Source organism: Bifidobacterium sp. UTCIF-38 (assembly GCF_006454495.1).
Lineage (GTDB): Bacteria > Actinomycetota > Actinomycetes > Actinomycetales > Bifidobacteriaceae > Bifidobacterium > Bifidobacterium callitrichos.
Window position 1 is genome coordinate 1 of record NZ_JFAL01000031.1, and the last position, 45516, is coordinate 45516.

General features: G+C 55.8%; 27 protein-coding genes and 2 pseudogenes. 16 read left to right on the forward strand and 13 right to left on the reverse strand.

What is annotated here, in order from left to right; all coding sequences use genetic code 11:
* Positions 1-28: 28 nt before the first annotated feature.
* From BW11_RS10475 to BW11_RS10480, 3 genes and pseudogenes are all read right to left on the reverse strand, one after another.
* A complete protein-coding gene (locus tag BW11_RS10475; RefSeq protein ID WP_258184671.1) occupies positions 29-871 on the reverse strand; it encodes an HNH endonuclease family protein in 843 nt (280 codons plus the stop codon).
* Between the two features lie 3 nt (positions 872-874).
* Positions 875-1066: pseudogene (locus BW11_RS12090) on the reverse strand (hypothetical protein); the annotation flags it as partial.
* 39 nt (positions 1067-1105) lie between these two features.
* Positions 1106-3262 (reverse strand): beta-galactosidase, encoded by a 2157-nt coding sequence (locus tag BW11_RS10480; protein WP_258184670.1) that lies wholly within the window; start codon positions 3260-3262, stop codon positions 1106-1108.
* A 191-nt stretch (positions 3263-3453) separates the two neighbouring features.
* On the opposite strand from BW11_RS10480, the gene BW11_RS10485 reads away from it, so the two are divergent.
* From BW11_RS10485 to BW11_RS10515, 7 genes are all read left to right on the forward strand, one after another.
* Complete coding sequence (locus tag BW11_RS10485) at positions 3454-4500, forward strand: LacI family DNA-binding transcriptional regulator (RefSeq protein ID WP_140445706.1); 1047 nt, start codon at positions 3454-3456, stop codon at positions 4498-4500.
* Between the two features lie 208 nt (positions 4501-4708).
* Complete coding sequence (locus tag BW11_RS10490) at positions 4709-5959, forward strand: ABC transporter substrate-binding protein (RefSeq protein ID WP_140445705.1); 1251 nt, start codon at positions 4709-4711, stop codon at positions 5957-5959.
* A gap of 156 nt (positions 5960-6115) precedes the next feature.
* Positions 6116-7069 (forward strand): carbohydrate ABC transporter permease, encoded by a 954-nt coding sequence (locus BW11_RS10495; protein WP_140445704.1) that lies wholly within the window; start codon positions 6116-6118, stop codon positions 7067-7069.
* Positions 7070-7110: 41 nt separating this feature from the next.
* Complete coding sequence (locus BW11_RS10500; RefSeq protein WP_181162605.1) at positions 7111-7944, forward strand: carbohydrate ABC transporter permease; 834 nt, start codon at positions 7111-7113, stop codon at positions 7942-7944.
* 597 nt (positions 7945-8541) lie between these two features.
* Complete coding sequence (locus tag BW11_RS10505; protein WP_140445702.1) at positions 8542-11103, forward strand: DUF4268 domain-containing protein; 2562 nt, start codon at positions 8542-8544, stop codon at positions 11101-11103.
* Positions 11104-11120: 17 nt separating this feature from the next.
* Positions 11121-13310: an AAA family ATPase gene (locus BW11_RS10510; RefSeq protein WP_140445701.1), complete on the forward strand. Its 2190-nt coding sequence runs from the start codon at positions 11121-11123 to the stop codon at positions 13308-13310.
* A gap of 246 nt (positions 13311-13556) precedes the next feature.
* Positions 13557-13937 (forward strand): sel1 repeat family protein, encoded by a 381-nt coding sequence (locus BW11_RS10515; RefSeq protein WP_140445700.1) that lies wholly within the window; start codon positions 13557-13559, stop codon positions 13935-13937.
* Between the two features lie 144 nt (positions 13938-14081).
* On the opposite strand, the gene BW11_RS10520 is transcribed toward BW11_RS10515, so the two are convergent.
* From BW11_RS10520 to BW11_RS10540, 5 genes are all read right to left on the reverse strand, one after another.
* Positions 14082-15200: a hypothetical protein gene (locus BW11_RS10520; protein ID WP_219846762.1), complete on the reverse strand. Its 1119-nt coding sequence runs from the start codon at positions 15198-15200 to the stop codon at positions 14082-14084.
* Positions 15201-15579: 379 nt separating this feature from the next.
* Positions 15580-17475, reverse strand: a complete 1896-nt coding sequence (locus tag BW11_RS10525) for an alpha/beta hydrolase fold domain-containing protein (RefSeq protein WP_140445698.1) — start codon at positions 17473-17475, stop codon at positions 15580-15582.
* Between the two features lie 185 nt (positions 17476-17660).
* A complete protein-coding gene (phoA, locus tag BW11_RS10530; RefSeq protein WP_140445697.1) occupies positions 17661-20018 on the reverse strand; it encodes an alkaline phosphatase in 2358 nt (785 codons plus the stop codon).
* 130 nt (positions 20019-20148) lie between these two features.
* Positions 20149-21312 carry an acyltransferase family protein gene (locus BW11_RS10535; protein ID WP_140445696.1) on the reverse strand — a complete coding sequence of 388 codons (1164 nt, stop codon included), beginning with the start codon at positions 21310-21312 and terminating at the stop codon, positions 20149-20151.
* 3 nt (positions 21313-21315) lie between these two features.
* Positions 21316-23223, reverse strand: coding sequence for a DUF4422 domain-containing protein (locus BW11_RS10540; RefSeq protein WP_140445695.1), 1908 nt, complete (start codon positions 23221-23223; stop codon positions 21316-21318).
* 130 nt (positions 23224-23353) lie between these two features.
* Here BW11_RS10540 and BW11_RS10545 point away from each other — a divergent pair, with 130 nt between their 5' ends.
* The 5 genes from BW11_RS10545 (at position 23354) to BW11_RS10565 (ending at position 29291) form a co-directional block, all read left to right on the forward strand.
* On the forward strand, positions 23354-24187 hold the full coding sequence (locus BW11_RS10545) for an ABC transporter permease (RefSeq protein WP_107044638.1): 834 nt from the start codon (positions 23354-23356) through the stop codon (positions 24185-24187).
* Position 24188: 1 nt separating this feature from the next.
* The gene (locus tag BW11_RS10550) at positions 24189-25541 is read left to right on the forward strand and encodes an ABC transporter ATP-binding protein (protein WP_140445694.1); all 1353 of its coding nucleotides are present in this window, start codon (positions 24189-24191) and stop codon (positions 25539-25541) included.
* Between the two features lie 53 nt (positions 25542-25594).
* Positions 25595-26518 (forward strand): NAD-dependent epimerase/dehydratase family protein, encoded by a 924-nt coding sequence (locus BW11_RS10555; protein WP_140445693.1) that lies wholly within the window; start codon positions 25595-25597, stop codon positions 26516-26518.
* Positions 26519-26579: 61 nt separating this feature from the next.
* A complete protein-coding gene (locus BW11_RS10560; protein ID WP_181162603.1) occupies positions 26580-28136 on the forward strand; it encodes a sialate O-acetylesterase in 1557 nt (518 codons plus the stop codon).
* A 90-nt stretch (positions 28137-28226) separates the two neighbouring features.
* A complete protein-coding gene (locus BW11_RS10565) occupies positions 28227-29291 on the forward strand; it encodes a glycosyltransferase (protein ID WP_140445691.1) in 1065 nt (354 codons plus the stop codon).
* On the opposite strand, the gene BW11_RS10570 is transcribed toward BW11_RS10565, so the two are convergent.
* Both BW11_RS10570 and rfbA read right to left on the reverse strand, forming a co-directional pair.
* A complete protein-coding gene (locus tag BW11_RS10570; RefSeq protein WP_140445690.1) occupies positions 29270-30682 on the reverse strand; it encodes a hypothetical protein in 1413 nt (470 codons plus the stop codon). The two genes, BW11_RS10565 and BW11_RS10570, sit on opposite strands and share 22 nt — an antisense overlap.
* A gap of 57 nt (positions 30683-30739) precedes the next feature.
* A complete protein-coding gene (gene rfbA, locus BW11_RS10575) occupies positions 30740-31639 on the reverse strand; it encodes a glucose-1-phosphate thymidylyltransferase RfbA (RefSeq protein WP_140445689.1) in 900 nt (299 codons plus the stop codon).
* Positions 31640-31773: 134 nt separating this feature from the next.
* On the opposite strand from rfbA, the gene BW11_RS10580 reads away from it, so the two are divergent.
* The 3 genes from BW11_RS10580 (at position 31774) to BW11_RS10590 (ending at position 38599) form a co-directional block, all read left to right on the forward strand.
* Positions 31774-34215: a glycosyltransferase family 2 protein gene (locus BW11_RS10580; RefSeq protein ID WP_140445688.1), complete on the forward strand. Its 2442-nt coding sequence runs from the start codon at positions 31774-31776 to the stop codon at positions 34213-34215.
* A 19-nt stretch (positions 34216-34234) separates the two neighbouring features.
* Positions 34235-35470, forward strand: a complete 1236-nt coding sequence (locus tag BW11_RS10585) for a glycosyltransferase family 2 protein (RefSeq protein WP_181162602.1) — start codon at positions 34235-34237, stop codon at positions 35468-35470.
* Between the two features lie 84 nt (positions 35471-35554).
* Positions 35555-38599 (forward strand): DUF4422 domain-containing protein, encoded by a 3045-nt coding sequence (locus BW11_RS10590; RefSeq protein ID WP_140445686.1) that lies wholly within the window; start codon positions 35555-35557, stop codon positions 38597-38599.
* A 49-nt stretch (positions 38600-38648) separates the two neighbouring features.
* On the opposite strand, the gene BW11_RS10595 is transcribed toward BW11_RS10590, so the two are convergent.
* Entirely contained in the window at positions 38649-40040 is a 1392-nt protein-coding gene (locus tag BW11_RS10595; RefSeq protein WP_181166147.1) for a DUF2142 domain-containing protein, read from the reverse strand.
* Positions 40041-40614: 574 nt separating this feature from the next.
* Complete coding sequence (locus BW11_RS10600; RefSeq protein ID WP_140445681.1) at positions 40615-41955, reverse strand: site-specific integrase; 1341 nt, start codon at positions 41953-41955, stop codon at positions 40615-40617.
* A gap of 132 nt (positions 41956-42087) precedes the next feature.
* Between BW11_RS10600 and BW11_RS10605 the strand changes: the two genes are divergently transcribed.
* The gene (locus BW11_RS10605) at positions 42088-44205 is read left to right on the forward strand and encodes a hypothetical protein (RefSeq protein WP_140445682.1); all 2118 of its coding nucleotides are present in this window, start codon (positions 42088-42090) and stop codon (positions 44203-44205) included.
* An 87-nt stretch (positions 44206-44292) separates the two neighbouring features.
* On the opposite strand, the pseudogene BW11_RS11625 reads toward BW11_RS10605, so the two are convergent.
* A pseudogene (locus BW11_RS11625) lies at positions 44293-45516 on the reverse strand (hypothetical protein); the annotation flags it as partial.

A 45516-nucleotide genomic window follows, 5' to 3' on the forward strand; every position in this document is an offset into this window, starting at 1 on the left:
ACCCATTCATTAATCCCACGACATGACGTTACCGCCGCCAGCGAAGACGTCCGGCGTTGTCCCTCTTGCAGGTGTAGGTGACGCCGTTCTTCTTGCCGATGCCCTTTGCACCTTCGGGTGAGCAGAACGCACCGGGGGTGATGCCGTTCTGGACGTTGGGCTTCGGACTGGGGGCAAGATTCGGCGAGGGAGACGGCGAGGGCGAGGGGTTGGGCGACGGCGCCGGCGAGGGCGACGGCTTGGAGACCGGCGGAATCGCGGTGTCCGACTCTGCGGGCACGGTCTGCGCCGGGCAGGAGGCCAGCATCTGGCTCATCGCGGCACGCTCGGCGTTGGTCACGTTGAGCGAGTACTTCGCCTTGATACCGATCTGACGGGCCACGTAGTTACAGCGGTAACCCGTGTTCGCAGGCAGCCACTTGTCGGCCGCATAGTCGCGCTTGCCCTGATTGGCTTGATCGTCGACCGCGAGCAGCACGTACGGGTCGTTCGCGTACTTGATCCGCTGTTCGCTGGACCACGCGTTCGCGCCGGTCTTCCACGCGTTCGACAGGGCGACCACATGGTCGATCTGCACGCCGCCATCATTGTCATCATCCGAACCGCGCGTGAACGAGATGGTGCTGCCGGCGTACGGATCGTGCAGCACGCCCGAACCGATGCGGCAGGTGTCCAGCTTGGTGGGGTTGGTCAGGTCGCGGGAGAGGATATCGTCGCGAGTGCCGCACCCGTTACCGTCCACGTCGACCCATCCGTCGCCGAATGCCGTGCGGACGTAACCCGGCGCGAGCGTGTCATTGGTTTTCAGACCGGCCAGCGCATCCGCGGCCTTGGCTCTGTTAGCCGGATCGGATGCAGTGCCGCCAAGCACCTGATATTCCAGCGGATTGGTTGTCCACAGATGTTCACCATTGGCAGTGTTATATAAGCGGTATACGGGTATGTTCGACGAATCGCTCACATGCCACGCCACCCCTTCGTATTGCCACTGATGAACGGTCACCAAGGCGTCTCTTTCACTTGCGCTAGCCGTGTAATGGTGCTGTCCGTTGTATGGGTTGTACAGACGATATACAGCGAATGAAACTAGCGATGCCGGGGTGACTCACTGCAGGCGGCGAACCGCCACGATGACGCCATATGGCTCGAGTTCCAGATCCTCACCCAGTACAGTCCCGTCGAACAGCGACTTCGATCCTCGGACCGGGGCGTCCGCCCAAGTAACCGGAGTGTTCGCATGATTGAGTATGAAGACGAGCTCCTCGCCGCGATCGGGATAGTACCGAGACGTCACCTCCACCGATTCAGGAGAGGCGATAGTCGTGACTCCAGCTTGTTGGATCACGGATTCGACCACCTTGTCCGTACCGATCTCATCCAGCACGGCACCGGCGAAATACGCCGTACCAGCACCGAAATCGTTGACGGTCACGACCGGCGTACCACGGTAGAACGCATCTCCGCCGTATACGGCCAGCGCACGGGCTCCTCCATCAAGCTTGAGTATGCCGCCCGTCAGGGAGATCGCCGATTCAATAGCATGTCCCGTCTCGTCGCCCTCTAGCGCTCCGGATTCCACTCCCGCCGCAAACACCGCTCGTACATCACGTCCCACCTGATACATGTCCAGCTCCTCGACACGCATGCCGCATACGTCGCGGAATGCACCCGGATATCCGCCAAGAATGACGTTGTCATGCTCGTCATGCATGCCGGACATGATCGTGGTCAGGAACGTGCCGCCAGCCCGCACGAATTCCTCGATTCTCTCCGCCACCCCGGGCTTCACCATCACCATCGCGGGAACCACCAGCACCTTATAGCGCGCCAGTTCCCCCGGAGCGATGTCTTCGGACACCACATCCACCATGATGTTGCGCCTATGGAACGGCGCGTACCAGCGTCGTACCTGATCCGGATAGTCGAATCCTTCAGGCAGCAGGGAGATGTTCTCCGTCGACCAGTAGGAGTCCCAATCGAACATCAACGCCACCGGCGCATTGATCAGGCCTCCCATGAACGACCGTCCATACGCGCTCAGCTCACGGCCAAGCTCCCGTACCTCGTTGTAGACGCGTTCATCCTCGCGGCCGCCATGACTGATCACCGCGCCGTGATACTTCTCGAATCCGCCTCGGGACTGACGAAGCTGGAAATACTGGATGGTGTCGGCGCCATGAGCGATCGCCTGATAGCTCTCCGAACGCATTTTGCCAGGTTCGCGCAGAACATTGCATTCCTGCCAGTTGGTCTGATTGGGGGTTGATTCCATAAGCATGAACGGCTTGCCCTCACCGACTCCGCGCATCAGATCGTGCTTGAACGCATTGTCGGATACGGTGGTGTGCGGGAACGGGTAGTCGTCCCAGCTGATCACGTCCATCTCCTTACCCCAGCGGAAGTAGTCCGCTCCCTCGTAGGTGTCCATGAGATTGGTGGTGATGGGATGGATGGAGTCGAACTTGCGGATGGCGTCCCGCTCGTTGGTATAGGTGGCGAGGAGGGAATCCGACTGGAATCGGCGATAGTCGATATCGCATCCGGACAGCGTAGCCTTGCCTCCGGCGATCCCGTCGCTGATGGCGCTAGGCGGCAGGATCTGGTCGAAGTCAGTGTAGGTGTGACTCCAGAAATTCGCATTCCACGCGCGGTCTACGGCTTCGATCGTGCCATACCGCCGCCGGAGCCATGCGCGAAAAGCCTCAGCGCAGTTGTCGCAGTAGCAAGTACCTCCCAGTTCGTTGGAGACGTGCCATGCGATGAGATGGCCGTTCGAGCCGTAGCGTCTGGCCAAATTGCCCGCCAGCGATGCCGACAATCGCAGGAAATTTGGGGAGTTCGGGCATGCGTTGTGGCGCACTCCGAATAGGTGATGACGTCCCTCGTAATCGGTACGGGTGGTATCGGGATATTGCCGGGCGATCCATGCGGGAAGCGCACCTGTGGAGGTGGCGAGCACGAAACCGAAATCGTGTTCGATCAGCAGGTTGATGATGCGGTCGAGCATGGAGAAGTCGTAATGATGTTCATCAGGTTGAATCAGCGCCCATGAGAACACATTAATCGTGGCCTCGTTGATGCCGGCACGCTCAAGCTTGACGATATCCGATTCCCACTCGGATTCGTCCCATTGCTCAGGATTCCAGTCGCCGCCAAAGACGAAGCGATCGCCCGGAGCAGTGATTCGGACCGGGGAGGGGGATGGGAATGGGGATCGACGGTCGGACATGCTTGGAATAGCCACGATATGCTCCTTCGACATAGGTTCGGGGAGCCGGCTACCTCGCCGGTTCCCTCTAATGGATATTAGTCATTAAACCGATTTAACTGTCAGTTGCAGTATGCCATGCTAGACTCAGCTTGTCAAAACGGGCGTTTAACAAGAAAAACACGCCCGCTCCAGCTTCAGCCTAACGCAGCTACCGTAAACAACCAACGGGAAGGAGACCGGTGATGAAAGTGACCATGCGCGATGTCGCGAAGGCGGCCGGCGTCTCCCCCGCATCCGTATCGTTTGCACTGCGCGGGGATCCGAGAATCAAGCCCGAAACGGCACAGCGGATCAGGGATATCGCCAACCGCATGAACTATTCGGTCAACGCCACTGCCAAGAGCCTGCGGTCAGGGCGCACTGGCGTCATCGAGGCTGCGGTGTTTCAGCTGGATAGGCCTTTCTATTCGCAATTGCTTGCAGGTATCTCGAATGCCGCGCTGGAGCACGGAGTACAGGCCGTGGCCCAGCAGATCTCCACGGGCAAGATCGGCCACGAGAAGAGCATTCTCGAAAAGGTGGCCAATCAGTTCTGCGATGGCGTGATCTTAAGCGCCGGCGGCCTCAGCAACGCCGAGATCATGGAGCTCAGCAAGGGAAAGCCGGTGGTGCTGCTCGACGATCAGTCGTATCAGGGGCCGTTCGACTCCGTGTTCACTCCTTGCGAAGACGGCGCCGAAGCTGCCGTAACCCATCTGTTCGACATGGGATGCCAAAACATTGGTCTGGTTGGCGCGGAATTCCGCCCATTCGACCAAGCGCTGCGGTCCATGCGCGTCGTTGATCGTCGCCTGATCGGATGTCTGCGCGCGTTTGAACGTCATGGCCTCAAACTGGCCGAATCGGCGGTCGTTTCCTTGGATGACTGGGATACGGACGATGCATACAAGGCGGTTTCCAAAACAATCAGCGAGGGACGGTTCACATTCGACGGCCTGTTCTGCATGACCGACGCCGTGGCATTCGGAGTGCTACGCGCTCTGCGTGAGCACGGCATCCGAGTTCCCGATGATGTGGCGGTGATCGGGTTCGACGGCGTGCACGCGGGAGAATACGTGACCCCGTCACTCAGCACCATTGCGGTGAACATCGACGAGATCGCGCGTCAATCCGTAAGCATCCTGTGCCGACGCATCAATGAAGGCCGGCATGGCGCGCCTGCGATGCCGAAACACGTCACCGTCGGCTACGAGGTGGTCGTGCGTGAGTCTTCGGCACGAATTCGTTAAACACGTTTAACTCTTTTTACCCAAGTATCCGTCGAAAGACGGACACAAACTCCTCATATTCCAATCATTTCAAGCGATTTGACTCGTTTTACAGAACGTGCTATAAAAGTAATCGCATGAATCAAATCGGTTTAACGAATTGATCTTGCAGGAGACAGGGTGGTCGCCGACGCATCCACCCGCATGACACCAAACGAAGGAGATTGTGATGTCAAAGAAGACTTGGGCTGCAAGGGCGCTGGCTCTGACCTGTTCGGCGGCGATGCTGGTTCCGCTCGCGGCATGTGGCGGCGGCACGAACGACGCCGGCAAGATCACGCTCAGCTACCTGAGCTGGGACAACGAGCAGACGTCGAAGCCGTACATCGATGAGTTCGAGAAGGAGAACCCGGATATCAAGATCGATTTCAGCTACTCGCCGCCCACCAGTGAGTATCTGTCCACTCTGCAGACCCGTCTGGTCGGCAATCAGGCACCGGACGTGTTCATCATCACCTCCGAGAATCGTGACGATCTCATCGACAACGGCTATGCCAAGGACCTCACCGACGAGCCGTTCATGAAGAACATCTCGCAGGCCAACAAGGACTTCCTCGCCCGCGACGGCAAGGTCTACGGCATGTCCATCATCTCCTGGGCCTCGGGCGTCTCCTACAACAAGGACCTGCTCAAGCAGGTCGGATACGACGAACCTCCGGCGAACTGGGACGATTTCCTCACGCTGTGCAAGAAGCTCAAGGCAGCCGGCATCGAACCGCTGCTCGAACCGAACGCGGACGAACCGAGCCGCTTCATCGACGCCTTCCAAGGTTCCATTCTCACCAAGAAGAACATCGACCCGACCACGCTGATCAACGAGAACCCTCAGAAGCCCGGTACGGATGAGCTGGATGCCGTCAAGGCGTACGCGCGCCTATATGACGAGGGCGGAGTAACCCGCGACACGGTCGGCATCGGCGGTGATGATATGCGTACTCAGTTCACCACCGGACAGGTTGCGATGATCGTCGACGGCGCATGGGCGTTCTCCACCTACGAACAGTCCGGCATGAACTGGGGATTCGCTCCGATGCCGAAGCTCGGCGACGACTATGAGCAGTGGGTGCAGGGCTCTGCCTCACCGGGTTGGGCCATCTACTCCAAGCTCGATGGCGACAAGCTCAAGGCCGCCGAAAAGTTCCTGACCTTCATGTCCAGCAAGTGGGCACTCGATACGCACAACAAGGCTGGAGACGCGGTCACCGTCACCGATTATCAGGGCACGGTCATGGATCAGTACAAGCAGGTGTTCGAGCAGAACATCCAGACCGGCAAGTACTACCTGCACACCAACTACTACTCCAAGCCCGACGTGCTCAAGAGCGAGCTGAAGGCGCAGAACCAGCAGCTGGTTCAAGGCCAGATCACCCCTGCACAGTACGCCAAGAACCTCGACGAGAAGATGTCCTCGGCTCAGTAACCGTCAAGGATGGGCCGGCCCGGTAGCTCAACGCTGATGCCCATAAGACCGGCCCATTCTGCTTTCTTTTCTTTCTCTTTCTTTCCGGACAATAATCCGGGAATCTTCGATATCGACATGACTTCATATGGACTTGATTGGGCAAGGAGGATGTTCATGAGTGAGTCGATTGCGGTGGTGAAGAACCTGCCGCCGCTGGATGAACGGGCGTATCGCAAGCGTCGCAGGATGAAGGGTCTGCGTGACGATCTGACGTCGTTCTGGTTTTTGTTGCCGATTCTGGCTGTGTTCGTGGTGCTGTTCCTGGTGCCGTTGGTGCAGACGCTGATGTTCTCGTTCACTGATTTCAACGGCTACAGCATGGATATGAACTGGGTCGGTCTGGATAATTACAGGAAGGTGTTCTCCGACTCGTCGACCCTGCAGGGTCTCGGGTTCACGATCCTGTACGCGATCGTGGTGATGGTTGGTGTGACCGTGATCGCGATCCCGCTGGCCGTGGTGTTGAACCGCAAGTTCATCGGACGTAATTTCGTGCGCTCGCTGTTCTTCTTCTTCTCGGTGCCGTCGCTGGCGATCATGGGCATGGTATGGAAGTACATCTTCTCCCCGATGAAGACCGGCGTGGTCAACAGCGTGCTGTCGATCTTCGGCGTGGACCCGGTCCCGTGGCTGAGCAATTCGAAGCTCGCCCAGTTCTGCGTGATCTTCATCGCGATCTGGGCCCAGATCGGCTGGCACGCGACCCTGTACCTCGCGTTCCTGCAGGCGATCCCGGCGGACCTGTACGAGCAGGCCACCGTGGACGGCGCCAACAGGTTCCAGCAGTTCGTGCACATCACCCTGCCCCAATTGATGCCCGGCATCGTGACCTCCACGTTCCTGCTGATGAGCGGTGGCCTGAAGGTGTACGACCTGCCGTTCACGATGACCAAGGGCGGTCCGGGCTATTCGACGTACACGGTGACCCAGTCGATCATCCAGCAGGGCATCGGGCAGTCCCAGTACGGCATCGGATCCGCGCTGGCGGTGCTGTTCTTCATCGCCACGGGCGTGGTGGTGTTCCTGCAGATGGGCGTTTCGAACCTGATCTCGAGGAGGTTCCAGTGATGAGCAACGCAACCGACAAGACGACCGAGAAGTCGGGCGGCATGAACTTCACCACCCGCAGGCGCATCGGCTCGGCGGTCACCAGCGTGGTGATGATCGTGGTCGCGCTGGTCTGCGCGGTGCCGCTGTGGTACATCCTGATCAACACGTTCAAGACGATCCCCGACATGGCCGCCAACCCGCTGGGCCTGCCGAAGGAGTGGACGTTCGCGAACTACGCCAAGGCGTTCGAGACCGTGCCGATCGTGCGTTCCCTGGTCAACACGCTGATCGTCACGTTCTTCGGCGTGGCGATCCAGGTGATCGTGGGCGCCCTGGCCGCGTACGGCATGATCCTGCGCAAGTCGGTGTTCACGGCCGGCGTGGGCGCGATCCTGATGGTCGCGTTCGTGGTGCCGGCCCAGTCCACGCTGATCCCCTTGTACCGCATGGAGGCGCAGGCCGGTCTGGTCAACACGCTCGCCGGTCTGGTGATCATCTACCTGGGCGGCGCGGTGTTCTGCTACTTCCTGACCGTGGGCTACATGCGTTCCCTGCCGTTCGAGCTGATCGAGGCGGCGCGCATCGACGGCGCGGGTCCGCTGCGCATCTTCTGGAACATCGTGATGCCGCTGATCCGCCCGATCCTGACGACCGTGGTCGTGTTCCAGACGATGGGTACGTGGAACGACTTCATGAACGCGAACGTGTTCCTGTCCTCCTCGGACCTGAGGACGATCGTGCTGCAGGTGTACAACGCGGTGGGCCAGTTCTCGACCGATTGGCCGAGCTTCATGACCATCACCGTGCTCGCCCTGCTGCCCGTGCTCATCTTCTTCGTGTTCTGCCAGAAATGGATCGTCTCCGGCCTCGTCGCCGGATCAGTCAAAGGCTGACGGAAGAGATTCTCCCCCTATCAAGCGCCGGAAGTTCGTTCACACCCATCGCCTTGGGAATTCCGCAAAAGCGATCTGGATGCAATGAACTTCCGGCGCTTGATGGCGTTCTCTGACACGTACAGAAACGCGTCGCAGAGGTCAGGTCATCACAGACCAGAGACCGATCCAATCAGCTTGAGTACAGCCTCGATAATGCTTACGATACGCCACACCTCGATGACATTGACACGCTGATCACAGCTTTTACCAGCGCGGCGACCATGCTTGTTGGCGGTATGACGACCAGTCCGACGGTTACTCATAGCATTCCTCCTTGTTCGGATGGACCGGCAGATGCCTGCCGGGTTTGCAAGAAGGAGATGCGTCAGTCATGGAGATCGCACCCCGTCGACTACGGCGTGGGGACCGCCAACGACTTGGCCGCACATACCGACACCCCCGGAATAGTCCATAAGCGAGACTCCGCGAACTAACAAGATTCTGATCACGGACAATTACCGCCATTCTTTGAATCAGGAAGACGCGCTTCAGTAAGCCACACTCTATGATTGGTTAAGAGCAGACTGCGTTTTAACTTCAACGAGAGAGGCACACATGAACGCCGAAGCCATACAGTTGACAAAATTGATCACAGGTACGGGGATGAGGTTCGTCATACCGGTGTATCAACGGCCATATTCATGGGAGGAGGAGCAGTGTGCCCAGTTGTGGGAGGATGTTCTTACCGTTGGACGCGCCGCCGAACAAGACCCTGATCATGCTCACAAGCACTTCATTGGTTCCATTGTATGGATCCAAGACGGTGTCATGCGCGCATCAGGTATCACGCCGGCGCTGATCATCGACGGGCAACAGCGTGTTACCACGCTTACACTGATGCTTGTCGCGCTCGCCGAGTATGCCCATAGACACAGCGACGACGAAAATCTTGATTTTTCCTATGAGGAGATCATAGACGACAGCTACTTAGTAAATAAGCACAAGAAAGGCGATGATCATTACCGCCTCACGCTTTCGCAAGGCGATCGAGGCATACTCAGGTCCATCATCGATCACTTAGAGGGAAGGAACGATAGTATCGACGATGAGGACCACCGGCTGATCGGTAACCTCAATTGGTTCCGTGAGCGGCTGGCAAACATCAGTGACCCCAATGCGGTCTGGCACGGCCTTCAGTGCTTGTGGGTAGTTTCCATATCACTCACTCAAGGACAGGACGATCCACAACTCATTTTCGAGTCGATGAACTCCACCGGTAAGGATCTTTCAACCGCCGATCTCGTGCGCAACTACGTGCTCATGGGACAACGGCAGGATGAGCAGGCCGACCTCTATGAACATCACTGGCGCAAAATCGAGGAAGCCTTGGGGGTCGATTCCTACGATCGAATCTTCGACGATTTCCTGCACGACTGGCTGTCCATGCTGTTTGCCCCCTCCAAATTGGTATCGGGTGACGTCTATCGCGTGTTCAAGCAGTATGCTGAAGGCAACGGGTATGCCGAGCCGGATTGCATGAAGAAACTGCTGGATTCGATCCGCCGTTACGCCGGATACTATTCGCGTATCGCTGGCGGCACAGAGTCCGACCCGGGACTCAGAAAAGCATTCAACGAGATAGCCGACCTCAAAGTCAGTGTGGCAAATCCACTCATCATGATGATGTATGAGGACTATCGGCAAAAACTATTCAGTCATGATGATTTTACATCCATGCTTCGGACGTTGATAAGCTACGTGTTCCGCAGAATGACGTGCGAAATGGCATCGAACGGCTTGAACACCTTTTTCCCCACTGTTATCAAGCGTCTCAATGATCTGCGTGAATCCGCTGTTCCTAGCGAATTCAATTATCGCGAGGCGTTCGAGGCCACGCTGTTGGGTGAATCCGGCAGGTTGCGCATGCCATCCGACGAGGAGTTCCGCACAGCGCTGACTGAGCGTGACTGCTATTACCGGTTCCGCGCCAGATACCTGCTGTCTTCCTTGGAGAATTTCCACCACCCGAAGGACCCGATCGATTTTGGCACTGGTGTCTATACCATTGAGCACATCATGCCGCAGAACGCACTGGCTCACACCGAGTGGTGCGACATGCTCGACAATCCTTCTGAAGAGGAATTCAACGCGCATGTAAGCCGACTTGGTAACCTGACATTGACCGCATACAACTCGGAACTCAAGGACGCTACCTTTGAGCAGAAAAAGAAGCGCGCCATCGGTGGTTACAACAACGACTATCTTACCATTTCGGCCGAACTCCGCCGCATCGATCGTTGGGACTTCAACACTATCGCACAACGCGGTGAACGACTTGCCAAGGACGCGCTCGCGATCTGGCCAAGACCATTTCTGCCTGCGGATATCATCGCTAGGTATCGGAACGAAACTACCCAAGTGAAGTCGCTGAGAACGAAGAAGGTTACCCTGTCTACGCTTTGCAGAGCCGGACTGCTCAATCCCGGGGACGAGCTGACCAGCCAGTCTTCGAAGTATCCCGCAAAGGCGATCATCACGAGCAAGTTCACGATTCGTCTAGATAGCGACGGGTCCGACAACGATACGTCCGCCAGCCCATCTGATGCTGCAGTGCGTGTGCTCAAGAGAGCCGGCTCGCCACGCACCACAGCGAACGGATGGACTTTTTGGATACACGAAAACAAAACACTCGCTGACATCCGAAACGAATACTTGGATTCAGATGCATCAGAGGAACAGAGCAGCGATTTCCGCGCTGATTTCTGGGATGGATTCTTCAACCACTGTTCCGAACGCGATGATTTCGCAGAAATCTACGGAGATCAGTCAGACCGCTCACGCAACACCGGTAACTGGGCTTCGTTTGGTGTAGGACAGATCAAGTATCACCCGGAAGCACTCCTGAGCAGACGGCATGGCACTGTAGGCGTCAAGCTGTATTTCAAAAATGCACAGGATATATACAACAAACTACTGATTCATCGTGAAAAAGTTGAAGCGATGATGGACCCATTAGACGGAGTCATAACGTGGGACGACGCCGACAATGACAAGAAGAGTCGACAAGTAACGGTCACCCGCAAAGCCGACTTTGACGCAGAGCATCGTGATGAACTATACAGTTGGATGGAAGACGCTCTACTAGTGATGCAAAAGCTAGTGGCATTCGTTGAATAATAAATAAAGGACAAATCATGCATATCGATCATTTTGCAAACGTAACAAATAAATCATTTAAAAACTATACCAGTAATGAACAACTTGAATCTGTAAACATATTATTCGGCCCTAATGGAAGCGGGAAGTCATCTCTAGCAGGATGGATATATCAGAATTACAACGAACAAACATGTCTGTTCAATACAGAATATGTCCAAAATAATATACAAGCAGTAGATGAAATATCTGGAGTAGCAATTCAAATTGGCAAACAAATTCAACATGAAGATGAGATATCTAAAAAAGAAGAAGAAATAAATAGAATTAAGTTGCAACTCGAAATAGCAAATAAAGCAATTGCGAACGATAGGAATTTACTATATACAAAACTAGACAAGGTACTTCAAGAAGGTAAAAGAAGATTCCAGACAAATAGGATAAAACAAAAACCCTTTGCAGATTCGAAGCCTGAATCAGCCTATGAAATGTGGCAAAAAGACATAAGCGATAAAATGCTATCCTCTAACGATACGGACATCAGGGAATTGGCACATGAAAAGAAAGACAACGACACCATAATACAACACTTAAAATTAGTAAGCTGTGAAGAAGACCGATCTTTAATAGAAGGGCTTCCTCTTTTATTGGAACGTCAAATACCAATACCCGATAAAGAAATATCAGACGATATAGTTTGCTGGCTCCGAGATGGCCTACAATTACACGATAGCTCCAAAGAAGAGGAAGCATGCCTATTTTGCGGCAATAAGTTTAACACAATTATAGTATTCAAAGAAATCCAATTGAGAATTGACAGCGAGCATGCAGATATGCTTACAAGGCTCTCAAAAATCAAAAAGACTTTATATGACATCAAAGAAAAAATCGACTCAGTCCAAATTTCAAATAATAAATTAAAGGAACTATTTAATAATCAATATAGTTACATACTATCAAAAATTGAAGAGAAGGAAAAGCACGCCAATAATTATATTGAGGCAAATGACGATATTGTAATAATTCTTGAAAATATAAATACATTAATATTGAAAGAGAGGCAAGAACGAAGCAAAAGAATAGAGGAAATAGATAAAATATTTAATCTTCGCGAATCTGAAGCAAAAAGTTGGATTGGAAAAGAGCTGTCGAAAGATGATAGTGTCCTACAGTTGCTAAGTTCTATTAATTCTCAAAAAACCAATATTAAAGCACTGACATCGCGCTGCGCTGAAGAAAAAACAGCTCTCGAACATTTAAAGAGTGAAAAGAACACAACTGCCGCATTCGCCAAATTAGCTAATGATTCGCTTGCTTCTCTAGGTGCAACATTTCACCTTGAACCATCTGATCAGAAAGATCAATATGATGTAATATCTGAAGATGGAAACATAATTAAGGCCGCCGATCTAAGTGAAGGCGAGATGCGACTACTTGCCTTCTTGCATTATTATTATTCTTTATTTGAGTCAATTAGCAATGGCAAGCCAGTTTTCCGATCTGAGCTAAAAGTTATAGTTATCGATGATCCAATTACGAGCCTAGACGCCGATAATCGCTTTATTCTCACCGAGGTTTTAATCGGCCTTATAGACCAGGTATGCAAAGACAACGATGTTCAATTATTTATTTTCACTCACTCATCTTTGGATTTCCATAACTTAATCTACCGATATCGATCTTCAAAGAATATCTGCATGCTTCTTGTTACAAAAAGTGTTTCTGGGGACAGTGAGGTAGATAAATTAAATCCAGATGAGATTAATAATTATAGCGATTATTATCGATCAACTCTTAAAGAATTATTTAACTTCATTGAGGTGCCATCTGGTAAGGTAAATTCTGTTCCTTGTGCCATTCAATATGCAAATAAGATGCGTTTTATAATTGAATCACACGCTCGAACTCATTATCAAATCGAAAATGTAACTGCCAATAAAAAACAGATTGCTTATATCGAAAATATATATGGAATCACTAGAGACACCGCGAAACAAGCATTCTCTAGTAGTCTTGATGTAATTAATGCTTTATCTCACGGATTATCGTTTACCGACGAGTTGGTAAACGAAATATCACCTCGAGCCATACAACGTGCTGTACGTTGCATCATCTGTATTCTCTATAATAAAGATCCAGATCATATTTTATGCATGTATGGCCAATCCGGTCAAAGCAATTTTAAACAGAAGCTTCAGCAATGGAGTTCTTATATCTTAGGCATGTAAAGTCGGAGTTTTTGTCACTCTATGTGGAGAGTAGCTATGCCCCAGCGTCTTCGCCGAGACTTCATTGCGTGTGTGCGTGAGAGGAACGTTATCCTGTACGGTTTCAGACAAGAAATTGCAATGTAAGCTCATGGTTTTTCCTGGTGATGTGAGAGGCATCGGTGCCGCCGCCTGTATGTTCCCGGGTTGCGAGTCGATTCGATCCGGCCGGTTGCCGCCGGCCGGCGCTCCGGGAAGGAAAGGATCATGGCGATACCGATGCCCATTCAACAAGATATCAGGAGACTCGACCGGCAGGGGTTGTCCCGCGCGGAGATAGCGTTGCGGCTGCATGTCGATCGGGGGACGGTCGCGAAATACGCGGATATTGTGTGTTCGATTGGGAGCGGGTCATCAGTCGGCCGATTGGGTGACAGAAACTGGCAGTTTTTCCTTGGCCATCTCTATGAGCACGGGTATGGCGCGACAAAGCGAAGGCTTATAGAGTGGTATGAAAGGGCCGCAGATCAAGGTGAGGACCGGGTGCAGAAGAGGCTAATGCAATTGCTTGGTAGCGTTGTATCCTTCGCAAGCTTCCCGTCCGGCGATCAACATCATCTCCGGCACCGTCATCAACAGCACCATTGACCAGAGCAACAGCATGATGCGTTGAATTGAACCTCTTTCTTCCTAGCGGAACGAATCCAAGGTCTCTTCGACTCACATTTGTCTCAGAAAACTGTAAGTGGCTGTCGTCCCGTCCCCCGAAACAAAAGGCAACCGGTGCCTCTGTCATTCCATAGGCGCAAACCAGACCTTGCCGTTGGCGTCGCAGGTTTGGAAGTATGTGCCTTGCTCGGACTCCTCGATCGGCTGCCCTGCAGAGTTGTAGCGCGCAGGCTTCCACTGACCAAGGTTGTGAGTGACTCCATTGATGGTCACAGCGTTTTTGCCCCATGTGGACGAACCGCCATGATCGTTGTGGATCTCGTAATACGTGGATCCCTTTGGCGTGTGCAGTGCATGCAACTGATTACGTCCGGCGACATCGATGCTCGCCTGGCATTCGGCGGCCGTGTAACAGTCGCCCGCCAGCGTGTACCCCTCGGCAGTCCGAACGGAGGCGGATTGACCGGATCGCCGCTTCGACAACGATGAGGATTCACCGGCAGGGTTCCGATCACCCGCTGCGGAAGCGGCAGCCGCATTAGACGCAGCATCGTATGTGGCGATCGCTTCGGTCAACGATCTCATATCATTCGTCAGGGCAGTAGTCGCCTGCTGCATCGCCGCCGGATCGTGACGGTCGACAGCACCTGCAGCATTCACTTCCTTGGACAGCGCGTCGAGCGCATTCTTCACCTGTGCATCGCCGGTTCGCCAGTTGGGAGCATCGATCGCTGCTTGAGCAGCAGACAAAGCAGAATCGAGCGCTTTACAAGCGTCAGCCGTCTGCTTAAGGTCGCGATACTGCCCGAGATCATTCACAATCTGCACGATCGCTTGCGCGGTACCGTTCTGGTCGCGCGATTCCCGGTCAAGCGCCGCAACCGTCCGGGATATCCCCTCATTACCATCAGCCGATGGGTTACTCAAGCTCCCAGCATCCCTGTTCTCGAGCGCGTCAGCCTTGGCGAGTTGGGATTGCAGAGAGCTGACCATGATGGCCATGCTCACAGGAAGTTCTTCCGTCGAGTAGGAGACGGATGCCGCATACCCCGTAGCGTGTGCCAATGTTGCCCGTGAATCCTGAGCTTCAACAAGCGCGCGATCATACTGTTGCCGCAGCGACTGCCCCTCGTACGCCTGCGCAGCGACGGGAACCGCGCATACAGCGATCGCAGCCAGCGCCGAAGTAACGATCACAACGGGCTTTGCGCGTCCTCTGCCATATTGCAGAGACAGTGACATAGGCGTCGGAGAAACCTGCCAGCCGAAGCCGGCTGAAGCGCGCGCCGCATGACGACCTCGCACGGAGAGAGCCCCGCTTCCCCTCGCCTTGCTGGAATGCCTCCCATGATATCCGATCATAGTCTTCTTCCCTCTCCGAGCACCCGCCGTACACCCCCACGACGGAACAAGACTTCAATCCTTATAACTCCTAGTGTACCCGGACGGCCCCATCAGCTAAACCTGCCTGTCACGTATAAGCAACAAGAACTGGACCACGATCTACAGTCATCACATACGTGGCCAGAACCAAGATGCGCATCACATAACGACAATTATGTGATGCGCATCTTGGTTCTGGCCACACTCTTCTACCAGTTATCAGTCATCTTCACTGGCATTAGCGCGATACTGAGAGCTGATCAACAGCATAAGCATGAAATGCAATACCTTCATCACGCCAACCGTGTGCAATCAACCCTCGCTTTTCCGTGTCATTGCTGACCAGCATGTGGCGGTTCGTGCGTACATCATACAGACGATGAATGGAGATTCCGCCAGTAGTAATAGTGCGGTACACTGATTCCTCCACCCATCCATTGCGCCTCAGCACATTAATCTCATCCGTATTCCCTGTATAGATGTAGTCATCAGTACTCGTATTATGCATACGACTGATGGTCACGGTTGAAGGCTGAGCAGCAGAGACACCCGTCTTGTCTGCGGAGATCCCGTTCGACGAAGAAGTCCCCAAGGAAATAGCATCCTTGTTCGAGGCCTCGCCCGAATCCTGAGTCGGTCCAGATTCCGCATCAGGCAGCACTCGGAATACGATTCCCTCTTTAAGCCAGCCGGTCCAATCCTGACCGAGCACCGTGGTCTCATTGGCCTGTGCAGAGAATAGATGCGTGCGATGAGTGGACTGATAGAAACGGTATACGGGAACCGTTTCAATAGTGTGCGTACTGTCTCCCTGTTGCGACTGTGGGAACACCTTTGAGAGGAAATCGAGGTAGCGCTGCTGAGCCGTGACGTTCTCGCAGAACACATCGGTAAAGCCATGCGGCCCATACTCCGGATACCACGTAGACACGTTCTTGGCGCCAGCCTGCTCAAGAGCCTGTTCCATCATCACCGTCTGACGGTAGGACACGGTCCTATCATTCTGTCCGTGGACCAGCAACATCGGGGCTGCCTTGGCGCTCACGTATGTCAGAGGACTCGCCTCCTTGGCCTGCGCTTCGGTGTACTGCTTCCCCTCCGTCACTCCGAACAGCAGATTCTTCGCATATACGGCAGTGGAGACGTCATCTCCCGAGAGCTTGCCCCAGTCGTCGACATCTGAGATGCCGAAGCCGCTGATGACCGCCTGAACATCGCTGGATACGGCTGCCTTGTTGCCATCCTGAGTGTTGACGAACTGGCGACTCCCGTTGGTCACGCCCATCATCATCGCCAGATGCGCGCCAGCGGATTCTCCGAATACGGCGATACGATCCGGATCGATGCCGTATTCCGTAGCGTGCTCACGCAGGAAGCGCACGGCGGAGTTGCAGTCATTGATCTGAGCCGGCCAAGGGGATTCCGCGGCAAGTCGATAGTTGATGGATGCGACGACATAGCCGCTCTGCAGCAGTGTATTCACCAGCGGCATGCGTTCGGAAAGGAACGACTTATCGCCGTGGATCCATGCGCCGCCGTGGATGAAGACGACAACCGGCTGCCCCTTGCTGCCTGCTGCCGTCGAGGTATCCGCCGCATTGTAGACATCCAGTTTCTGTGTCTGTTCCGCGCTCCACGGAGCCATATAGGGAACGTCCGCGTGAGTAACGATGTTCCCATTGACTACCGTGGTGCCGGTCGACGGAGTGACCGGTGCCGCGTCAGATTTATCGGAATCTGCATTCCCATCCGAAGTCGTCGAATCACTATTATCGTCGCTTGTGCCGGCGCTGGCTTCAGTACCTGTGTTCGTAGCACCTGTCGTGCTATCGACAGAGTTTCCATCATTGGCACCGGCTTTCTTGTCTGATTCCGAGTTCAGCTCATTAGTGGATGGAACATCCTCGGCACCCGTCGCAGCAGACTTGTCTTCCTCGGCCTCGGTACTCGATTCCTGATCATTCGAGGCAGCTCCGATGTTGCGGTCGGTCTCCCGAAGAGACACAGCAGCGCTTTCCGGCACCACGGAATCAGCCAGTGCCCGCACCGGCATTACGGCAGTAGCAAACATTGCCATCACGGCCAGTACCGCACATACGACATGCGTCATTCGAGAGGATGCACTTCCACCCATATAGCCATCACCTACAGTCTCGGCTCTCAACAAATACTTGAGCCACTATAGTCGGTGGACGTACATCGCATTATTCGGATGCTCTCATACAACCAATAAAGGAAGGTGGGTGCCGGGGAACTCGCCTCCGGCACCCACCTGTCTGACTAATTTATCCAATTATCGCCTCAGACAGCGGCTGATAGTCACTCGGCAGGATCATATGCCTTGAAGGCAACACTCTCACCAGTCCAGCCGTTGTTCTGCAGAACCTTGTACTCATTCTCGTCGGACGTGTAGAGGAAGTTGCCATCCTTGCGCAGACGGTATACAGACAGGGTACCGTCAGCCGGCAGAGCAAAGGCAACATCTTCACCAGTCCAGCCATGGCTCTGCTGGAACTTGTACTCATTCTCATCAGCCGTGTACAGGAACACCGTGCCCTTGCGCAGACGGTAGACCTTGGTCGCATCCTTCGTGTCGGTCGGAACACCATCGAAGACAGCGCCCTCACCAATCCAGCCGTTGGCCTGCAGAACCTTGTACTCGTTTTCGTCGGCAGTGAGCAGACGCTGGCTGCCCTTGTGCAGACGGTAGACCGGAACCTTACCCTCAGTCGGCTGCTCCGGCTGACCCGGGGTAGGCGTCTCGCCGCCCTCGCCGAGGGTCACGGTCACGGTCTTGCCGGACTGGCGGCCGGTGACGGTGAGCTTGTAGCCTTCCTTCGCGTTCTTCAGCGCGATCTCGGTGGTGCCGGCGGTCTGGACGCGCACGCCGGAGAGCGGAGTGCTGGAGGCGGACTGGTCGACGACCTTGCCGGAGGCGTCGGTCAGCTGGTAGGCGAGAACCGCGTCACCGTTGAAACCGGTGGCCTTGGCGGTGTAGGCACCGTCCTTGCCCTCGACGCTCACCTGAGCGCCGTCGGACAGCTTCTTCTGGGCGTCGGTGCTGGTGGCGAGGCCGAGCGCGTTGCCGATGGTGTAGAAGTTGTCGGTCTGGTCGGTCAGGCCGTCGACGCGGGAGGCGTTCGGGCCGGAGGCGGCGATGCGTAGCTGAGTGCCGGTGTGGCTCATGTTGCCCTGAGCGTCGCTCGGATCGGCCTTGCCTTCGACGTCGTTGGAGGTGTCCTTGCCGTTGCCGTAGAGGTCGTCCTCGGAGGTGCCGTAGGAGATGACGGTCTTGGAACCGTCACGGTTCTTGAGCACGGTGCTGAGGGCGTAGATCGGCTGGGACTCGACGATCTGGGAGGTGTGGGCGTGGTCGGCGGTGACGATGACGAGTGTGTTGCTCAGGTCGACCTTGGCGAGGGCCGCGGAGATGGCCTTGTCGAGGTCGTCGGTCTCACCGATCTGGCCGCAGGCGTTGGCGTTGTGGTCCTGCTTGTCGATCGAGGCACCCTCGACCTGCAGGAAGTAGCCGTTCTTCTGGCCGTTCGGGTTCTTCTGCAGCAGGTCGATCGACTTGCTGGTGAAGTCGGCGAGGGACGCGCCCTGGTTGCCGAGCCACTTCTGGTTGACGGTGCAGACGGTCGGGTTCTCGTCCTTCTTCGGGTCCTGCTTGGTGGCGACGGACGGGTTGAACTCGGTCGGCAGGTTGCCGTCGCCGAGCAGGGCGAGGACCGGCTTGGTCTGGTCGGCGGAGGAGAGGTTCTTGAAGCCGTTCACGTCACCGGACTTGACGGTCTGGAAGCCACGGGCCGCGGCCTGATCCCACAGGGTCTTGCCGTCGAGGCCGAACTGGTTGAAGTACTTGGCGCCACCGCCGATGGTCACGTCGGCGCGGGTGTCGAGCAGCTGCTCGGAGATGGAACCGATGCCGCCGTTGGCCTTGAGCTGGTCGGCGAGGCAACGCTTGGCGGCTTCAGCGGCACCGTCGGAGGCGTCGATCTTGCCATCCTTGTTGGTGTCGGTCTTGCCGTCCCACTTACCCTGCGGGCCGTAGCAGGCGCGCTCGGAGGAGTGGGATTCGAGGACGGCCGGGGTGGCGTCCTGGATCTCGGCGGTGGTCACGTTGCCCGTGGCCTTGCCGGCGGCCTTGGCGAGCTCGATGAGGTTGAGCTGCGGGTTGCCCTTGACGTCGATGTCGACGGCGTTGTTGTAGGTCTTGGTGCCGGTGGCCCAGCCGGAGCCGGACGCGGAGGAGTCGGTGACCGGGGTCAGGACGCCCGCGGTCTTGGAGCCGGCGAGCGTACCGTCGGACTTCTTGGCCAGCAGGCCATCGTTGGAGCTGTTGCCCAGCGAGAAGGTGGTGTACTGGCCGACACCGGTCTCGACACCCTGCGTGGGCTGGCCGAGGCGGTCGATGCCCTCGAACTTGCCGTTGAGGCCGTGCAGGTAGTTGCGGGCGACGGTGATCTCGGAATCACCCATGCCGTCGCCGATGAACAGGATCACGTTCTTAGCGTTCTTCGAGCCGACGGCGGCGATGCGCTGCGCACCGCCGTGGACGGACAGAGCCGCGACGTCCTTACCTTCCGCGGCAGTCGCCGTGCCCGCGACACCCGCGAGCGTGGCCACCGCGGCGAAGGCGGCCACTGCCGCCTTCAGACCATTGTGCTTCCCCATGATTGGTCCTTTCGTACCTCTGATTTCAGTACGAGGCTCACGTTAGGAATCGTATCCGTCGCCTGAACGACACCTATGGGGCACCTTGGGGATATTTGGGTGAATTCTTGGAATACTCTGAGAATGATAATCAATACTGGCGAAAGCCAGCAACCTCCTCATCAGAAAAACGAGAATGCCGTCCACATCTGCTGGTCAAGTCAAGCATTCGCCCAATGCACTTATCCGCCATCGGCTTAAAATAATGACACAGGGGAACCTCGATAACCATCAGCAAGATCACATGTATGGCAATATATAAGGCATTATCCCCTATATTAAATCGGTAAAGAATCGGTTCAATAATGAAGTATCCTATAAGAAGATACTCATGTGTCACCATAATAAATAATGAATTACGAGAAGACCAATTCAGAATGTCACTAATCAATGGAATATTATGAACAATTACACCAATCCCAAATACAGCCATGGTGCCAGTAATAGCTAGCAATAAAGAAAGTGGCGGGAAGCTCGCTCTGAGCATATGATAATCCACTGCACCAAAAGCAAAACACCATATTACATTGGGCACAATCAATAATGGCAACAAGAACTTAAAACGATCTATGACCGCAGGCAGATATACATGAGCCACGTATCCCAAAAGCACAAACGGAGTCATAGTAAGTATTTCAATACAGGCAGTCAGCGGATAATAAATTACCTTCATCACACTGAATGGCTGCACTCTTGCAGTTACATAGTTACCCACAAACGCGAAAACCATATACATAAGTATGGCAATGCCAACTAGATACAGCTCTGATTGAACATATGAAGCCAGTATAGAAGTTACTGCTTTTGCAACTACCAGAGTGACCAAAAACCACAGTACGTTGATACCATACAGAACAAGAGTTTGATAAACATCCCATACAAGATCGCGCTTCCCCATCTGCCGTAAGTAGAAATAACGCACTATTAAGTCATAGACCAAGAAGCACAATGAATAAAAAATATAATTTGCAAACAGCTTTCTCTCACTATGCAGAGACGCACAAATTCTATCCCACAATGAGCCAGAGAGCCGTTCTCGTCTCATAACAGCGCCACTAATAATGAAAAAGAGCGGCATATGAAAAGAGTATATGAGAGCTCTACCATAAGTGTCCATTGGCAAAGTATGGCCGATGACCACAAATATAATTCCCATGCCTCGCGCCATATCATATGCCGCGACACGATGCAGCGATGTTGTCTTCTGCCCTGCAACCATATTGCCAAAGCTCTTATGCTCAGCGTCAAATACCACGAATCACTTCTTCCCCTGCAGCTTCCGAGCCACCACCTTGAGCAGTTCCCTCTGCTTGGACCCGCTCGGTGCGATCGCGTCCGCATACTTTCTGATCGGGCTGTCCTCGGCGATCGCGCGCTCGTGGTGCACCGCGGGCTTCGGGCGCTTCACGTCCGCGAGCACGGCCATCGTCTGCAGCGAGAACGGGGTCTTGCGCGCGTAGCTCCAGTACAGCGGGCCGAAATCGCACCACGGGTTCTTCCACGGCTTGTCGAAGCCCGCATAATGCACGATCTTCGGGTGCTTGCGAGACTCCAGATACGCCTGATACACAGCGGCCGGCGCGAAGTCGAACACGCCGTGCACGCGGCCGGCGCAGTCGTGCATGACGTTCCAGTCGTACGGCAGGTACGTCACGTCGCCCTCGCACTCCATGTTGAGGATGTCCTGGTCGTTGTAGATGAAGCCGGGGCGCGACGCGATATCCAGCCATTCGGGCACCGTGTGGATGTCCCGCATGCGATCGAGGTTCATCACCAGCACGCCCGCCTGGAAGTAGTCGAACGGCTGCTTCATATGCAGCTTGGAATCCACGTACTCCAAGCGTTTGCCGTCCTTCATGTTGAGGTTGCCGAGGAAGTCGAGGTCGCGCACTGCGCCGAGCGCACAGTCGCCGAGCGGGGTGTCGTACAGTTCGGCGATGTCCGCGTTGACCACGAGATCGGAGTCGAGGTACAGGATCTTCGAGTAGAACGGCAGCGCGTCCTGGATGATGAACCGGTAGTAGGTCTCCACGCTGATGTGCGCGTTGCTTGTGGTCAGCTCGTATCCGGCCATCGCCCGGCTCACATCGTAGAAGCGGATCTCCGCGTTGGGGAACTCGGCGAGGAACTGCGTGATGTTCTGCTTGTTCTGCTCGGAGATGTCACGCTCCAGCACGATCACGTCGTAGAAGCGCTCCGGGTTCGCATTCGCAAGCATCGAGTAGATCGTGGTGGTGAGCATCGGCACGTAGTTGTCGTCCGCCGCGAAGATCACCGGCACGACATCGCGCGGATTGCGGTCCAGCGGCTCCAGAGAGCCGACCGGCTCCGGGTGCGTGAAGTGGACGCACTGCAGCTGCTTGATCCTCCAGCCGTGCTCCGGACCGGAGACACGCTGGTGATGCGCGATGAAGATGTTGAGCAGTCGCTCCGCGAGATGCCCCGGCGTGCGCAGCGTCTGCACGTCCGCCAGCGAATGGTCCCACTCCTCCGTGAACTCGTCGAGCAGTGGGAACAGCCACTCGCAGTACTCGTTGAAGATCGCCTTCCTCATGATGAACATGTTGCAGAAGCACGCCTTGTGGCCGTTCAGCACTGCATCCGCATCCTCGCGGTACTCCGGGTGACGTGCGCACAGGATGTCGTACATGTGGCGCAGATCCTTGAGGTGCAGGTGCGCGTCGCCGTCCCAATGATCCTTGAGATTGGCGAATCCGCCGAACGCGCGCACATCGTTGAGAGGCGAGGTGATCACGTCCCAGCCGTTCACCTCGCGGGCGATGCTGTAGTCGTCCAGACCATACTCGGCGATCGCCAGATCGTCGATGTACCCGTCCATGATCTCGCCGTAGTCGTTCTGCTGGTGCTCGAGCTCGGTGAAGTCGAAGTAGCGGCGGTAGTGGCAGAAGCCGTAGTAGTCGGCGTCGGCGTTCTTCCACGCCCAGTACTGGGCGGTGAGCTCGCAGTACATCGGGTTCTTCTCGGAGATGTTCTCGCCCTCATCGTCGTGCAGCATGTCCTCGAACAGCCTCGGCGCGTTGGCCGCCCCAACCTGGATCGGCACGATGCTCGCGCCGTCCGGCACGGCCGCCGGCTTGTGCGCCGACACGAACAGCTTGATGCGGGCCGGCTGCTGCGGCTTGGAAGACTGCGCTGTAAGAGCCATGTGTAGTACTCCGTCTTACTTCGACAAATACGACTAACACTTTAGAATATATGGGAGTGCCGAGCGACCGGCGGCGGATCCGTCCCCGAAAGTTTCGCATGAGATACGCATGAGATAGGATAGGACGCTTGTGAAGAACCTAGTCAAGAGTCTCCAGCAGAGGTACCACTACGCGCTGATCGTGTTCAAGGAGCTGGTGAAGACCAACTTCAAGCTGCGCTACCAGGGCTCCTTCCTGGGAGTCCTGTGGTCGGTGCTGCAGCCGCTGATGCTGTTCGCCGTCATGTACGTGGTGTTCGTCAAGTTCCTCAAGTTCTCCGACGGTACGCCCACGTTCCCGATCTCCCTGCTGTGCGGCACCTGCCTGTGGCAGTTCTTCTCCGAATCGACGAGCATGGGCATGCGCGCGATCGTCGACCGCGGCGATCTGCTGCGCAAGATCCACTTCCCGAACTACATCATCGTCGCGTCGACGACGATGGGTTCGATGATCTCGCTGGCGATCAACCTGTGCGTCGTGATCCTGTTCGGCACGTTCGCGCACGCCCACTACACGTGGCGCGTGCTGTTGGTCATTCCCAGCATCATCCAGCTGTACGCGATCTCCCTTGGTGTGGCGCTGCTGCTCGGCTCCCTGTACGTGTACTTCCGTGATATCGGGCACATCTGGGAGGTCCTGTTGCAGGCGATGTTCTACGCGACCCCTATCATCTACCCGATCTCGATGGTCCAGAAGAACCCCGAGTTCAGCTGGGCCGCGGACCTGCTCATGCTGATGCCCACCACGCAGACGATCATGGACATCCGCCACAACCTGCTCTCGCCGGAGTACGTGCCGACGATCTGGACGATGATCGACAACCGCTGGCTGTGCCTGCTGCCGTACGTGCTGTCCGTGATCGTGCTGTGGGCCGGCATCCACGTGTTCCGCAAGTACAGCGCGAAGTTCGCGGAGGTGCTGTGATATGGGTGATTCCGCAATCGAGAAGAAGGAGACCTCGAACGTGACGGATAAGACCAGCGTGACCGAAGTCGAGAACACCAACGACTCCAATGACGACCGTCCGGTCGTGCTCAAGGTCGAGCACGTCGCCAAGTCGTTCCGTCTGCCCACCGAACAGGCCACGGGGCTCAAGATGGCGTTCCTCAACTGGACGCGCGGCATCAAGGGCTACACCGAGCAGCAGGTGCTGCGCGACATCAACTTCGAGGTGCATCAGGGCGATTTCTTCGGCATCGTCGGACGCAACGGTTCCGGCAAGTCCACGCTGCTCAAGATCATCTCCCAGATCTACATGCCGGAGAAGGGCCATGTGACGGTCACGGGCAAGCTCGTGCCGTTCATCGAGTTGGGCGTCGGTTTCAACCCGGAGCTGACCGGCCGCGAGAACGTGTACCTCAACGGCGCGCTTCTCGGCTTCAGCCGCGAGGAGATCGACGCGATGTATGACGACATCGTCGATTTCGCGGAGCTCGGCGACTTCATGGACCAGAAGCTCAAGAACTACTCGTCCGGCATGCAGGTGCGACTCGCGTTCTCCGTCGCGATCAAGGCGCAGGGCGACATTCTGGTCCTCGACGAGGTGCTCGCCGTGGGCGACGAGGCGTTCCAGCGCAAGTGCGACAACTTCTTCGCCGAGATCCGCAAGGACCCCACCAAAACCGTCATCCTGGTCACCCACTCGATGGATGCGGTCAAGAAATACTGCAACAAGGCCATCCTCATCAAGGACGGCGAGATCATCGTCAGCGGCAACAAGAACGACGTGGCGGATCGGTACACGCTGGAGAACTTGAAGCGCGAGGGCAAAGCGGCGGATGCCGGACAGCGTTCCGACGGCTCGTACCCAACCGGCCTGAACGAGACGGTGCCGCTGTTGGCCGTTCGACCCAGCAAGGAACCGGTGTGTACCATCGACGACGGCTTCGACTTCGAAGTGGAGTACGACTACCGCGGGGACAAGGACTTCTACGTGGCCCTCGCCCTGCACGATATCCGCCGTGGAGGCGTCTCGTACGGAGACAGCTTCGATCTTGCGAAGCGCGGACATCACACGGCGCACTTCCATCTGCCGATGAATCTCTTTAACAACGGCGAGTTCCGTCTCATGGCGTCGATGCACGAGTATCTGAATGGCGTGGACGATCATGAGCATGTGCAGATGGTGGCTTTCACCAACGAGGGCAATTCGTGCGACTTCTCGCTACGCGATCCGAAGGGTGCGGATAACTTCGCGCTGATCAACAAGTCAGTACTGCAGTACCGGTCTCTTGATACCGATCTCGCAGTACGGCAGACAGTCATCAAGCAGCGATAACGTTTCTGAGCATACGCAATTGCAATGTAAATAGCTGCTATGAGGGGTAACAGATGCGAAAGATCGTCATATTAGGCGGAAACGGTTTTCTTGGGAAAAAATTGACTGAACAGCTCAGCCGAATTCCCACCAATGCCGTAGTCGTCTACGACCGCAAGCTACCCTCAAACAATCAGAGATTCGCCAACGTCGAGTACATTTCGGGCGAATTCGTCACTGGGTACGACTTTGCCAGCCTAGTTCGGGGTGCTTACCTTGTTATTCACTTGATCAGCACATCAGTTCCCGGAACGGAAAAAGGACCATTGGATGAGATCCACGCCAATGTCATTCCTTCCGTGGAGCTTTTTGACGCTTGCGTTGCCGAAAGCGTCGCAAGGCTGTTGTTCCTTTCCAGCGGTGGCACGATCTATGGCGGGTCAGCCTATCGCGCCAATCGTGAGACGGATCCGCCCTCACCATATAACACATACGGCCTGCAGAAGGTCATGATCGAACAGGCGCTGCAACTGACTTCGCATTACAGCTCCATGCAGTACCAGATCATCCGGCTTTCCAACCCCTATGGCCCCGGGCAGAACCCGCACGGTCCACTGGGGCTGATTACGAAACTGGTCTACCAGGCGACCAATCATGACATCATTCATATCTTTGGCGACGGATCGGTAGTACGCGATTTCATTTACATCGATGATGCCATTCAGGGAATCATCGATGTCATCGAACACGGCGAAATGAACTCCATATACAATCTCGGACGCGGAACCGGAGTCTCCGTTGCCGATGTGATCACGACAATAGAAGCTGCACTGCCGGAATCGCTTAACATAATGTATGAGCCAGCGCGTAAAGTTGACGCGCCATATTCAGTCTTGGATATCTCGAAATATCGCGCTATATCTACCATCGACGAATTCATTCCCTTGGCAGAAGGCATTAAGCGTACTCATAACTTCTTCATCACTCACTCCGAATAAGAATTAACCGGCGGTTACCATGTCATCTAACGAGGACCAAGAAACAAATGGCACGGCGTTCATGAACGCAGAGTGGTCGCACAAAGTCATTGCTATTATCAGCGCGATGCTTGTTGTGATCATCACCATCGGTTCGGTATATCTATTTTTCGATCAGCGCTCATTCGCCAGAGAACCAATGACGCCATTTACCCAAGCCAACAAGGTCACCCTTCCAAACTACTATAAAGAAAACATGGTTTTCCAACAAGGAAAGACTATCACCATTCAGGGAAAGACCTCGCCCAATGGCACTCTTACCGCAACTCTACAGTCAAAAACGGAGCAGAGTTCGCAGACATCGTCTGCCGATGACAAAGGGCGATTTGAAATCGCATTACCGGCTCCACCTGCCCAGCTCAAAGCATACACATTTACCATTTCAAGCGGAAACAAAGTCCTGCGGCAAATCAAACATGCGTATGTAGGCAATGTTTTTCTTGCTGCAGGACAGTCTAATATGGAAGTCAACTACTACGACTACTACAATACAGAATCTGAGGAACGTGCGAATCTCGGCAACGCAGCAGATGTCACTGATTTGCCAGCTCCCATCAACGATATGCATGTGTATTTTCTGGTGACCGATCATCAATCCTCGGAGCAGACACAAGACAATCTTCCACTCCGAGAGTATAATTCTGATTCCTGGTTACCTGCGAATACCGTCAATGCTGACTACCTTGGCTATCTACCGCAGTATTTTGCAGAGCAACTACGGTCCAACAGCCCGGAAATCCCCATAGGCATTATCCAAACGGCGTGGGGCGGCACTGAAATCGCACGACATATGGCCGGAGGTGATATCTACAACAACCATGTCGCCCCGCTCAAAATGTTCAATATCGCTGGAATTCTCTGGTATCAGGGCGAACAAGACGGCATGTCAGACGACATGGCGCTTGCCTACCAGTACAACTTCTCCACACTTATCAAGCAGTATCGGAAACTATTCGATAATTCACAGCTACCGTTCCTATACGTGCAACTCGCTCGATTCCCCGGCAACGACGATTGGGCCAAAGTGCGCCAAGCACAGTTCGTTGTCGCAGCAAACGTCGATGGCAAGGATGGTACAGCGATGACCGTGAGCCTCGACACCGATAAGGGAACCAACGGCATCATCCATCCGCTTGGAAAGGAAATACTGGCCCAGCGCATGGCAAGCCAGTGGAAGGCGATCAACAATAACCGTACCGTTCCTAGCGGTCCACTGGCGCAAAAAGCGGTCTCTCGTCATCGTGGTCAGGTAGCGGAGATCACCTTCCGTGAAGATACCGCTAACGGTCTGAATGTTCGCAGGCCGAACTATTCCAAAAACGCGACCTCAAAGAATCTGTCGCGTGCAACTGATGAGTCTCTCACCGGCTTTGAGGTGGCGGGGAGCGATGGTGTCTACCATTCAGCCGAAGCTGTCATTCAGGATGACGCCATCTCCGTTTTTTCAGATGCAGTAGATGACATACGTCAAGTGCGTTATCTATGGTCCGCAAATCCTGAATGCGACACGCTCTTATACAATTCCTATCATCTTCCAGCAAGTCCGTTTACTCTCAGTGTTCTGAATGATGAATCATGACATTGCTTAAACCGCGGTCAAGGGTATGAACCCGAGTATCTTTACACGGTGAGAAGACGTATTCGGCCCATCAAACAGAAAGGTGTTTCGGTGGAACAGTCATCGACGACAAGCAATCAGTATGTCCACAACGTTTCCGCGGTCATCCCGGTATACGGAGGAGAGAAGACCCTTGAGAAGGTGGTCACAGAGCTGGCTGACTTCCATACCGTTCGTCGATCCCCCCAAGGGCATCTGTATCGAGTGAGCGAGATCCTGCCTGTGTTCGATCACGGCCGGGACCGTTCCGACGTGATTATCAGGGAACTTGAACGGCGTTACCCCTTCGTCCATGGAGTTTGGCTGAGCCGCAATTACGGCCAGCACCCGGCCACTCTCGCCGGCATCTCGCAAAGCACGGGAGCTTGGGTGGTGACCATGGATGAGGATGGTCAGCACGATCCTCATGCCATCGGGGACATGTTGGATGTCGCCATGCGCGAGCAGGCGGACGTCATCTATGCGAAGCCGACCAATGCGGCCCCGCATTCGCTGTTCCGCAACCTCACCTCGTGGGGTGCCAAGTTCGTCGCGAAGCATCTGCTCGGTTCGAACGACGCACCGAAGTATCAGAGCTTCCGTCTTATCCTCGGCGATGTGGCACGTGCCCTAGCCGTTCATGCCGGCAATGGCACGTATCTCGACGTTGCTTTGGGATGGGTTGGCAATCGCATCGCCACCTGCCCTGTTGCGCTGCGATCCGAGGGCGATCATCAGTCGTCGTACAATCTGATTCGTCTCTTGGGCCATTTCTGGCGCATGGTCATCACCGGAGGCACGCGTCCTCTGCGTTTCGTCAGTGCCATCGGCGGACTGACATCCTTCGCCGGCATCGTGTGGGCCATCGTGTTGTTCTTCATGCAGCTGTTCAGCCATGCGATCAAGGTACCGGGATGGACCTCGCTGATGATCGTGTTTCTGGTGTTCAGCGGTCTGATTCTGCTGTCCATCGGTATCGTGGCTGAGTACATCGGCATCAGCGTCCGCTCCTCGATGGGCATGCCGTTGTATCTCATCGCCAAGGACCCCAAGCAGGGGCCCTTGGGAGAGTACATTCCGGGTTCCAGTGATTCAGATGATTCAGATGATGAGGATCAGCGCACTGCTGGCAGGTAGTACGCCACGAACGAAACGATCACCAGGCAGCACTCGACGCCGATCACGCCTCCGCACAGGAGATATATGAGCTCCTTGCGCTTGGCGGCGGCACCGACGGCGTTGAGTGCATAGGACCAACCTCGCGTGACGAAATACATGAAGGACAGCACCATCGGCAGAATGTAGCGTCCCTGCGCCTGATAATCCGTGGCATAGCTGTACTGCAGGGCAAGGGCGATCACGATCACCATATTGCACAGCATCACCGCATCGAAGTACCAGCGCTTGCCGTACGCCCCATGTACGGCATCGAATATGGTTCCGGCAATGCAACCCACCACACCAATCGCGAATATCAGTCCGAACAGTATGTACATGATCTGCGGCAGGAACACCTTCATGGGGCCGAATACTCCAATGAAGCTCCGATAGGTGAAGAGCAGCCAGCTATTCGTGCCACCCAGATAATGGTTCGTGGTCAGCATGCCCCAAAGGCTCATGCCGAGATGTTGTGGCGTAGGGCGTCCCGACGGCTTGTAATTGCTTTCGCCGTACTGCTCGCTCATACGGGAGACCGTGGAAAACCCCAGAAAATCTCCATGGTTGATGATCGCGGCACGAATGAAGAACGGAAGGATCAGCACCAATACGATGCCGATGATCATGAACGTCATGCGATAGAATCGTCGATTCTGGAATAATGAAACGAAGCTATCCGAAGAGCGATGCCATACCAGAAAGTACACGAATATGCTCATCAGGATCCACGAATAGGCGTTGTAATACGACAACGCGATAACGGATACTCCCAAAGCCAGTAGGATGCCGCTTCGCATGGACCAGCCGTTTTTGAATCCCAATAGCCATGAATACAGAATCATGGAACTGCCGCAGAGGGCAATGATGTCGTTGTTGAAATACAGGGAACAGAATACGATCTGTGGTAGGAAAATCACCGTAGATGCGAATAGGTAGCTGATGGGCCCATCGAACAGCAATGCTGAGATACGTATCACGAAATACGCGAATACGACGCCGGCACCGATACACACCAATCGCCCGGCGAAGACGATCCAGTTGATATTGGATGTCACCAATCCCATGATCTTCATGAGTATTCCGCCAAGGACGGTGCTCAGCATCAGGGGATAACTAGCATAGGAGAATCCCCACGGAGTCATACGTGTGCTTTCCTCGTAGCCCGTCGGCAATGATCCATGTTCATAAAAGTACAGAGGAAGCGTCAGACGCCACTTCTCATCGGGGAAGAAATCCTTGTCAACAGGAGCTCTCACCGAAAGCACGCACAGTATGACAAAATATGCCACCAGAAAAGCAGCAAGCAGCAATCGTTGCGGCATAGCATCATGACTCATTAACTTATGACGGACTCTCCTGGTGGTATTCATCTCATTTTATCCTCTAATGTCAATGGTCAACCAAACTGCTCAAGATTCATACCATCGTCAATGGCTTCTCCTGTTCAGGAGGACCTTCTCCTCCGCGACCTGCTGCAGATGCTTGCCGTAGTTGGACTTGCCGTAGGCATGGGCCGCCTCGACCAGCGCCTCCTTGCTGATCCAGTCATGCTCATAGGCGATCTCCTCGGGTACGGAGATGGGCAGGCTCTGCGAGCGTTCGACGGAACGCACGAACTCGGCCGCCTCGTACAGCGATTCCATCGTGCCGGTGTCCAGCCACGCGTAACCACGGCCGAGCGTGGTGACTCGTAGAGTGCCGTCCTCCAGATACATGCGGTTGAGATCGGTGATCTCGAGCTCACCTCGTGCGGACGGCCTCACCTGCTTGGCGAAGTCGACGACGCGATTGTCGTAGAAGTACAGTCCGGTGACCGCGTAGTTCGACTTCGGCTCAGCCGGCTTCTCCTCGATGGAGATCGCACGTCCATCACGATCGAACTCGATGACGCCGAAACGCTCCGGATCGTCCACGTAGTAGCCGAACACGCTGGATTCGCCCTGCTCAGCAAAGCGGACGGCCTCCTTGAGCTGCTTGGACAGGCCGTTGCCGTAGAAGATGTTGTCACCGAGCACGAGCGCACACGCATCGCCAGCGATGAACTCCTCGCCCAACAGGAACGCCTGTGCGAGACCGTCCGGAGAGGGCTGGACCTTGTAGCTCAGACTCAGGCCGAAGCGCGAGCCGTCGCCGAGCAGACGCTCGAAGTTCGGCAGGTCATGCGGCGTGGAGATGATGAGGATGTCACGGATCCCAGCCAGCATCAGCGTGGACAACGGGTAGTAGATCATCGGCTTGTCATAGACGGGGAGCAGCTGCTTGGAGGTCACCGAGGTGAGCGGGTACAGCCTCGTACCCGAGCCTCCGGCCAGAATGATGCCTTTCAATTGTCTTCCTTTCCACATACGGCGAATACGGCAATCATACAGCCGTACAGCTTTTGTCACTTCAGTTCGTGCTAACGATCGGTTCCGTCCCCAATGCTAGAGTCTGTACAGCTATACGGAAACGGAGAACAACGATGAGCATCAAGATGCTGGGCCTTTGCCGTGGTAGCGGCAAGGGATACATCAAAATCGCAACCGACTGCGAACCTGAGTCTTTGGAGGCCTATGCACCGACACCCTCAGGAGTGCAAGTGACATGTCCGATCTATCGGATCGGTTTCCCGGGGGAAGATGCCATTGCCAGCCGAGCCGCCGGCGACAATCCGGAACCTGGTTCCTACATCGCGATCGTCGTGGTGCCATTGCTCGACCAGATCACACTTGATATCCAGATCCGCGAGCGTAACAGCGGCAAGATGCTGCTCATAATGCCATTCAAGACGTTTGACACCAAAGTCAGGTCACGACTCACCTATAAATACCAGCCGGATTTCGCGGCACAGATTCGCGACATCGATCAAAGACGGCTTTCAGGCGGGACCTATGTATACTTCACCGGCATCTTCCCCATGGAAGACCACGAAGTATCTTGCCGATTCCGTGTGAGGCACCCTTATACAGGAGTTTCGGAAAAGTGCAGCATTACCGTGCTGGACAAAGCCGGCAATCGTGTGGATGTACAGCCGATTGTACTGGAGAGCGATGCAATCACCGATCCGAACGACCCAACTCAGCGTATTCAGGACACCACATACTCCATTATCCTTTCCGATGAGCCGAAAACCGTGTGTGTCCATGTGAAGCCGGAGAACCACGATGGTAATTTCGTGTGCATCAGTGAGCCCATGTATTCGGGATTCATCAGCGGCGCCTTCGATCTGACGAAAAAACCTTGGGATGATGAAGGCTATGCAGCATGGTTCGAACGACATCGCGCCACATGGGCGGACGTCGCCAACCAGCGCCGGATCGTTACCACATGGGACCACACGCCCCTGATCAGCATCGTCACAGCGGTGTTCCGACCGCCGGTCGAATACCTGAAAGCATTCGTCGATTCCGTTCTCGCTCAATCCTATAAGCACTTCGAGCTGATTCTGGTGAACGTCAGCGGTGATGCCCCTGATATCACGGCAACACTTGACGATATCAAGGATCCACGAGTCAAGGTGCTTACCGCCGAGAACAAAACCATTCCAGAGAACACGAACATTGGCATCGAGCATGCTCAGGGACAGTACATCGCCTTCATGGATCATGATGATGTCGTCGAGCCGGACATCCTGTACCGATATATGAGTGAAATCCGTCGGTACCCTGACGCCGATCTGCTGTACTGTGATGAGGACCTGCTCGATAACGGCAGATATAGGCATCCCGCTTTCAAACCGCAATATAATGCAGATCTGCTGTACTGCGGCAACTACATCACACATATGCTCATGGTCAGCCGGCATGTGTTGGATCAAGTCGAATTGTCCGGTGCGGATGTCGCCGGCGCGCAGGATTTCGATCTGACGCTCAAATGCGCCGAGAAGGCACGCAGTATCCGAGGCATTCAGCGGGTGCTGTATCACTGGCGTATGCATCAGAACTCCACAAGCGCCAATAGCGGCAGCAAGCCCTATGCCGAAGAGGCCGGACGCCTGTCCGTGGCCCGACATTTCGAACGCATGGGAGTCAAGGCCGAAGTGACGGATTCCGAACTGATTTTCCGTCATCGAATCAAGTACTACCCCGATCACACGCCGAAGGTCAGCATCGTCATACCAACAAAGGATCATGTATCGATGCTGACCAGATGCGTGGAATCTGTGCTGAGTAAGACCACTTATGACAACTTCGACATCACGTTGGTGGAGAACAACAGCACAGAACAGGAGACCTTCGCTTATTACGAGGATATTCAAAGGCGCGATGCACGAGTCCATGTGGTGACGTGGCCCGGCACGGGATTCAATTATTCCGCCATCTGCAATTATGGTGCCGCACACAGTGATGGCGAGCTACTGCTGTTCCTGAACAATGACACCGAAGTGATCAATAACGACTGGCTCGATGCCATGGCCGGCTTGTTCACTCGCCCCGAAGTCGGCATGGTGGGCGCGAAGCTGCTCTTCCGCGACAAGCTTGTGCAACATGGCGGCATCTTCGTCACCCGCGATCATGTGGGACACTACGGTGAATTCATGTCCCACAAGGATGGCGGCTACATGGAGACTCTGCGATATCCCGTCGACGTGGCAGCCGTCACCGGAGCCTGCCAGATGGTTCGCCGCAACCTGTTCAACAAAGTCGGAGGACTAGACGAGGAATTGGCCGTGGTGCTCAATGACGTTGACCTCAGTCTAAAGGTCGGCGAGCTAGGATATCTGGTCGTGTTCAATCCCGACGCCAAGCTTTATCACGCGGAGCATGTCAGCCGTGGTAGGGATGAAGTCGATCCTGAGCGCGAAAAGCGAGCCATTGATGAACAGGCAAAGTTCTACGCCAGATGGGACAGCCGCATCGAGATCGGCAAGTATATCAATGCCAATCTCGATCAGGCCAACGGCCATTACAAAATCACTTGGTAACCAAAACCAAAGAGGATGCATGCCTGTTTTTTCCGTGATTATCCCTGCGTACAACAACAGCTGGTACCTGCCGGAGTGCGTGCATAGCATCACCGGACAGTCGTTCGGCGATCTGGAGGTCGTCATCGTCGATGACGCGAGCACGGATGACACGTATGCGGTCATGCAGGAGCTCGCCAAGGAGGATCCGCGGGTCAAAGTTCTGCGTCATGCCGCCAACGCGGGAACGTTGGCGGCTCGACGGACCGGCGTACAGGTGTCCCGTGGAACATACGTGCTGCTCGTTGATCAGGATGATGTGCTGGAGGTGGACACTCTTGCCAATCTCCACGAATATGCTGCAGCTCACCCTTCGGACATCTATCATTACGGCGTCCGCGTGGAGGCGGCGACTGAATCCGCCCGAGAGGCCGCCCAAGGCATGACCAGCTTCCTCACGCCGAAACCACGTGCTCTGCACGGCGACGAGATACTTGCCACGCAGTTCGCCCAGAACGACGGATTTGACTGGCACGTACACCATAAGATGTTCCGCGGCGATCTGGCACGACGTGCCTACAGCATGGCAGCCAACACCCGTCTGTTGCTTTCGGACGATCTGTATATGTGCTTCATCATCGATTCCCTAGCGCACACATACGAGGCGATTCCCGATTCGCCATGGTACATCTACCATCTGGGTCGCGGAGAGACACTGGGCAGTCAGCTGACAGTCAAAGCCTTCTCCACGCTTGCCGAACGCGATGCCAAGGCACTGAAGCTGATCCGCGATTTCGTGGACGAGCATCACGAGGACATTCCGCGAGATGACTGGGCAGCCCGGGTTGCGGATGTTCGGGATCGTCTCATCGAGCACACAATGAACGAATGGCAGGATAACCTGCCAGAAGCGGACAAGGCTGAAGGGCTGAAGGCCGCGTTGAGATGCTGGTCACCAGATGCCGTGTGCGGCGAACTGTACCGCTATGTGCGTGACTATGCGTACGCCTTCCTCGTCGCTGAGAATCGAGACAGTGAAATGGCGCAGAAGAACAAGACGAACGCGCTGCGGTATCTTCAGATGGTGGAGAATATCGAGGCCATGGGCACTATAGACGAACGTAACGAGCATTATCTCGAACTCAGGTCGATTGCCCGGCGGCATCTTATCGATTCCGGGCTTATAGCTATAACGAGTCAGACCTCGAACAAGGGTCAATCAGGACTTCTGCAAAAACTGACGCGACGAATCAAACAAATCCTGCCGAAGATGTGAGACAGGAGAAGGCGAGTATAGGTTCTCTCCGGCTTGTTCGCTACACTGTCGGCATACTAGGAATTGGAATCGAGGAAACGCACCATGCCCAAGATCTCAGTCATCATCGCGGCGTACAACGTCGAACCGTACATCAAGGCATGCCTTGACAGCGTGCGCGCGCAAACCTTGAAGAACATCGACATCGTCGTGGTCAACGATGCGAGCACCGACGGCACGCCTGCGATCCTCGCCCAAGCCGCGGCGGAGGACGATCGCGTTCGGGTCATCACCCACGATCACAATCAGGGGCTGCATCTGGCACGCAAGACCGGTGTCGAGGAGGCGACCGGCCGGTACGCGTTCTTCCTCGACGGCGATGACGATCTCGAACCGACCATGTGCGCCGACCTGTACGCGAGCCTCGCCTCCACCCCCGCGGACATCCTGCACTTCGGCCTGACCGTGATCGGCGAGAACGGCATCCTCGACGAGGAGTGCCAGGCGTTCGAACGGTTCAACAACACGCCGACGCCGGATAGCCAGTACGACGACATCGTGCAGGACATCTACCTTGAATCCCGCGGTTATCATGTCGATTGGCGTGTCACTCAGCGCGTGTTCCGCACGTCGCTGCTCAAGCGCGCATTCGATCAGATGACCGCGGACCGTCTGGAGCGCGCCGAGGACGGTTATGAGTGCTTCGTGCTTTCGTCGCTGGCAACCTCCTATCGCAGCGCCAAGCGATGCCGCGGATACCGCTATCATTACGGTCGCGGTGTGACCGGGACCAACGAGATCACCGCCGAGAAGTTCAGACAGTTCTGCGAGCAGTTCGCGGCATGCCTTGACGCCACCGACGACTTCACGGCGGTCCATCCCGAACTGAAGCTGGCCGACTGCCTCATCGGGTTCCGGCACAAGGCCGTCGAACTCCTCTCCAACGACTGGCGCGTGCGCGTGCCGGAGGAGGGCAAGGCCGAGGCCGCCCGGGCCATGGCCGACGTGTTCGGCAACGCGGTGGCCGCCCGCGAGATCTGGCGTCACGTGCGCGATCTGGCGTGGACGCTGATCACGTCCAAGGAGCAGGAGCCGTTCAAGGTTGCGCAGCTGCGCAACTGGCGGTTCATCGCCGAATCCCTGACGCCGGAGGACGGCGATCACACGGATCTGTACCGTTACGCGCTGGTGCGTACGCGCGCCGAGGAACTGCTGGCCGATCTGGATCGCGCCAAGGAGAAGGAGCGGTATGAAAACCAGCCGATCCGCATCTTCGTCACCACGCATAAGAACGTGGACAAGCCGGACAGCGCCATCCTCCAGCCGGTGCAGGTGGGCCTGGAGCCCGGATCATACCGTTTCCCGTGGGCGTTCCATGATGACGACGGCGAGAACATCTCCGAGAAGAACCCGATGTACTGCGAGCTGACCACGCAGTACTGGGCGTGGAAGAACGTGGACGCCGAATACTACGGATTCTGCCATTACCGGCGCTACTTCGATTTCTCCGACACCGAGCACGAGGAGAACCCGTACGGCGAGGTGATGGACGACTACATCGACGCGAAGGCCATCAAGGAGTATGGTCTCGACGACAAGACTATCGCCCGCGCGGTCAAGGGCTATGACGTGATCACCACACGCTGGCAGGACCTGACCGAGATGATCGACGAGCACGGTACGCCTAAGGCGCTGTGGGCGGCCGCTCCCGCGTTGATCGACGACGACCTGCGACGCTGCTACCAGATCCTGTGCCGCATGCACCCCGATTACCATGATGATGCGGTCGCGTTCCTCAACGGACACAAGTCGTGCTTCTGCAACATGTTCATCATGAGGAAGCAGGTGTTCTTCGACTACTGCGAGTGGCTGTTCCCGATCCTCGCCGAGTTCGAGCGCGAGACCGACATGACGAACTACAGTCGTGAGGCGGTGCGCACGCCGGGGCATCTGTCGGAGCGACTGCTCAACATCTATCTGATGCACCAGCAGCGCGTCGGCGCAAAGCTCAAGACGCGAGAGCTGCAGTGCGTGCACTTCACGAACCCGGAGCCGTCCGAACCGCTCAAGCCCCTGTGGACGCCCACCGCGGGCCTCCTCCAGCCGGTGCCGGTGGTGTTCGCCGCGGACAACAACTACGTCTCCCAGTTAGCCACGACGATGTTCTCCGCGATGACGAATGCCTCGAAGGAGCGCTACTACGACGTGGTCGTGCTGGAGCGCAACATCGAGTGGGATCGTCAGGAGCGGCTGCGTGAGTTCTTCACCTCGCGATTCCCGAACATGTCGCTGCGATTCAAGAACGTGGACCGCGAGGTGGCCGGATACAACCTCACGACGTCGAACGCGCACATCAGCGTGGAGACGTACTACCGGTTCCTCATCCAGGAGCTGATGCCGTTCTACGACAAGGTGCTGTACCTCGATTCGGACATCGTGATCAACGGCGACATCGCCGAACTGTACGACACGGAACTGGGCGACAACCTGCTGGCCGCCGTGCACGACATCGACTATCTCGGCAACCTCAACATGCCCGACGGCATCCGCATGAGGTATTCGAAGTCGACGCTGCACATGAAGGACCCGTATCAGTACTTCCAGGCGGGTGTGCTGGTGCTCAATACCAAGGCGATGCGTGCGCACTACACGATCCGCCAGTGGCTCGGCTACGCCTCGAACCCGGACCTGATCTACAACGATCAGGACGTGCTCAACATGCACTGCGAGGGCAAGGTGCTGTATCTGCCGTGGGAGTGGAACGTGGTGCACAACCTCGAGGATCGCGTCGGCCGCATCTTCAGCTGCGCGCCGAGCAACATGTATGACGCGTACCTGAAGTCGCGCGAAAAGCCGAAGATCATCCACTACGCCGGATTCATCAAGCCCTGGACCGATCCGGAGTGCGATTTCGCGAGCGTGTACTGGCGGTACGCGAGGCAGACGCCGTTCTACGAGCGGCTGATGAAGAAGGTGGCGGAGAAGACGGCGGAGACGACGACGCCCGCCGTGACGCGGAAACCTCTCCATGAACGTGCCATCGGCGACAAGAACCCAATTCGCAAGATCGTTGACCCGATCATGCCGATCGGATCGAAGAGACGCGAAATGCTGAAAACAGTCGCGCGTACGCTGCGGAATCGAAAGTGAACTGTGGTGATGTGGTGGTCAATCCAGAAAACCGGATTGACCACCACATTTACTTGTTGTCAATAACTTGGTCGCTTAGACCGCTCACAACCGTTTGATCTTCGCAGCCTCTACCGTAAAGACCTGAGACCGTAAGTAGAGGCAGTAGCGGCAATATGTATCTTCCCTGCACCCCCTCTAAATGTCCGTATGCGCCAATTGACGGAAGATCATTCCAAGTCAGAGCCTCAAAAGCATACACCAGAAACCACGCCAAAAGCATTCCGACTACCGAAACAATCAGATAACGATGATTCAGTACAACAGTGAAAACAGATTTGGAGTGAAACACAGAATCTATATACCTCATATCAAACAAAGGCCTCATAACCATCACAACAAGTATCGCAATGATTATAATCGTTGAGGGGTCATTTGGAATGAGATCTCTCCAATCCGCAACAACGTTAACAATAATACAGACAATAAAACGCAACGGATTTTGAAGCACGTACGAAACATTGTTAGAATAGTTTGCAAGATATCCGATTGAGCTATATTTCTGCCCCCAAATAATATAACTCAAAAACACTATAGCAAGAGATAGAGCTGCACACGCTTTCCTTTTAATAGAAAGAACATGTTCAGGTAGAACAAACACAAGCAGTAGAGGCACTAAATATATTACTTTGATATAACACAGTAAAGCAGCAATAATAATAACACCGATAAACATACCTGTCGTCATTGAACGACCTGAATTTGCGGCATGCAACGCAAAAGAAGTAATGACCGCAGACAATGCAACCATCAATCCATCAAGCATGACGCTGGATGACATGAAACATACTGCCGGCGTAGCAGCAATAACAACCATGACCATCTTCGCGCGCGGAAGGAGGAGAATGGAAATAACAAACAATGTCAAGCAAACTACATAGTTGCTCAGTCGAGCCAATTGCATAGACGCATAAGGCGAAAGATTCAGTATAAGACCTACTTTCAGACCTATGGCTTGAGGAACATACCCAAATAGAGGATATTGAGTTGCCCGCGGCGTATCAGTTATCCACCCCCCCCCGTTAGAAGAAACGAATTTCTGCCGCGCTAGAGAATCGTCTTGAAGCGGAGTATCAATGATATTTGAAACAAGATCATTTCTAGCCCCATTGTTTTTTAAATAACGAGAATCTCCTGATATAACTGGCCGCTTTGCATCGTTGCCAAAATCATCCGTAGATACTGTCATTTCAGGAAAAACCTGTCCAGTAGCAAGCGCATATGTGGACGCCACATGCATATCGTAATCAGGAATTGTCCAAGGACCAATATTGGCAATAAAACCAATCGCCTGCGGAACTGACAAACAAAAAATCAACAGTACTGGAATTATATTCTTTAAAAAGAACCTGAATCTCTTGTGAAGAGCACGCCTGATGCTCTTCTCACCCTTAGCACCCATCTCACTCCAGACTGTTCCAAATAATATAATATGGATTATATCCATACGAGAGACATAAGCATACCTAAATCATACTGTAGCTGTCAGGACGGATTGAGCCCAGTTTATTCTCCGCCCCCCATATGGACCGTCATTCGTGTCACGCAAAAGCCCCTGCCGACCACCTCGAAGCTCCTCCCGCCACACGCTGAGCACACAGGCAGCAGTCTAAGCCGCCAATCCAGCCGGAGCCGTCACATGCAGCACGCTGAACGTCTCCCTGCGAGATGCTGAGTGTTTCGTGAGAGTCATTCGCCTATAGTAGGGGGTATGAGGAAGGCGAAGCGTCCCCCGACACCCGATTCCCTCGTTCTAGGGGCGGGGGTTCGCTGATTGCTCTTCTATTGAAATGCTTGATTTTCCAATACATCCTTGATGTTGGAAAACATCTGTTTGATCTTCGGACACGGTTGGACACGACCGCGACGGCGCTCGCGGGTTCCGCAACGTCCCAACCGCGGAAATCGATTCACCCCGTCCGATCGTGTCTGGGCCCGTTCCGGACACGACCCAGACACGATACCGACGAGCCGTTTCACTGCGTTCCAGACCGTGCTCCGGCCTGTGCCCCGGACCGTATTCCACCCCGCGTCCTGCCTCGCTTTCCACCGTTGAGCACGGCATCCCGCTCCATGTCCACGGCGTCCGCCACCTGTTCCAGCCTCTCGGGGAACAGGAACCCGTACACATCCAGGGTCAGGCTCGCCGAGGCGTGACCCATCTGGCGTTGCAGGATCTTCACGTCCGCACCGGCCTTGATCGCGATCGCCGCGTACGAATGCCGCAGACTGTGCGGGGTCAGCCCCTGCACGTCGCCCAGTTTCGCCAGTTCCACGGCCTTGTGCCACACCTTGCGTCGCCAGTTGTGATCGTTGATGTGCCCGCCGCGCATCGCACGGAACACGTACGCGGTCTCCGGCTGCCCCTTGATCTGCTCCTTCAACGGCTTGATGAGGAACTTCGGGATCGCCACCGTGCGTGGTTTGCCTGATTTCGGCGGTCCCAGCCGTTGCGCCTTCGCGCTGTTCTTCCACGTGCGTCGAATGCGCGCCTTGCGATGATCGAGGTCCAGATCGCCCACCTGCAATGCGAACGACTCGTTGATGCGCGTGCCCACATAGCTTTGGAACCGGATGATCAGCCCGTCCACGGGCCTCCCCACGCTTGCCGCCGCATCGGCCAGCGCCTCGATCTCGTGGATGTCAAGGAAGATCAGATCGCGATACTCGGATTTCGGTATCTCCACGTCTCGCGCCGGATTGCTCATGAGATACCGCGACTTCACCGCATAATCCAGCACCCCGGCGAACACCACTTTGACGATGCTCTTGACCGACCTCGGTGCCAGCGGTTTCGCCTTGCGTTCCGTGGACGACAGGCTCACCGGGTAGTCGCCCGTCGTCAGATCGCTCACCCAGCGTGCCACGTCGTCGATGGTGATCGACCCGATCGGCGTGTTCTCCCAGCGCGGTTTCACGTACACGCGCAGCTCGCACTCGTAGCGGGCGCGTACGCCCTCGCTCACGTGGTTCTTCGATCGCAGCCACATGTCGGCGATGTCGCCGAACGGTTTGCGCGCGTCGTTCGGATCCGCATAGCGTCCGCGACGCACGTCGTCCTCCATGCCGGCCTGGAACGCTTCCGCGTCGGCGAGTTTGGCGAATGATTTCGAATGCTGCCGGCGATTCTCGCCTTCGATCGTGTACCAGCGGCATCGCCATCGTTTGCCTTTGCCGTAACGGGAGGAGCGCCATCGCTCCGGAACCTGTGCGGTCATCGGATCGCTCACCGCGGCCAGCGAACGCTTCGCGGTGGAGGACGGCGGGACGCCGTTGTCGTGTTTCAGCCAGAGATCATCAATCCATACCCTTGCCATTCATTCACAGTAGTGCGGTGGGAGAGTCGGCCTGTCCGCACACCCGCGTCGATTCCAAGGTGAACGGTACAGTTGCTCACAGTCCGGGAGAATGCGATAGAGGCCAGCGGGCCTGTGAAGGTGGCAGAGACGATGCGCAACATACTGAACAACATCAAAGGCAATCCGAATGCGATCACCGCTGTATTCGCCGTCATCGCGCTGCTCTGCGCGATCGTGGTGCCTCTGCCTCCGATGAATCAGATGGTGACCGTCGTCTTCGACCGCGATGTGCCGTCCAACGCGTCCGGCATGGTGTCCGCCTCCTTCGACCAGCCGGAAAAAGCAGTCGGAGTTCAGCCTCAGCAGCTCACCGTTTCAGGGCATAACCTGTCCTACAAGCCCGATCCGTTGACGTATGGCGCATCAACACTGCACTTTGATCTCTCAGGCGTCGGTGATGCGCAGGTTGTGCGCGTGGACGGCGAGGTCAACGTCAACAATCAGCACTGGTGGACTGCGCATCGCATCGCCTCCGATGGGTTGACGGTGAACCGGAACGGCGATTCCGTGTCATTCGATCTCTCCCACAATCAGATACGTTCCATGGTTTCCGGGTGGAAGCTGTTCAACCCCGGCCGACTGGCATTGCTGATACTGGTGTTCGTCGGCATCGCCGTCGTGCTGTTGCGCCGTCTGGCGTTTGCCTCCGTCCCACTGCCATGGTTCGCGTCCGCAGTGGCTGTTGTCACACTGACGGCAATGGGTGCATGGCGCGTGTGGGCATTGGACGCCCCCGGACGCAGCCGTCTGACGATCATCGCCATACTTCTGGGATTCCTGCTGCTCACGGGTCTCAACGCGATCGCCGGTTCCGGCGGCATGGTCCGAACCGCGTGGCGCAAGCCGGTCCTCATCCTCGATTACGTGGTCATGCTCGTGGCGGCCTTCGGGCAGGGACTTCTCTACATCCTCAAATGGTCGCATTCGCCCGATGAGATCGCGCACCTGTCCTACCTTGCATGGGAGAAGGCGCATCTCCAACTGGTCCCTGATTTCGCCGGCATGCGCGTATACGAGACCGTCTTCAGCGGTAGGGCGGATCTCGCCGACCCGCTCGCGTTCAATCAGCTCGGGCATCCGCCGCTGTACTACATCCTCATGCTGCTCGTTCCGGGAACCCACGTGTCCGGAACAGTGGTGACGTTCCATGTGGCGTGGCTGCGCATGGCCAGCCTGCTGATGTTGCTCGCCGGTCTCGCTGTCTGCGCGTATCTACTGTATTCGCGACTGCCGCGCGTCCCGTTGTTGCATCTGGTGGCTGCACTCGCGCTGATCGCATCGCCCAACATGGTGCAGGTGTCGTCTGGCGTGAACAACGATGCCCTGTGCTTGCTGACCGTGACCCTGACCGTATGGGGAGTCGTCAGGTTCAGGGAGCGTCGATACGACTGGCGAACCTACCTGCTCATCATGGGCGGACTATCCACTACGCTGCTGACAAAACTGACCGCGGGTATGATCGCCGCGCTGCTGTGCCTGTTCGTGGTGGTCGCGGCGATGGGGGAGCGTGAGGCCCGCTCCGCGCTCACGAAACGGGAATTCTGGTTCACCACACCGCTGCTGATTCCAGCCATCGCCTACTATGCGGTCGTATTCGTGCGGTACCGCAGCATCCAGCCGAGCTATCAGAAGCTGGACCCGGCCGGGTATATGTCGTCCACGTTCTATAAGGCGATGTCTGACCGCTCGGACATGAGCATCCTCAAGTATGTGGACTACTACATCACCCAGTTCCTACGCACATGGTGGAGCATGCCATGGCAGGCCGATATTCCCCGCTCCGGTGTCACCTCGTTCGACGCTCGCACCATTGCGCTGACGTTGCTGCTGATGGTGCCGTTTGCCGTGTTCGCGATCGGTCGCGGCAGTCGCGGCCGCACCGGTAACCTCTTGGCGATGGGCATGGGAGCCATTGCGCTGACTATGCTGTATCAGTTCAATAACGCGCTGAACGGCTTCTATGTCAACGGGTACACCGGGGGCCTGCAGAGCAGATACTATCTGTGCGCCATGGCCATCATCGTGTACGCGCTGTGCTGGCTGCTGTGGCGTTGGTTCGGCGTTGACACTGACACTGCTGATAACGAATCGGCTGGCTTGTCCGGAATCGGCACTCTGGTGTGCGCCGGATTCGCGATGATGCTCGTGTGGGATGGGTTGCTGCAGCCGTTCCTGCTGCAGCCGGTTGGACTCGCGGCGATCGCGTAAAGAGAAGCCGGTTATGCGAAGGGGGTGGTCGGCACGTTTGTGTCGACCACCCCCTGGGTTAGTCAGGCTGTCGCGTTTGCGGAGAGGTCACAGACCCTTCCAGGCGACGCCTTCCTGAGTCCAGCCACGAGTCGCGTTGAACGTGTACTCGTTAAGGTCGGTCGTGTACAGGTGCTCGGCCTTAGATTCAGAGTACATGCGGTAAACCGGGACTGTGCCAGCGCTGGTCTGGTACCAGGCCACGCCTTCGTCCGTCCAGCCGCGCTCGGTGGACAGCACCTTGCGCTCATTCTCATCCAGAGTTAGCAGATGACGGCCAGTGGCCTTGTTGGTCAGACGATAGACGGGCTTGGCCCCTGCGGCGTTCTTGTCGGTAGTAGCGTAGAACACCACACCCTCATCGTTCCAGCCATGCTGAGTGGACAGGACCTTGCGTTCGTTCTCGTCGGCCGTGTACAGATGCAGTCCCGAAGCGGGATCGTACAGACGATACACCGGAACCTTCTTTACCGATGGAGTGCTCGGGGTGCTGGGCGTGCTCGGCACGTCCGGCTGGTTGGGGCCGACCGGAGGCTTCGGCCATGCGTTGTTGCACCAATAGCCAACGTAGACCGTATCGGCCGTGACGGCATCGTTCAGGTCAAGCCTGCGGCCGCTGCGATCAAACCAGCCGTAGAACGTGTGACCGCGGAAGGCACCCGGAACCGGGACCTCACCCTTGGTGAGCTTGCCGTTCTTCACGACATTCACCGAGGAGACGTGGCGGCCGTCGTTGTCGCGCCAGTAGAAGGTCACCTTGTAGTAGCCCTTCGGGGCGTCCTTCTTCGCGAGCACCGCGCTGAAGGTCGTATCGGCCTTGATGGCGGTACCGACCTTGAAGCCGTCGACGGAGCTCCAGAACGTGTTGTTGTTGTCACGCCAGCCGATCAGCTGGTAGCCGGCCGGGATGTTCAGCTTCGAGGTTTCAGGGGCCTTGATGGACTGGCCGTTGAGATACTCGAAGGTGCTGTCATACAGAACGGTCCTGTTGTCTGTCGGATCGATCACGCCGAAGGTGACCTTGTACGTCTTCTGCGGCGTGGTCTTCTTCGCCAAGGCGGCGACGAAGACCAGATCGGAGTTGACCTTGACGGCCTTGACCTGATCGGCGGTGTAGAGCTGCGAGTGGTCACCGTTGTACCAGCCGAAGATGTAGTAGCCCGGCGTATTCAGGGACGGGATCTCGCCCACGGTCTGGCCGGCCTCGCGTTCAAGGGACTTGTCGTCGAGCTTGATGCTCGGGTCCTCAGGGTTGACGGCACCAAAGTACAC

Bases quoted from the DNA above. Each gene is read 5' to 3' on its own strand.
- BW11_RS10560 (WP_181162603.1), top strand. From the start codon at position 26,580: ATGAACGCAGAGTGGTCGCACAAAGTCATTGCTATTATCAGCGCGATG.
- BW11_RS10605 (WP_140445682.1), top strand. From the start codon at position 42,088: ATGCGCAACATACTGAACAACATCAAAGGCAATCCGAATGCGATCACC.
- BW11_RS10485 (WP_140445706.1), top strand. From the start codon at position 3,454: ATGAAAGTGACCATGCGCGATGTCGCGAAGGCGGCCGGCGTCTCCCCC.
- BW11_RS10555 (WP_140445693.1), top strand. From the start codon at position 25,595: ATGCGAAAGATCGTCATATTAGGCGGAAACGGTTTTCTTGGGAAAAAA.
- BW11_RS10580 (WP_140445688.1), top strand. From the start codon at position 31,774: ATGAGCATCAAGATGCTGGGCCTTTGCCGTGGTAGCGGCAAGGGATAC.
- BW11_RS10520 (WP_219846762.1), bottom strand. From the start codon at position 15,200: ATGTCACTGTCTCTGCAATATGGCAGAGGACGCGCAAAGCCCGTTGTG.
- BW11_RS10515 (WP_140445700.1), top strand. From the start codon at position 13,557: ATGGCGATACCGATGCCCATTCAACAAGATATCAGGAGACTCGACCGG.
- BW11_RS10490 (WP_140445705.1), top strand. From the start codon at position 4,709: ATGTCAAAGAAGACTTGGGCTGCAAGGGCGCTGGCTCTGACCTGTTCG.
- BW11_RS10495 (WP_140445704.1), top strand. From the start codon at position 6,116: ATGAGTGAGTCGATTGCGGTGGTGAAGAACCTGCCGCCGCTGGATGAA.
- BW11_RS10480 (WP_258184670.1), bottom strand. From the start codon at position 3,262: ATGTCGAAGGAGCATATCGTGGCTATTCCAAGCATGTCCGACCGTCGA.
- BW11_RS10510 (WP_140445701.1), top strand. From the start codon at position 11,121: ATGCATATCGATCATTTTGCAAACGTAACAAATAAATCATTTAAAAAC.
- phoA (WP_140445697.1), bottom strand. From the start codon at position 20,018: ATGGGGAAGCACAATGGTCTGAAGGCGGCAGTGGCCGCCTTCGCCGCG.
- BW11_RS10600 (WP_140445681.1), bottom strand. From the start codon at position 41,955: ATGGCAAGGGTATGGATTGATGATCTCTGGCTGAAACACGACAACGGC.
- BW11_RS10540 (WP_140445695.1), bottom strand. From the start codon at position 23,223: ATGGCTCTTACAGCGCAGTCTTCCAAGCCGCAGCAGCCGGCCCGCATC.
- BW11_RS10550 (WP_140445694.1), top strand. From the start codon at position 24,189: ATGGGTGATTCCGCAATCGAGAAGAAGGAGACCTCGAACGTGACGGAT.
- BW11_RS10590 (WP_140445686.1), top strand. From the start codon at position 35,555: ATGCCCAAGATCTCAGTCATCATCGCGGCGTACAACGTCGAACCGTAC.
- BW11_RS10500 (WP_181162605.1), top strand. From the start codon at position 7,111: ATGAACTTCACCACCCGCAGGCGCATCGGCTCGGCGGTCACCAGCGTG.
- BW11_RS10525 (WP_140445698.1), bottom strand. From the start codon at position 17,475: ATGGGTGGAAGTGCATCCTCTCGAATGACGCATGTCGTATGTGCGGTA.
- BW11_RS10570 (WP_140445690.1), bottom strand. From the start codon at position 30,682: ATGAATACCACCAGGAGAGTCCGTCATAAGTTAATGAGTCATGATGCT.
- BW11_RS10585 (WP_181162602.1), top strand. From the start codon at position 34,235: ATGCCTGTTTTTTCCGTGATTATCCCTGCGTACAACAACAGCTGGTAC.
- BW11_RS10505 (WP_140445702.1), top strand. From the start codon at position 8,542: ATGAACGCCGAAGCCATACAGTTGACAAAATTGATCACAGGTACGGGG.
- BW11_RS10595 (WP_181166147.1), bottom strand. From the start codon at position 40,040: ATGGGTGCTAAGGGTGAGAAGAGCATCAGGCGTGCTCTTCACAAGAGA.